The sequence below is a fragment of the Vibrio sp. A37 genome, from assembly GCF_059777565.1.
Genome location: NZ_JBLNLI010000007.1, coordinates 173,015 through 230,685, shown reverse-complemented (window position 1 = coordinate 230,685; position 57,671 = coordinate 173,015). Strand labels below are relative to the sequence as shown.

Genomic DNA, 57,671 nt, shown 5'->3' with positions numbered 1-57,671 from the left:
ATCAATGCTATTACGATAAATCGTCACGTTGTGACCCAGTGAGCGGAACTGGTCAACCAAGTTATAAGTAAAGGAGTCGAAGTTATCGATAAAAATTATATTCGCCATGATTCTACTCCTGATGTGCGGTTTTGATAGCGTTGATAACGGCTTGAGCCTTGCCACGGGTTTCGTCCGCTTCCGCTTGAGGCTCTGAATCGAATACGACTCCTGCGCCTGCTTGAACATTGGCTTGGCCATTCTCGACATAAGCAGAGCGGATAACAATACAGGTATCCAAAGAGCCTTCGCCAGTTAAATAGCCGACGGCTCCACCATAGCTACCTCGGCGAGTTTTTTCGGTGTCACGAATCAACTGCATAGCACGTATCTTAGGGGCGCCAGTTAGGGTTCCCATGTTCATGCTAGCTTGGTATGCGTGCAGCGCATCGAGATCTTCTCTTAGCTGGCCGACGACGCGAGAGACTAAATGCATTACATGGCTATAACGGTCAACCTTTAGTAAGTCTGCAACATGGCGGCTTCCTGGCTTAGAAATTCGCGCAACATCATTACGAGCTAAATCGACTAACATCATGTGCTCAGCGTTTTCTTTCTTATCTGAACGCAGCTCTAATTCAATACGACTATCTAAGTCAAAGTCGATGTCACCATTGGGATATTTTCCACGACGTCTTGTTCCCGCTATTGGGTATATTTCCACTTGGTTGTTTGAAGTTTCGTACTTCAAAGCACTCTCTGGGGAAGCGCCAAACAAAGTGAATAGCTCATCTTGCATGTAAAACATGTAAGGGCTTGGGTTTTGTATTTTCAGTTCTTTGTATGCTGCCAGTGGAGAAGGGCAAGACATTGTAAAACGGCGTGAAGGTACAACTTGGAAAATATCGCCTTTTACGACGTATTGCTTTAAGTCAGTGACAGACTGACAGAACTCAGCATCAGAAACGTTAGTTTCGACTTCTATTTTAGAAAGTTTTTTGGCTGCGGGTAACGGCTGAATTGAAGAGCATTGTTGACGGATATGATCCATGCGCTGAGTGATTTGAGCGCGAATCGCTTCATCTCTGCTAAATAAACTCGCTTGCAGTTGACTGGTTTGCGCTTGATGGTCAATCACTAATAGTGTTTCGGCAACGTAAAATACATAGTCAGGACAGTTGTTGTCTGAAGGTACGTCACCAATAGATTCAAAATTGGCCACGAGGTCATAAGCGAATAGACCACCAATAAAAATGGCATGCTTGTCTTTATCGGTAAGGTCGAAACTATGTTGAACGAGTCTTAGAGCATCGAACGAAGAAGCCTGTCTTAAACGAGTGTCTTCATCAAGGTTTACGTCAGGTTGCTCGAATTTGAGCACCAGTTTATTTGAGCTCAATGTTGAAGCGACAGAGTCACTTACATTTTGCGCCAAGTGTTCAATAAGCTGTTGGCCGTTGCTGCTTAACGCAGAAAAAGTGACTTCTTCTTCTAGGCAGACGATTCTAACCGCAGAATCGACAAGGAGTAGACTTTGTAAATCTTGTTTCGAATCAACTTCCGCTGACTCTAGCAAAAGGCTGTCTGTTTTTTCGTGGCAAAGCGTATAAAACAGACTGGTTGGATCTTGTGAGTAAGGTACTGGCGTACTGATTACTTCAAGCTCACCTAGATTTTCTATTGTAATGGCCTTGTTCACAAGACCTCCTTATATGAATTGTATCTGCTGGACATACTCGCACACTATCTTGTTCTTCCCAAATTGCTGATGTTGATTCTCGCATGATATTGGTAGACCCAAGAAGTGAGCTTGTTGCGCGAAAATATAAAATGAAAAAGCCCGCTTACAAGAGCGGGCTAGGTGCTAATTTCTAAATTTTTAGAAGCATGCAGTAACCCACTTGGATAATAGCCAAGTGCGCCACCAACGAGCAGTATTGATCACTACAGTTGTGCCAATATATTTCGAATTGTAGTGAGAATCTTGTAACATGTAGCGCTCGTCGCTTCGGTGAAATTTATTTTGTACTAGTTAACTAGTACGAGAGTGAAATGTCAACTAAAAAAAGCTAATTTATGAAAATTGATTTGCACAGCCATACTACCGCATCTGATGGGCACTTATCGTCAGAAGATCTTATCGACCGAGCGGTTGGATTTGGTATCGACATATTGGCGATAACAGACCACGATACGGTAGAAGGCTTGGCGTGTGCACAAAACTATATTGAGAAAAAACAGCTGCCAATTCGTTTAGTTAAGGGTATTGAAATTTCGACAGTATGGAAAAACAAAGATATCCATATAGTTGGGCTAAACATTGATAGTCACAGTCAACACTTAACTCAATTGATTGAAGCGCAAAAACAGCGAAGGGTAACCAGAGCAGAACTCATTGCAGAACGATTACAGAAAGCGACCAAATCAACGGATGTTCTGGCTCAAATACAAAAGATTGCGCAAGATGCACCAATTACGAGAGCTCATTTCGCACGCTGGCTAGTTGAAAACGGCCACGTAAAGAACATGCAGCAAGTGTTTAAAAAATTTCTTACACGAGACAATCCGGGTTATGTCCCACCTAGTTGGTGTTCAATGGATGAAGCGATTGGCGCTATTCATGACGCTGGAGGACAATCGGTCCTCGCGCATCCCGGGCGATATAAATTGACAGCGAAATGGACTAAGCGTCTAATTCAAGCGTTTGTGGATGCTGGTGGAGATGGGATGGAAGTAGCACAACCACAGCAAGCACCACAAGAAAGGCGCAATTTGGCCGACTATGCTATACAATACAACCTATTAGCTTCTCTAGGTAGCGACTTTCATTATCCGTCCCAGTGGATGGAATTAGGTAAAAACCTTTGGTTACCTTCAGGAGTCGAGCCCATTTGGAAAGATTGGGGTCTAGACAAGCAAAAGAAAGGGAATGATAGAGAAGAACAAGCCCCAAAACAGAGTCGTTGACTCGATAACGAGGAATAATAATGAGTCAGTTTTTTTACATTCATCCAGAAAACCCGCAAGCTCGTTTGATCAATCAAGCGGTAGCAATTGTTAGAAATGGCGGCGTCGTGGTATATCCAACGGATTCCGGTTACGCGCTAGGTTGCCAGCTAGAAAATAAACAGGCGTTAGAAAGAATCTGCCAAATTCGCCGTTTAGATGACAAGCATAATTTTACTCTTCTTTGCCGAGATTTATCGGAGCTTTCTTTATACGCAAGGGTAGACAATACCGCGTTTCGTTTATTGAAAAACAATACGCCTGGGCCTTATACGTTTATTTTTAAAGGAACTAAAGAAGTGCCAAGACGTTTGATGAACTCTCGCAGGAAAACAATTGGCATACGTGTACCGGACAATAAAATCGCGTTAGAGCTTCTGGAAGCATTGGGTGAGCCACTGATGTCAACGTCGTTAATCTTACCCGGAAATGAACATACGGAATCGGACCCCGAGGATATTCGCGATAAGCTAGAGCACGCCGTTGACTGCATCTTAAATGGTGGATACCTAGGAGAGCAACCTACGACCGTGATTGATTTTAGTGAAGGCGAGCCGGTGGTAGCGCGTTTAGGTTCAGGTGATATTGCACCATTTCAATAATAAATCGGGTGATTTTTGCTGACTATTTTGAGATAATGCCCGACTGCGTTTTTGAAGCGCAATCCAATTCGACGTCTGTGAAGACGACAACTATTAGGTAAGCCAATGAGCGAAAAATTACAGAAGGTATTAGCGCGTGCTGGGTATGGTTCTCGCCGTGAACTAGAAGCGTTAATCAAAGCAGGCCGAGTGAGCGTCAATGGAGTGGTTGCTAAACTAGGTGAGCGTCTTGAAGACGAAAATGCTACGGTCAGGATCGATGGCCATCATGTTTCTACTAAATCTTCCGAAGAAGTTGTTTGCCGAGTGTTGGCTTACTATAAGCCAGAAGGAGAGTTGTGTACTCGTCACGATCCTGAAGGGAGACGGACAGTTTTTGATCGCTTACCTAAAATTCGTGGTTCACGCTGGATCTCGGTAGGTCGATTAGATGCAAACACGTCTGGTTTGCTACTGTTTACGACCGATGGTGAATTAGCCAATCGCTTAATGCACCCAAGCCGCCAAGTCGAACGAGAGTATCTTGTTCGCGTTTTTGGCGAAGTGACGGAACAAAAGGTAAAAAACCTTGTGAAAGGTGTAGAACTTGAAGACGGCATGGCGCGTTTTGAAGATGTTGTCTACGCGGGTGGTGAAGGAATGAATCACACTTTCTACGTTGCTATTAACGAAGGTCGTAACCGCGAAGTTCGCCGTTTATGGGAGTCACAAGACACGACAGTCAGCAGATTAAAACGTGTCCGTTATGGCGATATTTATCTCGACAAGAAACTGCCACGTGGTGGCTGGATGGAGCTACCTTTAAAAGAGGTAAACTACCTGCGTGAACTTGTTGAGCTAAAACCAGAAAGAAATACTTTGCTTGATCAATCTAAAGATAATACGTCAAGAAAGAGAGAGCGCTCGCGCAGCCAGAAAATTCGCCGCGCAGTGAAGCGTCACGAAGAGCGCGTCAACACGCCAAAAGGGCGTGGCAGTAATCAAAATAAGCGTAAACCTACTCGCAGAAAATAACTTGTCTCGATAACACGTATTTAAAGCACGGATTAATATGGTTCGTGCTTTTTAATACTTTAAGTATAAATGTATATTCGTTATTAAGTTAGGCTAGGGCTGTTATTCTAAATATTCCTTTTTCCTTTTTATTCTAACTCATATTTTATTTTAACATATTGTATTAATTTAGTTTTCATACTCTATTTATTTTCTTTTTTTCTTATTTTTAATTTAAAAATAATTAAATTTAATCTAAATTTTTAATTATCCGCCATATGGAGGTTGGTCTCTTTAATAGTTAAAAGGAAATTTGAATGAAAAAATTTTTTTACTTACTACTGTCATCTACTTTTTTATTCACATCATTTTATTCTTATAGTGCAACTGAAGTTGATCTATGGTTTGCACCCAGCTGGAAATCCAAACCGAAAGTAGCACAAGTTATCACTGCGTCGTTAAGTGAAGCTTCGGGAATTAAGATGCGTCCGAGAATTGCAAAAAGCTACCCCCAAATATTTGAAGCATTTAGTGGGAGTAAACCAAGTATGGTTTTTGCTGGTTCTTTTGCTCAAACAATAATCCGTGAAAGAGGTTTGGGTAATATGATCGTGCAAGCTGTAAATGGCAAGGAGTATTATAGCGGAGTGTTAGTGTACCCTAAAGGGCAAGACCCTGTTGCCATTTTACAAAATATGCCTGAAAAAGTCGCATTTGCAGCAGGTTCTAGTTCTGGCGAGTCGAGTGCGAAAGCTGCCACTAATGGCAAAGCAAGTATTGCTACTAGAAGCCACTCCGCGACTATCGGCGCCGTAAAATCTAATAAGGCCTTAGCTGGCGTAGTGAAGAACTGGTGGTGGGAAGCAAATAAAAGTAAGTACCCTGAGCTTGAAATGTATGTCATACCAGGGGTATCAGAGCAAAAAAATCCAGATAATGTTTTATCTGTTTCGACAGAAGTTTCCGTTGCTGATGTGATTAAATTGGTTGGTGCAGCGAAGGAAGCAAAAGAGGTATTTTCAGCACAAAGAATGGTTGATTTTGAAAACTCATCCTTAGACTTTTCTGTGCAATTAATGGAGAAAGGGAATATCGATCCAAAAACTTATAGCTGGTAATTGAGCTTATAGCTATGAATGTAGTCATTATACAAGAAACTAGATAACAACCATAATAAGGACCGTTTGCAAATGGAAGACATGACTATTAAACAAATAATTGTTGGTGCATTTGTCGTTGTTACTATAATGACCTCTTGTATTATTGGCTACATCATTCCTACGTAAGTGACTGGAGAGCTCAGTCAAAATCTGGATAGTGAAATTATTCCAAGTGTTCAAAGCAATTTAGGAAACTTATCTGACCAAGTTTCCAAGGAGCTTGAGCAATATTTATCGAATACAGGGAAGGAGGACGTAAAGCTATTTGAAGAAAGCAGTCGCTCGTTAGCTGTTCAGCTATCATCCATATTTTTACCATTTTCTGAAAACTTTGATGTCGATGGAATTGAAAGCTTAGCTTTGAGTGAAATAGAAAATATTCCAGAGTTAAAAAAACTTGAGATACAGATGGAGCAAAGTGGTCCTTGGACGAGTTTTGAACAGCAAGGAAACTACAAGGTAGATAAAGAATTTGAGGCAACGAAAAAGTCAAAGTTTGGTTTTGTAGGGGTGAAAATTTACGTAGATTCAACGGTGATCAAAAATAAGCTCGCGTTACAAAGGCAACGTATCGACAGTATTAATAGCAATATCCAGTCTAGTAGTAAGAACATTTTAGAAGATACAGAGTCGCAAATCCGTAAAGTGCAAGCTCAAATGGCGGATAGGGTCTATAACAAGGTAATCCTATTGGCGATCGTATCTTTGGCTTTATTGTTAGGAATTATTATTACGTTTATGGTCATCATCCGTCGTATGGTGATATCCCCAATTGATGAAATTGTTGCTTCATTAGAGAGAGTGTCTAATGGCGATTTGTGTATCGAAGTGATTCGTGGTGGGAAAAACGAAGTGGGGCAATTGCGTGAAGCGCTGTCCCGCATGGTCAGCAAACAAAGTAAACAAATTCAAGAGATTACCGATTCAACTAGCGAATTGCTAAGCTCAACAGGAAAAATGTCGGAGATAATGAACAACACTCAGTCTAGAATTAAGCATCAAGATAGGGAGATTTCTGAAGTCGTGGTAGCCGTTAGTGAATTGGAGCAGAACTCTCAGGAAGTGGCTGCTAATACGTCTGAAGCAATGAAAGCAGCAAATGATGCATATCATGAATCTCAAAATGGCAACTCTAAAGTAGACAATATTATTGTTGTTATACGATCGTTAGCTGAAGAAGTCGATAGTGCTTCAGAAGTGATCTCCATGCTAGAAAATGATGCAAAGGAGATCGGGACGGTTCTTGATGTGATTCGAGGAATTGCAGATCAAACAAATCTATTAGCGTTGAATGCTGCAATAGAAGCAGCTCGAGCGGGAGAAGCGGGAAGAGGTTTCTCGGTTGTCGCAGACGAAGTACGTTCTCTAGCAAATCAAACGGGTAAATCCACTCAAGAAATTCAGCAAATTATTGAAAGGTTACAAGCTAATGCAGGCAATGCTGTTTTAGCAATGGCATCCAGTAGAGGTAAGGCCAATGATACTGTCGAACAAGCAGTTGAAGCTGGTGGAGTGCTGAAATCTATTAACGGAGCAGTAGAAACCATTACTGGTATGAATACACAAATTGCTACCGCATCTAACCAGCAAGCGAGTTTAGCAGATGTTATTAGTAAGAATTTAAATAGTATTTCTGATATTGCGAATGAAACGTCTAAAGCAGCCGTACAAACAGGGCAAGCAATAGAAAGGCAGAATAGCTTGGTTAATGGACTCCAAGGATTTATGGAGATGTATAGTACTAAGAACATGACCAAGTAGAGTTAGGGAATTGAGAAGAAATATGTTATGAAATGATCAGGTTTGTTGCCAGTATCGACGAAACGAGCCTATCTATATTTTTGGCCTAATATATGAATCATTGATATTGTTTTATAGCCGACCGAGAAATGTCCTTCTGTCGGATAAAAGAAAATAGCAGTAATGAGTAGTAATTACCCTGCTAAATATTGACGTTATGCTACGTTTAAAAGTAAGTATTATTAAACGATTAGAAGTGCTTTGACTCTAAAGAACCGTATTATTTTTCTGCCTCTCATTGTTGTTTTTGTAATCAGCAGTTTGAACTTAGTTATTATTGATCATCAGTTAGATCGAGAGCTAAATTCTCGCGTAGAGACCGAGTTAGACTGGTTAGCAAAATCTTCTATCGTGACGCTTTCTCAAATCGGTGTACCGCTCACAATCGAGAATGTTGACCCAATTGCAAAGAAACTAAGCCAGGCTTCAGATGCTCGTATCACTTTTATTAATGCATCTGGTGTTGTGACTGGGGACTCTCAAGTACCCTTTGATTCAATATCATTAATGGATAATCATGCTGATAGACCTGAAGTAGTTGAAGCATTTAAATCTGGGATAGGCTTTGCTCAACGGTACAGTGATACCGTCCAAAAAACGTATACATACGTTACTGTCTACGATCAGATATTACAAAATGGGGTGAAGGTTGGTTATTACGCTAGAGCGTCTTTACCCGATGACACGATAAAATATGAACTCATTCAGCTTAGGCAAGCTTTAATTATTATTCTTGCATTGAGCACCTTGTCCCTTGTTGTTTTAAGCTTTTTTAGTTCCCGCTGGATAGCAATGTCGGTGGAAGATGATCGGAAAAAACTAAAAAATAGAATAGATTCTGGCGTTCGAAATATCGAGTTGTTGTATGAATTGGACTCAATTTTAGGCTCATGCTCTGAAGTCACAGAAGCTGCAAAAGCGGTAAAACAGATTGTTCCCCAGCTACTACCCAATACTACTGGTGCTATTTCCATTTATAAAGCTTCAAGAAATCGTTTAGAGTCGCAAATTTTTTGGGGGGATGAGTGGAAAGAGAATATCCACTTTTTGCCAGATCAATGCTGGGCTTTAAGGAAAGGGCATCCACATAAATCACACCACAACGGTACTCTGTTGTACTGTGATCATTTTTCTCATATTAAGCAAGAGACAAGTCAGCCTTGTACCGTTTGTTTACCACTTGTGGCGTTAGGTGAGGCAATTGGTGTAATGCATACAGTTAGCCCTGAACTAAGTGCAAACGAAATGCTATTACTTGAGGCTATAACGAAACGGATTGGTTTAGCGTTGGCAAATATTAATTTGAGATACCACTTAAAACAGCAGGCAATCAGTGACTCGTTAACAGGTCTTTACAATCGACGCTATCTCTTTGAGTCATTGGAGCAGCTGGTGGCTAGAGCAAAAAGAAATGGTGCTAAGATAGGGATCTTGATGGCCGATATTGATCACTTTAAGCGTTTTAATGATGAGTATGGGCATGATGTTGGCGATGCTGTGTTAAGGGAGGTCGCTGAAGTATTTTTGCAAACCACCCGAGGTGGAGATATTGTTTGTCGTTATGGAGGCGAGGAGTTTTGTGTCGCCTTGCCAGATAGCGATTTAGAACGATCGGTGATTGTCGCAGAAAAAATACGTAATAGCGTTGAAGATATACAAGTGACGATTGGACAAAGAAGCTCAGTCTCAGTGACACTATCAATCGGCGTGTCAGTGTACTCGAGTGATAGCCATTCCATCGATGAGGTCATATCAATGGCCGATAGACAGCTCTATATGGCAAAATCCGATGGAAGAAACCGTGTCCGTTAGACGTGTTTTTAGCGTTGTCTTGGACAAAAATTAGATAGCCTTAAAATAACTTTTGTACTTCGTATTTACAACGTACCCAAGTTTTTCATACATGGACTGAGCCACTGTATTACCGATAGCAGTTTCCAATTCAATACCCATCGAGTTAGTATCGATAGCAAGTTTATCAGCCTCGGCTATTAAATTACTTCCAACGCCTAACCCACGCGCTTCATCCTTTACGTAAAGGTCGTTTAGAATCCAATACTTTTGTAATGATATAGAGCTAAAGCCTTGATATAAAGTCGCAAAGCCAATGAATAAGCCATCTGTTTCTGCGATTAAAAAGACCGCATCACGGCTATCGATTTTATCTCTAAGCCACTTTCCCGACTCTGTTATAGTCGCAGAATTATCCAAACTGACAGACAGCTGCCTGTATTCGTGAAATAGTACGGATAGATCTTCAACATCGTTACGGCTAGCGATTCTAATTTGAGTCATTAACTGTCTGCCTTTTTAAGTTTGCAATAATACGAAACAGCATATAGGATTATTTCCTAATCCATCATCATTTCTACAGGGATTTTAGATGGAGCTGATAAACGGCTGGCTGTGTATTCCAGATGCTAGTTTGTTTAGATTCAAACTCTGCAAAACCTTACTGCTCATTGATAGCAACTAAATATCCTGACAGAATCTGAATAAGTAACCATCTGGAGTTTGAACGATAAATTGCTTTTGTACTGAAACTATATTGCCGCATTGGTAAGGCTTTGACTCCATGGGTAAATAGATAGCATCTTCTGCTTTGTTGCGAACTCGCTCGTACAATGAATCTATATTTCTCACATCCCATTGGAAGTTGACTCCTCTACCCAGAGGAAGCTCCAGCTCACCAGTAACCCATTTTCTAGTATTGCTACTAATCCCTTCAAGCATAAGATCAACACCATCAAGTGTAAGGTAAGCAAACTCTTCTTTTGGCCGCTCGTATTTCAATGTGAACCCCAACACGTCAACAAAAAACGACTGACTAATGTGCAAATCGAAACAATAGAGTTCTGGTACCACTCGTAGAGTCATATTTTCCTAATCCTAGCTTTGACTTTCCAGCCATGGGAGCACTCTATAAGTCTCAGAAAATGTTAGTCAAATAGGATTCAAAAAAACTGAGAGGAAATCCATACCTAGTAAGGGAAAGAGGCAAAAGAAAGTCAGTAACTATCTTTTGCCTAATTTAGGGATAAACAGAAAACTAGAGCGAATTAGCCTGACTTTCCAATTGCTCTGTTAGCCCTTCATTTTCTCGCTGGATCCAGTATTCGACAATTTTGTCATTTTCCACTCGATAAACAGCGCTGCCCTTCGTTTCAAGAGGTTTGCCGGTTGCGGGATAACCCAATATATTACCGATGTGCTTGCCTCGTTGACACCAGCGCACATAGACCTTGCTATCTTGGGTAATCATTTCTTCTACTTCCAAATCAAAGTTACCGAACTCTTCAATAAACTCATAGATGTGGTCAGTATAATTTTCTGGGCTTCTTTCTATTACTTCACTTTTTCCGGATATTACTTGATGAGCTTTAACTTTGCGTGCCATAAAGTTTGAAGCTAACTCTGGTTTTGCTCCCGAACGCACTTGCTCTATAAAACCTCTAACGACTTCTTCGACTGACTTCATTATGTTATTTCTCAATTTATTTATGTTTAAGATATTGAACTGTAACTAAATAAACTTAATCATATAAGACAATAATGAGTACGGTAAATTAATAGATTAATAACTTAATGCGCAAACGAGCAGAGTAAATTTACTGACTAATCCAATAACACCTTAGGCATAGGTTGGGATTCAGCGAACGTTGATATCTCATAGCCAGTGAATTTAGCCGTCAATTGTTGCGTCGAGCTTGTGACGACAAGTACCGATTATTTGGTGATTTTACTTAGTTATCCATCCAAATAATCAGCACTGATATTTTGGCGAGACTTACTCGATGAGTGACAAGGTTTGGACGGGTATCATTCCGAGTTCAGTTTACTAAAAGTGTATTAATGAACTTACAAACAAGCCTCGAAGCCTTCAAAGTTTGGAGACGTTAAGTACATGTCTTTGCTGCTGCGGGCTCCCGCATGGGCTTTACGAAATGCTTCTGAGCGTGTCCAGTTTTCGAAATCTTCTTTTGAACCCCAAATAGAGTGAGAAACAAATAGAGAATACTCTTCGTTGCTAGGTCCTCTAAGCATATTAAACTCTTTAAAACCTGGCACGGTATCTAAATAAGAGTCGCGATTTCTCCACATTTCTAGGAAATCTTCTTCACAGCCAGGGCGAATTTTGAATCGGTTCATTGCGATATACATACCTTTTTCCAACTTACTGTAATTGTTATAAATGGTTAGACAGAAAAAAGGCCGACGATGTCGGCCCTAACGTTAAATCGATTGAGTGAGCTGATAATAGCGACCAGCACGCGCAATTAATTGTTCATGGGAGCCATGTTCAACCACTTCACCTTGCTCAATTAAACATATTGCGTCCATTTTGGCTAGATTTACTAAGCGGTGAGTAATGAACAGCACCGTTTTGTCTCGATAGTGGGATTCAAGCAGAGCCATGATTTGCTTTTCAGTACTCTTATCAAGGCCTTCAGTTGGTTCGTCTAAGAGTAAGATTGGCGCATCATGCAGAACAGCTCGTGCGATACCAATACGGCGCTTTTCCCCACCGGAAAGCTGGCGTCCGCCATCTCCCAGCCAAGCATCTAAGCCTTTATCATCCAGAAGCTTGTCCAAACCAACTTCTGTAAGCGTTTTAGATAGCAGCTCATCCGTTGCATCAGGGTTAGCCATGAGTAAATTATCGCGTAATGTACCGTTTAGCACGTCGACTCTTTGGCTCACAACACTTACCGCTTTACGCAACTGGCTTTCATTCCATTGAGTTAACGGTTGTCCTGCAATGGAAACACTACCAGATTGAGGGTCCCAATAGCGCGATAGCAACTGCAGCATAGTTGATTTACCTGAGCCTGTTTGACCAAGAATAGCTACTTTTTGTTTAGCTCCAATGGTCAAGTCGACATCTCTCAGCACTTTGCTTTCGCTGTCTGGATAACTAAAGGTTACTTTGGCAAAATCAATTGAGAATTGGTTGTTATGCTCTGTTTGCTCCTTGGCAAAGGTGACATCTGGTTCAGCTAAAATGACGTCATTGAGGCGGCGAGCAGAAGTCAGTGTTTGCCCTAGGTATTGGAATGCGCCAGCGATTGGCATCAACATTTCAAAGCTGGCCATGGTCGCAAATGCCATTAGTGCGATCATTGGGCCTGGTGGTTGACCTCCGACACCATCAGCGGAAATCCAAATCATCAATACTAAAGTCCAACCGTTGGCAAGCATGAGTAATGCTTGTGCTAAACCAGCTAGGTGTGCGTTCACATACTGATTGGTTAGCAGCTTGCTCTGGGCGTTAAAAATGGCATCTCTATATCGTCGTTCTGCACCAAAAATGGTGAGCTCGCTATAGCCTTCTAGCCAATCAAGCGTTGCGACACGCAGCTTCGCTTTGTTGTTGGTAAGTGTTTCGCCATTTCTCTTACCTAGTTTGTAGAACAATATAGGCCAGATGAGCAATAGCGCGAGGAGGATAGCACCTAATATTAGGCCCAAATGAAGGTCGAAATAGCTCAAAAATACTGTTAGCGACGCAATACCTAAGATACCAATGACAATAGGGCTAATTAGTCTTAAATAGACATGATCCATGGCATCAATATCGGCAACCAAACGGTTAAGAAGGTCGCCATCGCGCAAGTTCGAAACTCGTCCCGGAATAAGGGGAGTGAGCTTTTTGAAGAAGAAGATGCGCAGATCAGTCAGCAATTTGAACGTTGCATCATGACTCACAACGCGTTCACCCCAACGACCAGCGGTTCGGCCAATCGCGAAGCCACGAACAAAGCCTGCTGGCAGCATGTAATTAAACGTTTTACGAGCAATGGATAGTCCGGCAATGGCTGCTGCGGATAGGAACCAACCAGAAAGAGTCAGCAATCCAATAGAGCAAACTAAAGTCGCAAAGGCCAGAATCATGCCAAGTGACAAGCCAAACCAATGCTTTTTATACAGTTTTAGATAAGGGAGTAAATCACGCATCTAAGTTCCCCTTGTTGGCTTGTTCTTGTTGAAGATTTGCTTTTAGCATCTCACTAAACAGTCCATCTTGAGTCGATAAACTGTCGTAATGGCCTGACTGAACTAACTTGCCGTCTTGCATCACTAGAATCTGTTCAACGTCTTTTAGTGGGGCAAGTTGGTGAGTGACCATAAGAGCGGTTTTACCTTGAATCTGTTTATTTAGACCGTCGACAACGAGTCGTTCACTGCGAGCATCTAGGCTGGCTGTTGGCTCATCTAGGAGCCAGAAGTTGCCGTTTTGTAGCATGGCACGCGCGAGAGCAAGACGTTGAGCTTGGCCGACAGATAGGCCGCCAGATCGATCAGATATTTGGTAATCTAAGCCATGCTTGTCAACAAACTCTTTAGCAAATGAATCTTCAAGAGCTTTCTCAATCGTATTCGCAGCAATATCTTGTTTACCTAACGTAATGTTTTCTTTAATGGTGCCGTGCAATAACAGAGGGTTTTGACCAACCCAGCTCACCTGTTTACGCCAAGTATCATGGTCTGCATCGCGAAGCTCTACGCCATTGATCTTTAAGCTACCTTGATATGGCATGAAACCTAGAATGGCATTGATTAAACTCGTTTTACCTGCACCACTTGGCCCAACAAGAGCTGAGGTTTTGTTGTTTGCAATATTAAACGAGATAGGCCCAACGAGGTGGGTACCATCTGGGCTCAGTACTTCCAGATCTTTCGCTTCGATAGTAATACTAGCTTCACCGGAGAGATCATGAGTTCCAGATTGGACTTTACTGACGTCAGTTTCTAAAAACTCAACGATACTTTCTGCGGCACCAATGGCTTGCTGCTTAGCGTGATAGAAAGTACCTAAATCGCGCAATGGCTGATAAAACTCTGGCGCTAAAATAAGAACAAATAGACCAGTCAGTAGAGAAACGGCGACACCATAGTGGCCGAAATTTAGCTCGCCAATGTAGCTGAAGCCAAAATATACTGCGGTAATAGCGATCGAAATAGAAGTGAAGAACTCTAAAACGGCTGAAGATAAGAAAGCAATCTTTAATACATCCATAGTGCGAGTACGGAATACTTCTGATGCACCTTTCATTACTTCAGTTTCTGCTTTGTTTCGATCAAACAAGCGAATGGTCGTCATAGATTGGAGGCGATCATAAAAATGGCCTGATAATCGTTGCAAAGCTTTGAAGTTTTTGCGGTTAGCTTCGGCTGCTTTCATGCCAACGAGTGCCATAAATAATGGGACAAGTGGGGCAGTAAGTAAAAAGATAAGCCCAGCGGCCCAGTTTACGGGGAAAACCACCACTAGGATGATAAATGGAATCATCACAGAAAGAGACATTTGCGGTAGGTAGCGAGCAAAGAAGTCTTGCATCTCTTCAACTTGTTCAAGAAGAAGTGTTGCCCAAGAACCAGCAGGCTTACCTTTAATATACGCGGGCCCTAATTCACGCAGCTTTTCGAGAATTTGTCGCCTGATATAGATTCGAATTTGTTCACCGCAGCGATAGCCAGCTATCTCTTTTCCCCAAGCACAAACAGCGCGAAGCGCAATCGTTGCAGCTAGGCCGATAAAGTAGGGGATCAGATCATATTTATCGACATGTTTAATGATTAGATGATCGAGAATGGTCGCAAGGAGAGCAGCTTGCGCGAGTAAAAATAGGCTTGAAACGATACCAAGCCCCACAGCAATCATAAGCCAGCGGTTCGCTAACTTACTCTGCTGCTTGAGCCAAGTGGTCAAGCTACGTCTTTTAGTTTTATCCATTTTGAAGGCTTAATGGTAGTTATAACGTGTTACAGGTGGGGCATTATACAAAAGTTAGCCCAATGGTAATACCATTGGGCCAGTGTGATTATTGATAAAATTGCAAAATCACATTTACGAATTATTCGACATTTTGTCTAAGAATCGCTCTGCATCAAGAGCTGCCATACAACCCGTACCTGCTGAGGTAATGGCTTGGCGGTATGTGTGGTCCATAACGTCACCTGCAGCAAAAACGCCTTCTACACTAGTTTGAGTCGCGTTCCCATTGAGGCCAGATTGAACAATTATGTAGTCATCGTTCATTTCCACTTGGCCTTTGAAAATAGCAGTATTTGGCTGGTGGCCAATAGCAATAAATACACCCATCACATCTAGATCTTCAGTCGCATCAGATTTTGTATCTTTAATGCGCACTCCAGAAACACCAACTTCATCGCCCAGTACTTCGTCGAGTGTTCTATCTGTGTGTAACGTGATGTTGCCGTTTTCTACTTTATCCATTAAACGCTTCATCAGGATCTTCTCTGCACGGAAGCCTTCTCTGCGGTGAATAAGGTGCACTTCTGATGCGATATTTGAAAGGTATAGCGCTTCTTCAACAGCAGTATTGCCCCCACCGACAACGGCTACTTTTTGGTTGCGATAAAAGAACCCGTCACAGGTTGCGCATGCTGATACACCGCGCCCTTTAAATGCTTCTTCTGAATCTAAGCCTAGGTACTTTGCCGATGCGCCAGTTGAGATAACTAAAGCGTCGCAAGTATATTCTTGGCTGTCACCTTTTAGGCTAAAAGGCCTTTTGGATAAATCCACTTCGTTAATATGATCGAATACGATTTCTGTTTCAAATCGTTCTGCATGCTCTTTCATTCGATCCATAAGCGCGGGTCCAGTTAACCCCTCTGCGTCACCCGGCCAGTTTTCCACATCAGTCGTGGTGGTCAGCTGGCCGCCTTGTTGGATGCCAGTAACAAGAACGGGATTCAGGTTCGCTCTCGCAGCGTATACCGCAGCAGTGTATCCAGCGGGGCCGGAACCAACGATGAGTAATTGACAATGTTTTACGTCGCTCATGCAATCTCCAAATCATGACGGTCAAAATTAAATACTTTATTACGCCGATTGTATGGAAATTGGAGCGTTAATAAAAGCTTAAATCGTTGCTTGCTCTTAGCGAGTAGTTTTGGTCTCTCGTTTCCAATTATCATAATGATGTAATTTTAAGTTATTGAAATATATAAATTTAAAATACATCATAGTGAATAGGTCTAGAATCGAACAGTAGCTACTCAGTTTTGTAGTTGTATTATCTCGTTATTTGATAATAAATAGAATATAAAACTATAATTTATTGATTGTTGAGTTTATAAATCGTATTATCTTGTATTTATCAACATAATATGTATTTTGTTAATTAATTGTTTCAAAGTTGATGCGAGGTTTAGGAGACAACGATGTTACAAATTATTCAGAATACGCTTCAAATTACGACCATTAGTCAGGCTGCAATAGCGCAACTGGCTCCTTCTTTTTCTAAGCTACCGAGTACGGATCATGCTGATGGTCAATATCGCTTTAGACGATACTCGGTAGTTAAATACCTTAATGAGAAAGTAGAAGATATGAATCGTCAGCATTTCATGCAGACAGACGACATTAACACTTTTCAAGGTAATGTGGTAAGGCAGTTTGATTCAATATTACCTTCGACCCTCGATAGTGCGGGTATGAAAGAGCTATGTCGAGTGTTTGTAGAAGCGAATAATTTACCTAATGGGCAGGAAATCGAAATACACCAAATGCGAATTTCGGCTGTTTACGATGAAACTCAAGTTGCTCCTGAAGGCGTCCATCAAGATGGCTTCGATCATATTGCGATTATTGGCATTGATAGGCACAACATTGTCGGCGGAGAAATCATGCTATATCAAGACTTCAATGCGGCTCCATTCTTTAGAAAAGTATTAGAAAATGGCGAAGTGACGTTACTCGCAGACTCGAAGTTATGGCACAACGCCAGCCCAATACGTTCAGTTGATAGCAATAAAAATGGTTACATGGATCTATTCGTTCTAACAGCAAGAAATAATAACAATGCTCTTCACTCCTGAAAAAGCTAGGCAACAATTCAGCGCATTAAATCAGACTTATAATGACAAGCCGGTCGTATTTTTTGATGGACCTGGTGGTTCTCAAGTCCCTAAGAGTGTGCTTGAAGGTATGAATCAATACTTAGGCCACTTTAACTCAAATACTGGAGGTCACTATTTCTCCAGTAGAATCACCGATGACTTGGTTGATAAAGCACGTGAGTACGTCCAAGCCTTTTTCAACGCAGAGTCGAAAGACAACGTTGTATTTGGCGCCAATATGACGTCATTGACCTTTCAGCTCAGCCGCTCGATAAGCCGCGATTGGACGTCAACAGATGAGATTATCGTAACGGCACTTGATCACTCGGCAAATGTTTCTACATGGGAAGAAGCGGCTGGTGATAAACAGACGAAAGTGCATAAAGTGCGGGTAAATGAGTCCGACTGCACATTAGACTTTGAACATCTTGGTTCTTTGATTAATGAAAACACTAAGTTGATTGCGGTGACTATGGCATCGAATTGCACAGGGTCAATTGTCGATATTGAAAAAGTCGTTTCAATGGCGAAAAAAGTAGGCGCAAAAGTGTATGTTGATGCTGTGCACTATGCGCCGCACAATGTTGTTGATGTTCAGCAATTAGGCTGTGACTTTTTAGCTTGTTCAGCGTATAAATTCTTTGGCCCTCATATCGGAATGGCCTACGTTGCTCCACAATGGTTACAATCATTACGTCCGTATAAAGTTGAGCCAGCAACCGATATTGGCCCTGGCAGGTTTGAAACGGGAACGCCAAGTTTTGAAGCTGTTGCTGGTGTAATTGAAGCAATCAATTACATCGCTCAATGGGGCGGGGAAGATGGTTCACTTCGTGACAGAATCAAGCAGGGCTACCATAGCTTTGCTGAACATGAAGAAAAACTGAGCCAATATTTTCTCGGTAAGTTGTCTTCTTTAGGCGGAGCTAAATTATATGGAATTGAAGAAGCAAGTACTAAGCTGAGAACTCCTACTTTCGCAATACGTCTTAAAGATCGCCATCCAGAGTTAATCGCTAAGACGCTTGGTGAGCAAAACATTTGTGTTTGGAATGGCCATTTTTATGCTCTTGGGTTGGTTCAACAGTTAGATTTACTTGAATCAGGTGGGGTAGTACGGATTGGCTTTATGCATTACAACACGCTGGATGAAATTGATAAGTTGTTCGAAGTATTATTTCGTCTCTAATTCCACACTTTTATTCCCCAGTGCACCAGCTCTAATTGATAGAGCTGGTGTATTAATTTATCGTTATAATTTTTCTTCTACAATGCATTTAAAGATAAAATACTTCCTTTAGATATGTATTACACCTTTAGGGTTGATCTTTTATATTTCTATCAAATTTATTTCACTTCCGTTTATACATTTATTCCGATCAGGAATGAAAATATGCCGTGAAGTAAAGGTCGGGTTTCACTATATTAACTAAAAATTATATGAGTAGTAGTGAGACTATTTATCGGTACTGCTTTTAAAGAGCCTGAAAGTCATATCATGCTTTTAGTCCCCTATTTTTTTAAAATCTTTGTACTCACTGCAAGAAGATATTCTTCAAGCTTTGCATTGATCTAATTATATAGTCGCAGTAATAAAGGTATATACATGTCCAAATTGAAAGATATAGCTATAAAATATGATGGTATTGCTCATAGATGGACGCAAAATAAATTTATTGGAAGTAAACAAGTTTTTGGTCGTGATGGTGTTTGTGCTCCACTTGTTGTTAAATGGATTTCGTGTCGAGCTTCAAAACAGAATTTCAAAAAAACGATGGAAAGTTTTCAGGCAAGAGACGATGTGATGATCCTTAAGGAGCAGCAGCATACAACAGACTTTATAGAATCTATGAGGGAGTACTTGGCTGTGAATGGCGGTCTATACAGCGGAGAATGTCACAACCTCACCACTAAACGTTCCTTAAGCGATATAACTAAACTGTTATCAGAAAAAATGGGGTACTATTTTTTCGGGTTAAGCAACGCAGGTATGGGAAAAACTAAGTCCGAAGGGCATGCTATTGGCATAGATACTACTAAACTTCTTGACAGTTCAGTTACTTATAAAGTCAAGATATTTGATCCTAATTACGGCCAAGCTGAATTTAAAAACAGTAAGGATTTATACAACTTTATGGGGGAATGGTTTGATGGGGGAATGGTTTGGATTGATCTACCCAGAACTGCAAGGAAATAGAGTCTTGCAAGGCTTTTATAAACAGCCAGACCCAATTACCTTAAGCTCTTCCAAAGTTTGTGAATTCAATACAAAAGCCTCATGCTCTACTAGAGGTTTGCCACCACCTTATATTGATGCTAGTGAAAACACAGAAGCAATCCTGAAAAGATCTGTGGGATTACCACCAACAAGTAGTTTCGAGGCTACACCTCTGATTCTAACAAATTTACCTAAACCAGAGTTGACAGAGTTTTCCGAGAAGTCTTTTTTTAAGCAGAGTATGACCATGGGGCTTCCGCGCGTTCAAAGCAACAGGTCTATTTCATCAGTGAGTAATGCTGTTTCAATGCGACGATCTTTCTCGATTGTAAAGCCAAACCCAAAAATGCGGTATAAGAAAATTCGGTATGTAGATGATCTAATAAAATTCCTTAAGGCTCTTAACAAAGGAGCCAGTACTTATTATTCCGGCTTTTTCCACTCAAATAGAAAAGGAGAATGTATGGATGATATGATAACGTTGTTTGAATTGATCAAGGCTCGCCGTAGTGATATCGAGACCAGCATCTTATCAATGTATTTTAATGAAGCTTTGAATCTTGCGACTTTGATACGAGGTCAAGCAGCTCCTAAAAAACTAACAGCGAAGAATGTTCATATTACTAGCTCAGTAAAAGCGTTATTTAAAAGCAGCGTTACGCCTATGAACGCATATAGTTTTGAAGAAGTCCCTGGCATGTCTTTAGAAAATATACGTCAGATTCGAAAATTAAACAGTCCTAAGAAAGTCCAATACATACGCCTTCTAAACTCTATTGTGAAACATGCGAATTATGACTTTTTGTATAGTGATGACTACAAAAAGATAGTTTACGATAGGATTGGAAAGTCTATTAAGAATACTCGGAAGTTATTATGATAGAAAACAAGTAATAACACGAATATATCGCTCCTCTGCGATCTCACGCTGTAGAGCTTTTCCCACTGAATCTTGAGTCGAGGCTAAAGCGCTTGATGAATATATGTGTTTGACATGGTCATTTCTATGCGCTTTTAGTCAGGTTCGACAGTTTGCTTGAGTTGGATGGAGTAATTCTAACTGTCTCTATAGATTGCAACACGTTTTTAGGTAATGGATACGATACAGTGAGTCGTTTTATTGGTTTTATTACCAACACCTCGTAATATGGCTAGAAATCCCACGAAAATATAAACCAACAATGTCAGACACTCCGATAGCGATAACGAATCAATGGATACAGAGCGAAATAGACCTTGGTTCTGAATTTCCCAACCGTGCAACACTTTCAACGGTTTTCAGTTGTGATTCTACAGTTGTTCCACATAGCCGAATAGTGGCACTTCGAGAAATAAACGAAAGCGGATTATTGTTTTTTACCTCGAGTAAGACCAGAAAGTATCAAGAATTAAGCGACAACCCAAATTCTACACTAGTGATTTGGCTGACTCAGCAACAGCGCCAAATTGTTATCGAAGGGAAGTCGTTAGAGCTAAGTTTGCAAGAAAGGCAGCAATATTGGAGCGAGCTCCCTAAAGAGAGGCAACTTAAGATTTCTTCTTATGCTCCTTATTCAAACGACGAAGTAAGCTCAGATGTGAATCTAGACCGTATCTTTGATGAACTTAAAGAAACTTACAAAGACGATTCTCAGTTACCGTTAAGCCCTTATTATGTCGGTTTTCGATTTATTCCCAACAAGTTTCATTTCTATACGCTATCAACTGAAGGGTTTTCTGACGTACAAGAATACGTTGCTGATTCATCGGGCTTATCCAAATGGAAGAGAGTCGATATAAGCCCTTGTTAAAATAACGCTCACTAATAACATTGGTGGCCTAATATTGAAGGCTATCCTCAGTCAGGTTTTGTTTCTTTCTCGTCTGTAGTTTTTGCAAACCAGAATTGATTAACACATAAAACGTTGGAACGATAATTAAAGTGCATATCGTTCCAATAGTTAATCCACCGACGAGCACATAACCTATTTGTGCTCTCATTTCACTTCCCGGACCACCATGCAAAATCAGTGGTAAAGAACCAAACACCATTGCACCGGTGGTCATCAATATTGGTCTAAAACGCATCTCTGTTGCTTTAATCGCGGCTTGAAGAACGCTTTTTCCTTCGGCTTTTAGATGATTGGCGAAATCCACGATCAATATGCCATGTTTACTGATCAAGCCGACCAAAGTAATCAAGCCAATATTACTGAAAAGATTCAGGCTGTTTCCTGACACCTGCAAGGTAAGCAAAGCGCCTGCAATTGAGGCGGGTACGGCGGTTAGAATAATAAAAGGTTGAATGAAGCTTTCAAACTGGGCGCAAAGTACCAGATATATAAACACTAAGGCGAAACCAAAGCTGATCAGCATGGTATCTTTTGAGCTTAAATAGGTTTTTGTTTGGCCAAAGTAGTGGTATTGAACGTCGCTAGGTAGGGCTTGTTTGGCTATTTGATTGATAATTTCAGTTGCTTGCCCAATATTGTAGCCACTGTTTAGATTGGCAGTAATATGCAAAGACTTCTCTTGGTCGAAGTTGGATAGCACTACGGGCTGAGTGGTACGTTCGACACTGACTAATTTCTCAAGCGGGATCATTTTACCTTGAGTCGTTGGAACGTAGATATCTTGGAAGTCTTTTAGCGAAGTAATTGCCCCTTTATCTGCTTGCAAAATGATGGGATACGAGGTGCCACTAAAGTTGAAATACCCAGCTGTATAGCCACCACTCATTATTCCTAGCGTATCGTCGATATCGGCAATACTGACTCTTAGATCGGCCGCCAATTGACGATTGACTTCGACGTTGTATTGCAGCTTGTCCCACTTTAAGTTGGAGCTGATATTGGACAGCGCTGGTGACTGTTTGAGTTTGGCCATAAAGTTGTCAGCGATTTGTTGTAAGTAGCGATAACCACCAGTGGTTGTTAGCACTAATTCAACAGGAGAGTCGCCTTGTCCATGAATGCCTAGTGGGGGAGCAGGGGCAATGTGTGCAACAATTCCCGGGATATCCAGTACTTTGCTAATCTCCTCTTCGATAGCTTGCTGGCTTTTGTCTCTGTCACTGATTGGAGGAAGAATCAAATGGGCCATGCCTTGTGAAGGTGTAGGAGCCCCTAGTTCAATGATCCGCTTCTTAACGTCGCTAAAAGATGACAGAAGCTTGTCCAGCTCAGTTGCTTTGCTCTTCATATAGTTGTAATTGGCGGTACTCATTCCGTTAAAAGGAACTGTAATATTACTGTCGTCTGATTGAGGGGCTAAAGTGTTGGGTAGAGTACGGATTAACACAAAGGTCAGTGCCAGTAAGAACACAAAGACTGAAAAGACAATCAGCTTATTCGCCAAGCATAGCTTTAAAACATTTTGTAGTCGTTTGTTCTCACCAGACTCTTCGGTATGAGAGCTGCTTGAGCTTAATAGGTATGCGCACATCATTGGCGTAAGAGTAATTGCGATGACGGTAGAGATGGCAACTGCAACAATTAAGGTAAAGCCAAACTGCCAAAACAGCTGAGAAACCAAGCCACTACTAATACCGATAGGCGCGTACACTGCAATCAAGGTACAACTTATCGAAATGACAGGAAACATCATTTCTCGGCCGCCCTTGATCGCAGCATCGATAGGTTTCATTCCATGAGCAATTCGGCGATAGATATTCTCCATCATGACGATGGCGTCATCGACAACTAACCCAATGGCCAGCACCAGTGCGAGCAGGTTTATGATGTTTAGCGTAAACCCTGCAAGGTAGATGAAGATAAACGACCCAACCAGTGAAACGGGCAAGGCGACCAAGGGAATAATGGTTGCTTTTAACTCTTTCAAAAATACAAAGACAACCAAAATGACCAAGATAGTTGCGATAAGCAGAGTCTCGTAGACACTATCAATGGAAGCACTTAAAAAGCTGGTGAAATCGTACGCTTGTTGCACTTTGATATCAGGTGGAAGCGTGGATTCTATGTTTGCCATCGCCTTTTTTACTTCGCTAGCTACAGTCAAAGGGTTTGCTGTGCTGGTAGGGATAATACCTAGAGAAATGCCGGGTTTGCCGTTAAGCAGTACTGCAGATTGAGTACTTGTTGCTCCGAGTTTTATGTCGGCGATGGAAGAAAATCGAATCGGTTTGCCGTGATAGTTGGCAACCACAAGCTGAGAGAAGTTTTTCACTTGACCGATTTGTGACTTAAGCACTAATGGATAGCTTTGATGTTTGGTTTGTAACTCGCCACTTTTACTCAATACATTTTGTTGGTTCAATGCGGTTATAACATCGCTCATCGAAATATTCAGTGTGGCCATTTTTTCTGGCTTGAGCCAAACCCGTACCGCATAATCACTGCCCCCGAGCATTTCAACGTTTGATACACCGGGTATCCGTCTTAAGTTTGGCACCACATGAAGTTGTAGGTAATTAGTGAGGTCTGGTGTATCTCTCTGAGAACTTGAGAAAAACATGCTTAGAATCGGCGAGTCATTTGGGTTTGCTTGCTTAATTTCAGGAGCGTCGACTCCGGATGGAAGATTTCCCGACACTTTAGAGACAGCCGATCGTATTTCATTGACTTTTTCGTTTAAATCAGTGCCAGAAGGGAACCTTAGGATGACATCACTTATGCCTTTCTGACTGTTTGACTCAACACTTTCTGCGCCATTAATGGTTGAGACAGCGCTCTCTATTACTGAGCTTACTTGCTCACGCATAAAATTGGCACTTGATCCTTCGCTTTCGGTATGAATACCAATTTCAGTACTGGAAATATTTGGATAACCACTGACAGTCAGCTTAAAAAAGCTCAATACGCCCAGAAGTAAAATCAGAACAGACAGCACGATAGTAAATACTGGTCTGCGAATACAAAACTCAGGTAATGACAAAGCCCTCTCCCTATACTAAGCGCGATTATTGAGTTGTTAGAGCTGAATTTTTGTTGGATATGATCGTTACCGGATCGCCATCTTTTAGTTTCTCTTGTCCAGCGGTGATGATTTTGTCTCCGGCGGATAAACCGTTAAGCACGATCGACTCTGTGTTGGTCTGTTGACCGACTTTTACGATTTGCGCGACAGCGCGGTTATTTGATGACACTTTATACACCTCGAAGCCTTGCAATATTGGAATCAATGCTTCATTGGGCACCACTAGCTGTGCAGCAGGTTTGCCAATGGTTTGAGACACCTGTACGTACATACCGGCTGTCAGCAAATGGTCAGCGTTATTGACGAGTGCATGCACGATTATGGTATTGGTTGTGGCAGTTATGATTGGAGAGATAAAAGTGACTTCTCCGTCAAAGTGTTTTTTGGGGTATGCGTCGCTAACGATTGATACTGGTTGGCCAACTTTTAATGCAGAGAAGTATTCGCCGGGAATGTTATATTTTACAACTACGGAGTCGGTATCCACTAGGCGCACGATTTGGTCGCCGCTCGTCACATAAGCCCCCAAACTATAATTGATGCTACCTAACGTGCCTGAAAAAGGTGCCACCAACAAAGTTTGGTTTTCCTCGAGTTGAATTTGTTCAACCTTGGCTTTTTGAGTTTCTTGAAGGGTGTAAGCGTTATCCAGAGATTGCTTGTCTATACTGCCTGATTGGCTAAGCTTTTTCAGTCGACTATATTTCGCTTCATATTGAGCCAACAGAGCTTTTGCCGAGTGCAGCTCCGATACGTAATACCCATCGTCGAGCTTAAGAAGTTTTTGGCCTTGTTGTACTTTCTCACCATCTTGGACATAGATAGCTTTTATGATGCCAGTGAGGTGTGGAGTGATTTCGACATTTTGTTTAGCGGACAAAATACCAATAGCAGACAAATTTTGGCTGATTGATTTCTTAACAACCTCAATTGTATCCACTTTTATTGGCTTCACTTGTACGGTTTTTGATTCGCTATTATTCGGTAGATATGACCAAATAATAAGTCCAAGTGCACAAACTAGTATCAGGCTAGAAACAATATACCGCATATATCCTCATCTGCTGAATAGGGTCCATTTTATGCTATCTAGCATTAATCAAATTACAACGGAAAGAAAGCGAAGATGGCGGAATACTCACACTTATTTTATTTATATAAAAGCATAGTATTTATGGTTGGCTAGTGATTGATATTTAGAATAAAAGAGGCTTATATACCCAAGCATAAAGTAGGTGCTTGGATATATAATATAGCTTGAGTTAAATAGTGCTATGCACTGACTTCGACTTCATAAGAAGTAAATTTTCTAATATTAATAACGCCAGTGTCTAGTATTAAGTACTGACCTTTTATTCCTTTTAAAATACCTTCAACTAATGGGTTTTTATCGAAGTTATGTGAGGTAATTTTAGTTGGGTGAGATTGAACTGGATATGAAATATCCGTGATACTTTCAGTAAGATTAATAATGGCATCATCGCCAAACTTTTGTTTTATTTCTGCCACTTTATCTTCAACTAACGGCAAAAGACGAGCCGCTTCTTGTTCTAAAGCAATTGCTTCACCGTCTCCCTTTAGCAAAGCGCGCCAATTAGTTTTATCCGCGATGTGTTTCGCCAACTCAACTTCTATTAATCCTGAAATATAGCGAGTTTTCACTTTAAATATCGGTAAGCCTTGAGTCGCGCCTTGGTCTATCCATCGGGTAGGGATTTGAGTGTGGCGAGTGATACCAACTTTTAAATTGGAAGTATTAGACAGATACACAAAGTGATCGACCATGCAATTCTCTTCACCCCATTCAGGCTCTCTGCAGGTGCCTTGGTCATAATGGCAAGTTTCCGGTTTCATAATGCACATATCGCAGCTCGCGAGTTTTTTCATACATACGAAGCAGTGGCCTTGAGAATAGCTTTTTTTGGTTTTCTTACCACATGAACAACAATAAATATTGCCCGTATGAGTAAGAGAAATTGACTTACCAATGTATTGGTTTAGGTCGACAAGGTCTTCACCGACAGGAAGCTGATATTCAACTTCACCGCTAAGCGATGAGCGCATTTTTTTTAGTGTTCCAGTAGCAATTTTTTGCATGACATTACTCTTTATAATTTTTTAAACCGCACGACTAAGTACTGATATTTCTAACCAGTAGAGCTAATCGGTTTTTCTATTTTTTCGACAGGAGATGAGTCTGCTTGCTCATCTCCATTGGCAATGGGTTCTTTCGGCCCTAAGAATTTCGGCTGGGTATGAGTGATATAGAGATCTAAGAAGGCTTTTGCTCGGGCGAAAAATTCACGAATTCGAATGTGGAAACCTTCTTGTTTGGTTGGACCGGGAACTGCTAAGCACTGTGCGTTGATATTAAAGTGCTTGGCTATATAAATCGCACGTTCACAATGGAATTTTTGCGAAATTATCAAAAAGTGGTCGGTCTCAAATATCTTTTTTGCTCTCACTATGGAATCGAGCGTTCTAAACCCAGCGTAATCGAGGTAGATATGGTTATCTGGTACGCCCGCTCGAAGCAGATCGCGTTTCATTGTCCAAGGTTCATTGTATGAACGGTGAGCATTGTCACCGCTTAGAAGGAAGTTACTGACTTTTCCTTCTTTGTACAAGCGAATAGCAGCATCAATGCGGTGGGCGTAATACTCGTTTAAGGTACGGCCCAAATATTTGCTAGTGCCTAAAACAACCGCGACATTGTAATGCGGAACCTCACTATCATTTGTCATGATAGAGCTTCGTGCTTGAAATGATACCCAGCGATCTAACGTGAATACGGCCAAGAATACAATGAAAACAGCCAGAAGAAGATAGCCAAGAACAGATAGGCACTTTTTTACTGCCGTATTGTTAAATTTTAACTTATTGAGCAAGCGTCTCACTATATCTGACGGTTCCTTTGCGCCCAGACTCCGACAGCAACAAAACACAGCACGATGACGCTAAACATGACACCGGCATGCATTTGACGAAATGTATGAGCTAAATATGGGGTGGCTTTAACAATGATTAAACCGTAACCAAATGCGTTAATCAATATAAATACTAAGGTTCTAAAAATGAAATGTTGGTTTCTCATCGCTCGTCGAAAAAAACCATTTATTTCATTACCTAACAATACTAGTACACAAGCTACAAGTGCGGTAGAGATTTCAAACATGTAGGGAAGGAGTGCCTTTCCCATCGGAGCTAACAAACTGAACATATTTTTATTGATACGCCTCTATGTAATAGATAGAGGCGTCCTAATTTTAATTAATTTTTAGAATGCTGTGCGTTTATAACGACGATAAACAGGTTGCCAGAAGTAGCGGTTGATTGCCTTTTCTAACGCGTCATCAGTAATTTCTAGTGCCATACCCTGTTCAATGGCTTTTTTGGCGACAGCAAATGCGATTTTCTTAGAAACCGTGTGGATTGACTCAAGTGGCGGTAATAAAGAGCCTTGGCCGTTAATCGCGAGTGGTGAGCATTCTGCTAAAGCGCGGCTGGACTCCATTAGCATCTCGTCAGTCACGCGTTTGGCATTGACTGCCAGTACACCAAGACCGATACCGGGGAATATATAGCTGTTATTACACTGAGCGATTGGATACGTTTTATCTTCATGTACAACAGGGTCAAATGGACTGCCAGTTGCAACCAATGCGTCACCATTTGTCCAGCGAATGATATCTCGAGGCGTCGCTTCGACGCGACTAGTTGGGTTCGAAAGTGGGAAGACAATCGGACGAGCACAGTGTTTGTGCATCTCTTGAATGACTTCCTTGCTAAATAAACCAGGTGCGCCAGATACACCAATCAAAATTGTTGGTTTAGCGTTGGTCATGACATCAAGTAAGGAGTAGCCAGAACCTTCGCTGTCGTTTTTCCACTCTTTCGTGTCTGAATGTTTTTGCACTAACTTCTGCTGGAAGTCGAGAAGGTTTGGCATTCCCTCCTGTAGTAAGCCCCAGCGATCCACCATGTAAACTTGTGAGCGAGCCTGCTTATCTGATATGCCTTCTGCAACCATCTGAGCGATAATTGCTTCAGCAATACCACAGCCAGCTGAACCTGCACCAAGGAAAGTCACTCGCTGCTCTGAAAGCTTGCTACCTGCAGCTTTACAAGCAGCTAACAGTGAGCCTACCGTGACTGCAGCTGTACCTTGAATATCATCATTGAAACAGCAGATTTTGTCTTTATAACGCTCTAAAAGAGGCATCGCATTTTTCTGGGCGAAATCTTCAAATTGGATGAGTACGTCTGGCCAACGTCTTCTCACCGCTTGAATAAATTCTTCTACAAAGCTGTTATATTCTTCACCAGTGATACGTGGATGTCGCCAGCCCATATACATTGGGTCAGCGAGTCGTTGGGGATTGTTGGTACCTACATCAAGAACAACAGGAAGAGTATAAGCCGGACTGATACCACCACAAGCGGTATAAAGTGCCAGTTTTCCGATAGGAATGCCCATTCCCCCGATGCCTTGATCTCCCAGACCAAGAATACGTTCACCATCTGTGACCACGATAACTTTTACCTGTTGGTTAGTTGAGTTATTGATGAGGTCGTCAATGCGGTCTCTGTTTGGGTAAGAGATAAAAAGTCCACGTCCACGGCGATAGATATTGGAGAAGTTTTCGCACGCAGCACCCACAGTTGGCGTGTAAATGATAGGCATCATTTCTGAGATGTGGTTTTGAACTAAGCGATAAAACAAGGTCTCGTTGGTATCTTGGATATTCCTGAGATACACGTGCTTATCCATATCATTTTCGAAGTTTTGATACTGCTTGTATGCACGTTCAACTTGTTCTTCGATGGTTTCCGTTGCTTCTGGAAGAAGGCCTTCAAGGTTGAAGTCCATGCGCTCTGAAGCGCTGAATGCACTGCCTTTATTCAGGAGTGGTGTACTAAGAAGTGCGGGACCGGCGTAAGGGATATAAAGAGGGCGTTTATCGTTGTTCATCTCTAGCCTACTGTAGGGGGTGGAAGGAATCCCGCAAATGATAGGGATTAGTTACTTTGATGTAAATAGCGATTCCAGCATTCTGTATGTTAAGTCTTCGCCAATTCTATGGATAGGCGTTATACTGCGATTCAAATCAGGTTCGTTTCGTATTTATTCATGTCCTCTTTACCCATTGATTGTCTTCAAAATGAATTTTATTCCATTATTCAAGATAGCCACCTAGTAATAGAAGCAGAAACTGGCTCTGGGAAGTCGACTCGGTTGCCGGTTTGGGCTGCTAAGCAAGGTCGAGTGTTAGTTATTGAGCCGAGAAGAATCGCATGTACTTCATTAGCCGAATTTATAGCTTCTCAGCTAGGTGAGTCTTTGGGAGGTAAAGTTGGCTATGCCATCAAGCTCGAAAATCAGTTTAGTGAAAGTAGCGATATTGTGTTCGTGACACCAGGAGTCGCTTTGCGTTGGTTCTGTGACAATCAGTTGAGCGATTTTCAAGTTGTCATGATCGATGAGTTTCACGAGCGGCGTTGGGATACCGATTTGTTAATGGCAATGCTCAAAAAGCATGGGCAGCATCGGCTGATTGTTACCTCGGCGACGATGGAAAGTGAAAAACTGGCAAGCTATGTTGAAGCGAAGCGACTTACCAGCGTAGGCAGAAACTTCTCGGTCGATATTCAGCATCGCAGCACAGATTCGCAGCAATTACCTCACGGTTTCAAGTTAGAACAACGAATCAAAATGGAAATCGAGGCGACAGATACTGAAGGTGATATCTTAGTTTTTTTACCTGGCCGCAAAGAGATCGCTCAATGTCAGTCAGTTTTGAAAAGCTTAGAAGACTATCTTGTCGTACCGCTTCACGCATCCGTATCAGACCAACAAAAAGCGCTGGCGCTAGCTCAGCAAAATAGCCGAAAAATTGTTTTGGCTACGAATGTTGCGGAAACCTCGCTGACCATACCGAATATAACTTTAGTCATTGATAGTGGTTTAGAACGAAGAACTGTCCAAAGAAACAATCGAACTACTTTGGTTTTGACTCACATTTCTAAAGCGAGCGCCAAGCAGCGAGCGGGTAGGGCTGGGCGAGTATCAAACGGCACTTGCATTCGCTTGTATGGGAAATATGCTGCGTTGGAGGCCGTGACTCCACCTCAATTGCAACGAGAAGAACTCACCGAGCCGATGCTTAATGCTGCCTCTTGTAGTTACAACTTCGAACAGCTGGATTGGTTGGATCGGATACCAGAAAAGTCTTTGAATACAGCTAGGCAAAAACTGATATTGATGGAAGCCATTGATGACAAAGGCTTGGCGACGGAGCATGGTAAAAAACTCTCGCAGCTTCCAATCGATTCCTTACATGCCGACTTAGTCACTCGAATTAAGCCACGCGCGGTAAAAGAAGCCATGATCGACTTGACAGCGGCGTTGTCGGTTCCAGCGTCACTTTATAGTTTATCGACTAGTGATGAAGTTAGAGACGAACTTCAACAAGCTGAACCACTGGGTTGTGACGGGACGCTACTGATTAATCTGGTGCGAGGCAAGAAGTTCCCAGGAGTAAAAATAGACTCAGAAGCAGTAGCGGAAGCGATGGGTTTATCGGAGCAAATGAGAGAGGTATTTGAGTTGCCGCAGTTAAGCGTTGCCTCCGCGGTGGACCGAAACTCACTGGTTGAAAACATTGCCGCATTGCATCCAGAGCTTGTTTTTGTTCGTCGCCAAAAGCGAAAAGAATGCCTAGCGAATGGTCAGCTGGAGATCAATTTAGGCAAATACTCTCGATTTACCGACAAATCAGAAGCGGCAATTGTGCTCGATTTTCATAGTCTGCCCGGCCGAGGTGTTAAACAGACTTTAAATATTGCTTCAGCCACCCTGCCTGTCTCGCTAAGCTTGATCGAGAAACTAGATTTAGGAGAATGGCGTCAAGGGGAAAGCGAAATAGAGGATGGTGCAGCGTTCAGTCAGCTAGAGCTAGTTTACGCAGGCAGAGTTGTCGCCACTAAGAAGGTCGAAGCGCAAGGGGAATATGCCCTAAAACCAATGATCAAAGCCGTATTAGCTGGTGAGCAATTGCCTGGTTTAGCAGAAATACTTACTGCTCAGATTGAGCACTGGAAACTCTACGTTGAATTAGGCTTAAGCGAAACTAAACAGCACAATGACATTACGTTTAAAAAATGGTTTTTGCAGCAGCTAACTGAACTAGAGCTCGAGTCGATACAAGACTTAGAACTATTTTCAAACGATGACTTTACGTTTGATGGCATCCCTTACTGGGAATATGAAGGTTTTGCGCAATCTTATCCGTTTTCACTCGCACTTGCGCAGCTCAACTTGAATGTGGAATACCACACAAGTAAAAAGCTTATCTATGTTGTATACGAAAGTGGATTAAGAAAAACGCCACCGAAGCGATGGGAGCTTCCAACATGGCAAGGGTGGAAAATCCAATACAAAAAAGCGAGCCGAATATTAGATGTTCGGTAGTCCTATCGATCAATAATATAGTTTAATCGTGCACCATATTTGGGGGCCGCCATGTATTTTGAAAATTGGACTTGTGTATGGAGATTGAGAAAAAGAAACGCTCAAGACTAGTTTGGTCACTCATTGAGCGTTTCAATCAAAACTGGTACAGCTTCTATCTCATATCAATTAGATAAAGATCAGAACGTATATCTTGCATTAATCAAGAAGTTAGCAATTGATGGAGCAAAATCACTGGTTGATGTGCTCGTTGGATTACCCCAATAATATGTTTCAGAGAAGCCAGCACTGAAATGATCAGTAAATGCGTAATTGAGCCCAATCCCAGCTAATGGTGATACATCATGAGTGTCGACGTTAAGGTCAGGGTTATTTGCTGCTTCAGCGTGCAGCATCATGTACGCCGCGCCGCCTTTAGCAAAGACTGATAAACCTTTCCAAACGTGAAAAGTCACGACACCCGCTAAATCTATTGCAGACGCTTTGAATGTTGCGACAGGGTTAGAAAGGCCAAAATTATAATCTGCACTGCCAAAATAGTTGTACCCTAGTTCTGCCCCTAAACTAAATCGGTCGTTAATGGGGTGGATGTAGCCCCCTGCAATCCTTGCTGACGCTGCTCCTTCAGTAAGGTTTAGGTTGTCGCCATTACCTATTTGTTGGACGTTAGCTCCAGCACCGCCTTCCACATAAAAATTGCCGGCAAATGCACTTGAAGAGGCTAACAAGGCAGCTACTGTTATGAACTTACTTAATCTACTAGTTTTCATGCTTTTCCAAAGATTATTTTATATTGATTGATTTTTGGTCGAAAATTTAATTAACTGTAATTCTTCAATAGAATTTTACCTCTCAATATAAAAACTTAAATGAATAAACTTATTCCTTGTTTTTATTTATATTAATTAAAAAGATAAAATGACTGAAATATATCTGTAATAACTCAATTGATTTATATTTTTCGTATTTTATTTCTCATATTTATGACGTTAATAAATGTATACCCTGTAATGGTTCGCATTTTATATCTACGATGATTATCAGTAAGTTATGGTTAAAAATTACTTTGGTAGAAGATGCTTTCTTAGACAAATAAAAACAGAAATCATGTCAGAAATATAAGAAACTAATTTATATTCAATAGGTTGCTTTTTGACTTAATGGTTAATTTTTAACGTTAATTAATACGATAAAAATTAATTGTTATTAGTTTGTTTTAATTGTATTTTATTTAGTATTTAGAGGGTGTTCAAAAAGACTAAAAATTATCTTAGTATATGATGAAAACTTAATTATTATTGTGAAATCATATTGTGAATATGTAAATTCCATGTAAGAAAAATGGGCACACTTGGCCGAAATTGACCTCGCTGCTTTGTTAGCCAATCAGAATATTTATATTTCGTGTATTCGCACTAATCTTGTTACGATTAAATTCGAAAAAGAGATGGTTTTGTGTCTTTATTGTTAACTTATTGCTCCTTATATACCATTATTATGATCTAAAAGGTAATAAAATAACCTTTTTTTATAATCTATTGCTATATGCTGATGGTTCGATAATAGTTGAATAAATTACTCAGCTATAGAACCGGAGGTAAGATGGATCTCCAAGAGCTAACTTATATAGAGTTTGATTACACTTCATTTCTTGGTGCGTCGTGCGACAAAGAGTGGACCTTTTTAGAGGCCGTGAATGCCAGTGTCGCAAATGTACGTAAGGTAAGCCGAAGTGATAAGAGTATTGTGAGTATTTCTCCTCAAGAGCGCTTATGGAAATCCGCGCTTAGAATTTTATCTACTCGCCATAGTGATGAATCCAATTTAATTACTCTTTGCCGTATCGCAAAGACTGAAAATATCTCAGTGTTTAAACTGATCATGCCGTATTCTCTTAATCAGGCACAATTGAACTCAATCATGAATGAAGGTGGGGTAAGCATTCGCAATGTTGGCTCAGGTGTAGAAGATGAATTTTTGATTGAGTTTCACTAATTATCTAATTTATCTAGTGCTTTTATCACTCTCTTACTAAATATATTCGTGTTTTTCCGCTCTTTTGATACTCTATGCTTAAAGGACTCTTTATTGAATGTTAGAGGTATGCAATGGAGAATATGCTCAAAAAGGGAGGCATAACGAGGGCGGCTTATGCAACTTTACTTACCTTCTCCCCCTTAGGCTTCGCAGCTGACGAAGTTTCCTCCTCGCCCATTAATTATGACTATCTATACGCAGATGTGAGCTCAGGTTCCAATAACGAAGACCTAGGCTCTAACAGCAATGTCACTGCAGTTGGAGTTGGCGGCAGCATGTTATATAAGGACAATTGGTTACTTGTTACCGATTATACCGCTCGTTTTATCCATCCTGATAACCTAACGAGCGAATATTACTCGCTTCGGCCTGGGGTGGGTTACAAATACAGTCTGACCGATAAACTGGATGTGTCTTCTCGCGTTAGATATGGTGTTCTCTGGTCTTCTGTTACAGACGAAACAACGAATACAACCCTTTCAACGGATACCTCTTCAATTTATGGTATTGATCTAATGTTTACTTACCTAGCTATGGAAAACCTAGAGGTGAGTGTCATGGGAGAAATTAGCCGCAGTAGCCCTATCGATGAAAATATTTTTATGTTGCGTGGTGATTATTATATCGATGAAAATATAGCGATCGGGGGTTTTTATACGTATCGTGACGCGCAAACAAGTCATACTAGTGAAGGTGGGATATCGGTAAGGTATGCATACTAGGATATCGAATTTAGCGCTCGTTTCTCCGACTACTAAACTCGAAGAAGGGTTTATTTCCTTTTATCAAGATTTTGTCGAAAATGATCCTGTCAATGCGGATTATTATTCTGAAGCAATTTCAGATTTTTCCAGTTATATAAAACGATTAGTAGAAGAGTCAAAGGGAATAAACCTCCGATCTCATTATGTACCTTGTAGCCACTTTTGGTTGATTGATGAGCGGAGCAATATTCACGGTGCCATGAGGGTTCGACACTCCATAGATTCTATTTGGTTGCAAAATGAAGGTGGCCATATCGGTTATGACATCAAGCCCAGTTCAAGACGACTCGGCTTTGGCACGCTTATGTTGAAATTAGGATTGCTAGAAGCAAGACGCCTAGGCATCGACAAAATTATGGTTACAGCGGATGAAGATAATATTGCTTCTCGAAAAGTTATAGAAACTAACGGTGGTCGCTTCGAAAAAATTGTGAAATGCCTTGAAGAAGACACATTAGTTGCGCGATATTGGGTTCATCTGTAATTTCTGGAGAAATAACTTGAAGGTATATGATGCCTATCTATTTGATATGGATGGAACTATAGTCAACTCTGAACCGATTAAAGCGAGAGCCCTTGCTTGTGCTTGTGAAGATTATCGGGTCTCAGTTGATTACCAAATTTACAAAGAAGTGATGGGGCAGGAGTGGTCAATAGTAACGCAGCATTTTTTTCAGGCTGGGGGAATATCACCTGATTTAGAAGAATTTAACGGCAATTTTCGAGAGCACTATCAACGGTTACTCAGGACTGATTTAGAGCTCAATAAAGGCGTTAGAACGTATATAGAATCACTAAAAAATGCAGGCAAGAAGTGTGCGGTTGTCAGCTCTGCAGCGAGATGGATGATTGAGCGTATTTTGACTCAATTGGAAATAGCAAAGTTATTTGATGCTGTCGTGGGTAAGGAAGATGTGACGGAACACAAACCCAATCCTGAAGCTTACAACTTAGCAGTCTCAAAATTGGCTGCCAAACCCTTTCAGTCGGTAATATTTGAAGATTCCACGGTCGGTGTAAAAGCGGGCGTATCTAGTGGCAATGATGTGATTGCAATTAGACATGAATTTAATCAACAGCATGATCTAACAGAGTCCATCCAAATCATTGAAGATTTTACTCAATTAATGATTTAAATAAGTGAGCAGGTCACGAAAAGGTGTTTCATGATTCGTGACCTTTACAGATTCAGCTAAACCAGTTGAGCAAGCATTTCTTCAGAATACTCAGTTAGCTCTTTTCCTGACTTGACTCTTTCAACATAGTCTGGGTTGGCTATCAAAGGCCTACCAATCGCTAGTAAATCAAACTGATTGTTTGAAATCGCTTCGCTACCAGTTGAAGCGTCATAACCACCGACTCCGACAAGTGTTTTGCTAGAATGGTTGCGAAGGTATTGAGAAACCGTGCCACCTAAGTAATCAAATTCCATGCTGTCATCAAAAATTCCACCATGGATGTAGACCAATTCACGCTTTTCAATTTCTGACAAGAAATAATCAAATACTTGTCGATCGCGTTGGTCGGTGTCGATATGTACATATGCACCTGGAGATAAACGTAGTGCCGTTCTATCCCCACCGATACGTTCAATGATGGCGTCAATGACCTCTAATGGAAAGCGAGCCATATTTTCAGCAGTGAGTCCGTATTCATCAGTACGAATATTGCTGTTATGGTGAAGGAATTGGTCAATCAAGTAACCATTCGCGCCATGTATTTCTACACCGTCGAATCCAGCGTCGATCGCATTTGAAGCTGCTTGGGCATAGTCTGCAACTAGCTGATCAATTTCTTTTTTAGTGAGTGCTTTTGGCACCGTATACTTGAGGTCGCGCATTCTAGGTACTGTGCCATCAAAAGCGATAGCTGAAGGCGCGACAGTGTCTCCGCCAAAGAAGTGTGGATGGGCGACACGACCAGTATGCCAAAGCTGAGCGAAAATTTTACCGCCATTTTTGTGAACAGCGGCGGTAACAAGACGCCAACCTGCTACTTGCTCTGGCGTAAATAGCCCCGGTGTATTTGGATACCCCTGACCGTCAGGACGAATGATTACGGCCTCAGAAATAATTAGCCCTGTTTCAGCGCGGCGAGCGTAATAATCCGCCATTTGCTGAGTTGGTACTAGGTTGTCGTCAGCCATGCAACGTGTCAGAGGTGCCATGACTATTCTGTTTTTTAACGTAATGGTGTTATTGAGAGTAATAGGTTGAAACAGGTTTTCCATGATAGAGCCCACTAGTTTATTGAATGGTCGTTCAAGAAAATAATTCAATTTGAATGATCATTCAAGTATTATTTTTGAATGAATGTTCAAATTGAATTAAACTCACTGAAAAAGGTCATTGACCCAAGGAGTCTAAGATTATGCGAAATGCTGAATTTGATCGTGAGCAGGTTCTGCGATCTGCCATGGAAGCATTTATTGCAAAAGGTTACAGTCAAACAAGTATGCAAGATTTAAAAAAAGCGACAGGTTTGCACCCCGGCTCAATATACTGCGCGTTTGACAGTAAGCGAGGTTTGCTTTTAGCAGCCTTAGAACAATATCGTATTGAACGTCGAGAAGAGTTCTTAGACTTGTTTGCATCTTCAAACTCTGTACTAGGTGGTGTTGAGGTATATCTGGATCATGTGATTGAAGAGTGTGAAAGCGAAAATATTAAGGACTGCTTATTGCAAAAAGCGCTCAGTGAGTTGTCTCAGCAAGATATAGAAATAGAAGCGATAATAGGCAATATGCTAAAGGAATGGCAGGCGGCGTTTGAAGACAAGTTCGCAATTGCAAAGCAAAACGGTGAAATTAATCAATCAAAAGATTGTTCTGAACTTGCCCAGTTTTTGGTCATGAGCATATATGGATTACGTACCTTTTCACATACTAAACCTGAGCAAGGTGCGCTTAAGAAATTAAGCCGAACAGTATTGGAATGCATCAAAAATTAGAGTGTGTTGACCTGTAAGTCGAACGTCAATTTTGTTGTGTGATTTAAAGATACCCTAGGCACTGAGTTCCTAGGGTATTATTTTTTAGCTTATCGCACGAGTGCGTTTTTTCATTTGAATAAGCTCGTTGGCTGCGTAAGCGATGATGCTTGCTATGATGCAGTACGCAACAACTTTAACCACTGTTGTCATCGTCCCATCATACATATCACTACTCACATCAATGAGAACGGCTACTAAAGCAAGTCGAATCGATGTGACTAGAGAAGCGCTCACACCAGTTTGGTCTGGAACAGCCTCCATAGAGCGGGTAAAAAATATTCCAATACATATGCCTGCCCCAAAGGAGTAGACAACCATCGCTGTCGTCACGATTAAAGGGTCTTGCTGCCAACTTACTGGCATCGCCCACATAAATAGCGTGGAGGCAATAAGGACGATATACCCTAAGTTTTTCATCTTGTTGAGTCCGAGCCAGTTTATCAATCGGCCGCTATTGACGCTGGCAATAACAAACGCAATGAGCAAGCTAAATTGATAAAAAGGAAAATGCGCTTTACTGACTCCGAGCTTATCAACGAATATTAACGACATGTTGGAAACGAATATCATGTAACCAGCAAACATCATAGTGGTTACCATTGTATTGGCCCAAAACTCACTACTTTTAAGAACCGTTAGGTAGTTCGCACCAATTTCTTTAATTAAAAAAGGCTTTCTTTTCTCAACCGGCAATGACTCTGGAAGCTTGGTAAAGCATATCGCTCCTGTTGTTAACGTTAGCCCAGCGATAAATAAAAAGTTGTAGTGATAACCAAATTGATAGTTAATCCAGCCCCCAATCATAGGTGCAAAAGCGATGATACTGACTACCAAGCTATTTAAATCACCTACTAACTTTGCCGCCTTTTCTGCTTTATACATGTCAAACACGACAGCGGCCCCGATGATCATGCACGCGGCACTACCAAATCCTTGGATAAAGCGCCAAAAGATAAGTGTCTCTATTGTAGTTGAAAAAACACAGCCGAAGCTGGCAACAATAAATAGCAAATAGCCTATGTTTAGAACTTTCTTTCGACCAAATGAATCTGACGCAGGGCCATGAATTAAGGCTGCTAAACAGACACCTAGGAAGTTAAAGCTAAGTATTCTCTGTATCATTAATTCGTTGGTTGCGTAAGCATGCATCATGTCAGGAAATGCAGGTAAATAAATATCTGTTTCCATTGCTGCTGCTAAGAAAATTAGCAGTATTAAGAAGCGGATAGTACGCTCACTGTATTGAGGTTGTGACATTTGAGATCCTCATAAACAAGTTTTCCCAATCAACATAAGGGAATCTTTGTTCACGTGTGAACAAATATTGATGACAATGAAATCCAACCGAGAAGGGTTAGGGCAATACGCCCGCGCGCATGGTAATAATCTAACTGCCTTGAGTTGGTATTGAGGTCAGATTAGCGAGTCCAGCTCCAAAAATGCCCCTTAAATGATAGAGCATTCCCATAGTTTTACCTGACATGTAAAGCTATGTATGGCTCGTGTCGAGCCGTGAGATGAAGAGAGGATTGATTTCATCAAAGGGTATTCTACTAAAAATTAATGATGTTACAAGTTATTCTATCCATACGGCTAATTAATTTTTTAAACTAAATAGTCATTATATTTTTACATTTTGCCACTAAGTTTATACAACCTGTTGATTTCGGTTCTTAGCCCATTTTTTATATAGCAGCAAAAGGGACTGTCTCTGGCCAAAATATTCTTATCTTATTGCTTTTTCTATATAAATATATTCTTTATGGCATATATCTATTCAAGCATGGAGCCTTGATAAAACGGGTGTAGAGAAAAATTGTCAATTTTTTATTTCCATTTTCTGGATTTAAATCTTGTGAAGTGATAAAAGAAGCCGTTTATCTAGTTGCATGAGAATAACAAGCAGTTGGATTTGTCTAAAGCGACCTAAAAAATAACTAAATAAATGATACCCGAGCTAATAGGGGTACTGACTCTCTCGTCTTTTTTATAGTCAGATATTTGAACAAACTACGGAACACAACATGTTACTAAGAAACTTAAAAGCAAGGCATCTAAATATGATTGCACTTGGTGGCTCGATAGGGACTGGAATATTCCTCGCGAGTGGCTATGCAATTTCTGTTGCAGGGCCTGGTGGAGCAATCGCAGCATACAGCCTTATCGCTATTATGGTTTATTTCTTGATCACCAGCTTGGGTGAAATGGCGACACATAAACCGACAACAGGTTCTTTTTGTGAGTACTCTACGGATTACGTAAATTCGTCGTTTGGCTTTGCGATGGGTTACAACTATTGGTTTAACTGGGCAATAACGATTGCGGCTGAAATTTCTGCTGCGACTATTATCGTCAAATTTTGGTTCCCTGAAGTCTCCCCACTTTTAGTCTCCGGGCTGTTTTTCATTTTGATTTTGGCGGTGAACCTGTTTTCAGTGAAGGTGTTTGGCGAGACTGAGTACATTATGTCATTTCTTAAAGTTGCGGTGATCATTATCTTCATCGTCCTTGGGGCTTGCCTGGTATTCACTCAACCTCATTTCGGCGCGAAAAATTTCACCATTGCTGATGGGCCGTTTCATCATGGTTTTGCTGGATTTATTAGTGTCTTCCTCGTTGCGGGCTTCTCGTTCCAAGGTTGTGAGCTCATTGGTATTAGTGCGGGTGAAACTAAAGACCCAGAGAAGAATATACCAAAGGCCGTGAAAAGTGTTTTCTGGCGTTTATTGCTATTCTATATTCTTTCCACTTTGCTTATTAGCCTGTTAGTACCATTTAACGATCCAAGTTTGGCGAATGGTAACAGTGTTGAAGCTAGCCCATTTACTCTGGTATTTAAGCACTATTTCGATATGGGTGTCGCGACCAATATGCTTAACTTCATTGTGTTGATTGCGGTGATTTCCGCAGCGAATGCAAGTATGTATTCTTCAACTCGTACTCTTTGGTATATGGGACAAAATGGTCAAGCACCAAAAATCTTTAGCAAAACGACATCATTTGGCTTACCTATTTATGCTCTTTTAGCGACAGCGGTTGTTGGGTCTGCAGTGTTCCTGTCTTCGTTTACTGGTAACGGTGAACTCTTTACCATTTTGCTGAACATTTCGGCACTATGTGGATTCATTGCTTGGTTTGGTATCGCACTAAGTCACTATTGCTTCCGTAAGAAGGTGCTTAAAGGGGATACATCAAAGCTGAAATACACAGCGAAAATGTTTCCTTATGCTCCAGTGATTTCAATGTTGTTCATTGCACTTATCATCATTGGTCAAGCGTTTGAGATGAAGTTGACGGTTTTCAACGTAGTGACTAACTACGGGGCTCTTATTGTGTTTGTGGCAATTATGCTAGGTCACAAACTGTTTAGCTCAAAACCTCAACTCAAAACTCAACTAGAAAATCAGTAACTAGCGTTTTTAACTTAGGCTGAATAAAAAATGCTCGGCGATATCGTCGAGCATTTTTTTATCCTGATTCCTATCGAGACAATTTGTAGGTGTTACGGTAATATTTAAGAGGAATCATACTTTAAAGCCACGTCAGCACTTAGATGAAACAGCGAATAACCATTAAAGATATAGCTAGAGATCTGAATATTCATCACTCCACGGTTTCTAGAGCATTACGTAACGATCCTAAGGTTAAAGAAGCGACCCGTATTAAAATTCGCACTTACGCGAAAGAAAACGGATACCGATTAAATATCAATGCCTTGCAACTGCGTGGTGAAGTCAGAAACGTCATTGCGGTGATCGTTCCTAATATCCACCATTTCTTTTTCTCCAATATGGTCAGTTTTGTCGCCAATCTAGCAAAAAAAGACGGTTATATTGTGTCTATATTTCAAAGCAATGAAAGCTTAGAGGAAGAAAAAGAGATCATTGAATCGGTCATCCAAAATAATGTTGCAGGCATTATCGCGTCCGTTTCCATCGAAACAATAGAATCCAATCATTTTGCGGATCTGCGCAAGTTCGATATTCCACTAGTCTTTTTTGACCGCTACAGTGAATCGCTAAATGTCCCTAAAGTAACCGTCAATAACCGAGAGGTTGTAAAGCAAGCGACTGAACACTTGTGCGATCGGGGGTATAAAAAGATCGCCCACCTAACTGGACCAAAACAACTCAATGTATTTCGTGAGCGCTCTAATGGTTATAAGGATGGCATAAAGAGCCGAGGAATGGATTATTGTCGTAGCGTTGAATTTGTTGAAGAGTTCGATGAATTGTGCGGACAGGATGTAATGCGAGACTTGCTAAATAAAAAAGATACCCCAGATGCGCTAATTATAGATTCACAAAATCTCGCTATGGGCGTCATTTTGGAGCTGCAAAATCAAGGAATTGATATACCTAATCAAGTGGGGTTAATTGTATTTGGGGACAATAGAGCGGTTGACGTTATCTCTCCCGGTATTACAACCATATCGCAGCCAGTAGAAAGTATTGCTCAGGAAAGTTACCAGCTACTCAGAGAGCAGTTGCAAGGATCTGGCACACCACTGGATACTCATATCGAGCTTGAATGCGAACTGGAGATCCGGGGTTCTAGTTTAAAAGTCTAATTGTCATTCCAGAGCTTTCGTTTTAAGAAAACTCTGGAAAGCAGACGGTTTGTCTCGTTAAGCCTGTTGCGTAAATTCATCAAGGTGAAGACAATTAAGCAACTCATAGGTATCACTTGATACAAACTGATCGGTGACATTCTTAAATGCGGTTTCTGAATTGTAGCCCCAAGATACTGGATAGAATCGAATATTCGTCTTTTTTGCTGCTCGACAATCTCGTGTTTCATCACCAACAAAAGCAAGTTCAGCCGCTGATATCTGATGGCTTTTCATGAAGTTTCGGATGTCGTAGGATTTTCCGAAAATAGATTTTGAATTGTTTATACTCGAGAAGTAGTGTTTCAAGTCGTACATTGATAGCAAGCCTGAAACATTCTCGTAGGAGTTTGATGTCAGAATATGCAACTTGATTTCCTCTCTCTTTAGTTCCGCTAACAACTCTGTAATTCCATGTTGCAGCTCTATTTTATCTAAGTTTTCATAGATTTCAGAAGTAATGCTCTTGGTTATTTTGGGGAGTTTAAAAATGGGGATTCTAAGTGTCTTTAATACTTGCCAAGATGACAGGTTTCTAAGTTGTTCCCAATTCGGAGGCTCTACAGAAGTCAGTTCCATTAACTTGTTGTACACAATGTTTGAGGTATCAAAAAGAGTACCGTCGAAGTCGAAAAGTATATGCTTCATTTTTTCACACCAACTGCATCAGCTTGCCTAATACCTTAACTTGAATTTCAGCAAAAGTGGACGCTTTTTAAAATTTGTATACCGTGCAACATGCAAATAAATATCAAAATGCATTCTCATTCATATGAATAATGTCACCTTTTTGAGAATCGCAGCATTAATTTCCAATAACTAACAAATATATCAATTTATACCTAGTTTTTGGGGTGACTAATTTGAGTCTTGTACTAGCATCTTCTATAGATTAATTAACCTAATTATGCAGATAGAGGAATCAATCTGTTTGTTGCAAAAAGGACCTAGCCATGAAATTGAAACTAATACCGCTGTTTATTTCTTGTTTAACGCTGTTCTTCACAGCTCCAAGTTGGAGTGCCGAGAAGACTAAACAAGAGTTGCAAGTGTTTGTCGAAAAAGCGGCAGATTATGCGAAGCAAAATGGTAAAGATGCAGCCATGAAAGCGTATATGGATAAAAATAGTGAGTTCTTTGATGGCGAGCTCTATATTTTTGCATACGACACGACCGGAACTGTTGTAGCACATGGAGCGAAACCAGCTTTGGTGGGCAAGAACCTTATAAAGCTAAAAGATGCGAGAGGGAATAAAGTTATCTATGAGCTTAACGAAGCGGCTAAGAAAGGTGGTGGCTTTGTTGAGTATTATTGGGAAAACCCACAGGTGAAAAAGGTGCAACGTAAGTTGGGCTATGTGTTGATGATTGACGATAATATATGGGTTGGTTCAGGCATATACAGTAATGAATAACCTTTAACACATTGTATATCTATCGGGCGCTACAGCGCCTGACAGAGTGGAACCTTTTTTATGAAGTTGCTTTCTAAGTTTAAAATATCTACTCGATTAACCATTGTCAGTCTAATTAGCGTTCTTGCTGTTATGGCTCTGATGACGATGGGAGTGCGAAATATCAATACTCAGAATCATGTTCTGCAAGACATCTATCAACAGCAGTTGAGTAAACTGATTCGGGTCAATGAAATAGAATCCATGCTAATCACCGTGAATAGTCAGATTTATCAGGTGGTTAACATGATTAATATTGAGCAGCCAGAGTCCGAGATTGACAAAGCAACAGATAAATTTTTCCAAAAGCTTGATGTAGCCAGAAGTAGTGTCGCGGAAAACTTTGACACGCCACTCCCAGACAAAAAGCAACTAGAGTCATCAGATTTATTGTTCGAACATCTCAAGCAAATAGACGAAAAGATCACTTCTCTTGGACAAGACAGCAGCTCTGTCAATGAACTTTCATACCTCTATGGAGACGCTTTACTCACAAGTATTTCCCTTTACATTCTCGCTTTGCAAGACGTTTGGCCAACCGTCAAAGATATGAAACTGATTGGTGCTGAAATGGCAGCGGGGATGATGCTGGGTACAGAAGAAGACTTTAACCGAATTAAAACCTACATTGATGCGGTCAGTGAGCTTAGACGAGACAATGCTGAATTAGCGTATCAAAACTCAATCAGTCAAAGTGGTGTACTAAAAACTATTTTTGTCACCGTTGCTGTTGTGACATTAGTGCTAGTGATGGGTATTGTTGTCACCTTGAGCCGAAGTATCACTGTTCCGATACAAAAAGTTAAACAATCAATGGAAGATATTTCTCATGGTGATGGCGATTTAAAAGCGCGACTTCCAGAAGATGGAAAAGATGAAATTAGTGACTTATCTCGTTCGTTCAACTCCTTTGTGGCTAATTTGCAGGCGACGATCAGTCGTATCAAAGATAGCTCTAGAGAGCTGAATATATCCGCTACAGATATAGGCAATGATTGTGCAAATACTGAACGAACCGTAGAGGAGCAAAAGCCGCAAATTGAAGGCGCTGCCGCCGCAATGGAGCAGATGACATCAAGTATTCAAGAAGTGGTCAACAATATTAACACTTCTGTGGAAGCGGTTCGAGAGTGCGATAGCAATGCCGAACAGGGCCGCCAAAAGGTTACTCAAGCGATGAAAAGCATCGATAATCTTAATGAAACCGTGCAAAACTCCCAGTCAGCGATGGCTAAACTCAGTGAGCACAGTGCACAGATTACTGGCATTGTTGACGTAATAACGGGTATTGCGGAACAGACTAACTTACTCGCTCTTAATGCAGCAATTGAAGCGGCAAGGGCGGGAGATCATGGTCGTGGTTTTGCTGTGGTGGCAGATGAAGTGCGAGAGCTAGCGAAAAGAACCAGTACGTCAACGTCTCAAATTCAACAGATGATCACTGCGTTGCAAGAAGGGGTCGTGGAGGTTAATGATACTCTAGAAACTGCGTTAAAAGAGGCAGGAAGCAGCGTCGAGCATGTAAAAGAAACCGTAACGTCACTTGATGGCATACAGCAGTCAGTGCAAGGGATTGATCAAATCAGCACCCAAATATCGACTGCTATGGGCGAGCAACACCAAACAATTCGTGAGCTCAATCAAATAGTATCGCGCGTCAGTGACGACTCTGGAACCATTTTAAGTACCGCACGCCAAAGCGCTTCAAGAAGTGAGCAGCTTGATAGACTGTCTGATGAGCTTGATTCACTAATGGGTAAGTTTGTTGTCTAGCTGTATCGAACCAAAGTTTAATAAATGCGATGAACCAAATGTTGCAACGAGTCAGTACAAAGCTAGTTCTGTTATTGTGAAGTTAAAATCAAGCAAGTATTTTTTTGACAAAATACCACGACACCTTATCACGTTGCTGTGCTTGTTCGCGATATCGGGTTGTTATGAAGAGCCAAAATACCTCTATATCGAGCTAAATAAAGCTTATTCGGCATACAGTAATCTTTCGACTAAAAAGCAAAAAATGATTGTTTCACGATATCAAACCGTGAAAGAGCAATGCGTAAAGAGTTGTAAAACACGACGTCTAAAAAATGAGCAGATAAATAAGCAATGTCAGCGTGAAATCATGACTCATATTATGAGTGACATGTATGGACTTAATGTGAGTGAAGAAATGGTTAAAGATATTGAACGTATCTCCAAAGAAGCGATAGAAACCTGTAGGCATCAAGCCGGATTTAAGAAGTGCTATGCGAACAAAACCCATAACCTTTCGGTTAGGTTGGAGCGAGGCAGAATGCACTATCGTTAAAACTAAGCGGTAATTGTAAAGCTTGATGTAGCCAGAAGTAGTGTTGCGCGTCAGTGACGACTCTGGAACCATTTTAAGTACCGCACGCCAAAGCGCTTCAAGAAGTGAGCAGCTTGATAGAATGTCTGACGAGCTTGATTCACTAATGGGTAAGTTTGTTGTTTAATCTGGTTTGAGCTGAAATAACAGGTCATTACAAGGTAAATAACTCCGCCTATTGCCCACAAAACAATAGATAGCGTGATGAATAGCATTAACATTTTTTGTCCTCACTTCGTTGGCTTTTGCTGTCTATAAGTTTCAGATCTCAACACCTTATATTGAGCACCTGTACTTCGGGTTATATATCCTACACATTGGGGCAAAACAGGCATAAAGATCCGATAAGTAAGACATAAAAAGAGCATAAAAAATAAATAAAATCATTAATAACAATGGGTTGCTTGCTAGCTTTTCTCCAGGGCAAGACAATGAAGATAGTATTCAAGCGAGTAGCGAGAAGTCTAGCCCGTAAAAGTTCTTGAATTTATTTGCTATCGAGATTGTTAATTAAAGTATCTAGGTTACTATCAAAAAACATTGGTCCTGCGATTTCTAACGCCAGAGGAGAAGAGGTGTTTTGAGTGGCTTGTAAGTACAATTCTTTTGCACCGCCAATATGCCCGAGAGCTTCTTCTGATTTAGCCAGCAAGAGGTAGGTTAAAGGAGTATGCTTATTATAAGGAATGGATAGTAAGATTTGAGATGCTTTGCTAGGTTTTCCTTGCGAGAGTGCGAGTATCGCATTTGCTTCAAATACCCTAGGGCTATGTGCAACTTTTAAATACTCTACTAGTGATTGAGAATACTCTTTGTTTAGCTTAGCTATAATTGATGGCTTATCATTGTTGTTACTTGCAAACAAGGTCAACATATCGCCAATGTAATTGAGAGCAACGATATGGGCGTTGTCTGGTGAAATATTCCTTGCGTTACGTAAATATTCTGCTGCTCTATTTAGGCCAGTGTTGGTATAAGTGATTCCAGTGGCGGACATAAGATCTTTTATTGCAGCACCTGATTGAGGGAAAATGGAAATATCTCGTTTTAGCTCACTTTCCGGTACTTCTATGTACATTGCCCGAAGGGTGTCATCAACCATGGTTTGGAATATTCGATGAAAATGAGTGAAGTTAATAGTATAGCGGCGATTTAAGTGCGTTTGACCAGAAGCCCGATTGTAGTACTTAATAGCTAGCCGAGGAGGGCTATTTTCTTTGCTTTTTGCTAGAGATATGTCGAGTTCTATTGCGGCTTGATTTTGATGCTGGTTTGATTTTACAACGCGGATATTGCTATAAAAACCCATAAATTCTATAAATTGAATGATGGTACCGTATAGCTCAGGGGCTGACTTCAAATCGTCACTTACATTGAGCACAGCATAGTCGAAATTATACCGGCCGATAAACTCACTATCTTTTGCTTGGACACCTGTCAGCATTGCGTTAATGTTTTTTTGCCACAAAAATATCGTTTGGATAATGATAACGCTTACCAGTATGGCGATAACTGAATACAACTGGATACGTCTTTTATTGTTCGCCCTCGATACAGCAGGCAGTACTGGCTGGTTTTTACTTGATACCGTCTCTTTCTCGTTTTTTACGTCTTGCTTTGGTTTTTGAATTGTGGTCTCTTCGAGATGCACGATACCATCAAATTTGTAACCGCGCCTCGGCATAGTCGTAACATAGCCACTGGCTTGACGACTGTGCTTTTTAAGTATTTTTCTCAATTCAAATACAGCTTGAGTAACCACTTGGTCAGTTAAAACACTACCAGCCCAGACATGTTCGATTAACTCATCACGTGTATGTGTGCGGCTGGGGTTGGTGCAGAAGAACTCAAGTAACTTAGACAGGCGTTTATCGATAGTAATACACGAACCTAAGAATCGAATTTCCCCTTCTTTTGGATCAAAGCGCCACTCATCTACTACGAAAATATTATTTTTCTCAGACATCCCAGCCAAGTTAGAAGGTTTTCATTGTACTCATTGCTTTAATATAGATTCAATTTGGTCATTTTATTAACGGCTTATTGAGCAAATTTGAAGCTGTTAACATACAAAATTATATATTTCATGCATTCAAGGCTTTTTTGAGTGGTATTTAATAGAGTTTTAACTATTTGATATTCGGCTGTTTTATATTTTATTTATGCGATTTTATTAACTGTTTAGGGTTTCGTTATGCCACGCTTTTCGAAAATCTGGATGATGTGCGCACTTTGCAAGTGAAGCGGGTGACTGCCATGTAAAGGGATTATGTAGTCTGCAAACACTTGAAGTATGAAAGTACCGAATTTTAGTAAACCTTTTAAAGAGTTATAAAACCATGAAATTAAGTAAAGTAATTTATCCTATCAGTGTTGCTACTATTTTGTTTGCAGCTCAAGCGACAGCAAACCCTTATATCGGCGCGAGTTACCTATATTCAGAATATCAAGTAGAAAACGAGAATACCGATTTCACTGATGAGAATAGTGGATACAGCTTATATGCCGGATACAAACTCAATAACTTCATTTCTATCGAAGGTGGATATGCAGATTTTATTGATACACATAAAGACTTAGAGCACATTTATTCAGATGCCTGGTTGGCGAGTACAAAGCTGACTCTGCCAATCACAATCTTTGATGTATATGGTCGTTTAGGTGTAGGTCGTTTTCAATCTAACTTAGGTGATACTACTGATGCTTATTATGGAGTCGGTACAGGTGTCTCATTAGGGCCTGTGCGCCTAGCATTGGAATACACAATGTATGAAGCAAAAATCGTTGAAGACAGTTACTCCTTGAGTGCTGAATTTCATTTCTAATTCGATCAACTAATAACAAGAAATCATAAAAATCGAATTCGTTGCATTAGTTGATTTGATAGTAATACCAATTCCACCAATTACTTAATCGCTCTTGCTGGTTAAAATCGTTCATAACATCGTTAGAATTTTTACAATTAGAATAACTAGTTATAAAAATCCTGCCTTGTTCTGAACGATTTTTCCTGCGCAAGTTTCTGATCACATAATTACTGGCATTGGTATTGGAGGGCATAGGCCCTCCTTACCTTATCTTGATTAGCTCATGTTTACGAAGCAATTTAACGGAGTAGAAATGAAAATTAAATCAATGCTATTTACTGTTGTTATGACGAGCTTGGTGCCGATAGCAGCGAAGGCTGAGTTTTCCTTAGGAGCAATTGCGTCGTATTCGCCAGAAGTATATAAAGATACACCCACAAACAAAACGGTTCTTCCCCTAATTGGATATGAAGGAGAGCATTTATTTATGCGTGGGCTGAGTGCAGGGTATCGTATTCTCCCTGTTCGTATTAAGGATGGTTTTGGCCAAAATGTTGTTGTTCGGCTCAAATATGATGCCCGTACACTAAACCCTTCTGATTCCAGTGATACACAAATTCAACAATTAGAAGAAAGAAAAACCAGTGTTTATGGTGGTATTGGTTATCAACTATACACACCAGTTGGAGTCTTTGAAGTAAAAGGTATGACAGATACCTTAGGTCGAAGTCATGGCTCTTACGCAGAGGCTACGTGGGAGCTACCTTTCTTCTATGAGCGCTGGGGGATTTCTCCATCATTCGGTTACACTTACGATGACGCTAAACTGAGCGATTATCTTTATGGTGTGAGTGCGTCAGAGGCCGCTAGGTCAGGCATTAATGAATTTAGTGCAGGCGCCGATGGAGCGTATTTCATTACCGTTAAAAGTTACTTTAACTTTACTGAGCACCTGCGCGTGACCGCGAGTCTAACTTACAGAAACTTGGAAGGTGATATCGAGAGCAGCCCTATCATCGAAAGTGGTATCAATACCACTGCTGCGTTAGGGATGTCCTATGTATTCTAACGCGTTTAATGACCCCCAGCTTTCCAATGGGGTCATTAAAATTTAAACCCTTCTAATCACCAACTTCTTTTCCAACTTACGTGACAACATAATGATCACGCATATCAATATGAAATATACGACAAGCGAAAAAAGATAGGTTCTAAAGAACAGAAAGTTTGATGCTGCAACTTCTTGTATCTGTGAGAAAAAATCACTATATCCAATAAGAAATACAATAGTCGTATCTTTAAGGTTATTGATGACTTGGTTCGTTAAAGACGGGATTGCCGCAATAAAAGACTGCGGTAAAATGATATGCCGAAACCTCTGAAGTGGTGTAAAGCCTTGGACAACAGAAGCTCTGATCTCGTCGGCTTCCATTCCGTTGTATCCTGAAAGTAGATAAGAGCAATTATAGGCACCAACATTTAAAGTAAATCCAATAATGGCGACAGCGTTCGCACTTAGGTGAATACCTTGCTGCGGCAAACCGTAGTATGCGACAAACAACCATATCAACAGTGGTGTGCCGACAAAAAAACTCACGTATGATTTTACCGCTCGCCTAATGAATCCATTGGAGTTGATATACAGGAAGAAAAGAAACATCCCCATTAACAGCCCTGTTGCGCTGACAGTAATAGTTAGCTCAATGGTTTTGTATAAGGCGATTAAGATGGTGTCTTTTCTTTGGTATAAGTCGTTGAGTAAATTAATCCATCTTTCCATTTGTCACTTCCCTACATAAAGAAATCGTTGATTGTCTTGCTTTCATGATGCTGGGCAAGTTGATGAATTTTTCCCTCGGCACTGATTGTACCGTTTGATAAAAACACGATCTCACTATCTAAATACTTTGCGAGGTTCAAGTCGTGCGTCACACAAACAATGGTGATCTCGTATTCGTTGAGCTGTTTAATTAGATCGCCAATTTTTCTCGACATGAGTGGATCGAGAGCAGAAGTCGGCTCATCAAGTAAAATGAGCTTGGGATTCATCGCTAAGGTTCGAGCAATCGCCACTCGCTGCTTTTGACCACCAGAAAGCTGGGCAGGGTACTTATTTTTATGCTCTTCCATGTGCATCTTTTCTAGAACCGAATGAGCAACTTGATTGGCTTGAGCTCGTTTGAAGCGTTTAATTTTTCTTAGTGCTAACGTAACGTTATCTTGAACAGTCAGATGTTTGTATAGACCAAAACTTTGAAATACAACGCCAATATCTTGATGAAGGTTTGATTTATCTTTAAGTAAGTTTTTTTGATTGAAGATAATCTCGCCAGAAGAAGGCTGCATTAGGTCAATCAGGCAGTTAATCAATGTGGATTTGCCTGAACCAGATGGGCCCATAACCAATTTGATCTCATTTGCTTTTACGTCAAAACTGACATTATTTAATATCTTTAAGCCATCGATGTCGACATTTAAATCTTTAATACTAAGTATGGACACATTTAATCCTAAAATTGATTGATACCTGGAATTTGATATTTTCTTTCGAGAAAAATGGTTATTGAGTGAAAAATCTTATATATCAGGTAATACAGTATTCCCGCAGTAGTATAAATTAATATGGCATTATTAGATGTTGTTGAAAGAATGGATGCATTTCGGGTTATTTCTGGTATGCCTACCACATAAGAAAAAGGGGAATACTTTAGAATAATAGTAAACTCATTGACTATTCCTGGAATTGAAAACCGAATTGCTTGAGGTAGTTCAATGTTGAGAAAAATTTGACGCTGAGACAAGCCAAATGTTTTCGCAGACAATATTTGTGTTGGTTCTATGGTCGTGAGTGTTCCTCTCATAAGCTCATAAATATACGATCCAGAAATCGCACCAATGCTTACACACATTGTTTCTAAGGGGGACAAGCTGATACCGACGGCTGGTAACCCAAAATAAACAAGAAAAATTAGAGGTAAGATTGGAATTGCACGAAATAAGAAGCTAAACGAATCACATACTTTGAGTACCAAAGGATTGTTCAGCCTGTTTAATATTGTCAGTATGAAGCCAACAAAAAATGCAGATAGTGCACAGGAGAAGGTGACTAAAATAGTATAAGCAGCACTCAGAGAGAGCTGCTCAACAATAGTTAAAAACGGCATGTTAAATAGATTATCCTTTCATCCATTTATCTAGCGTTTCTTTTACATCTTCTTTGCCTTTTTTAGACTCGATAAATGCATTGAATTTCGCACGGATAGGGGAGCCCTTCTTAAACGCAAATCCAAGCTTATCTATACCGTTAAACGCGTATGCAATTTCGATTGGGAAATGGCGCTTAAACTTGTAGTCGTTATAAACGGGCAGTTCAATGAAGGCTAGATCTAGGTTTCCGTTCATAAGATCAGTCACGGTTTCGTTGTAAGATGGATACAATTTCACATCTTTTAACGAGTAGTAGTGCTTTGGCTCTAATTGGTCTTTGATCAGGCCACTATATGCCATACCACGAGGATAGCCGATAGAGTATTGTTTCAATTGATCCAGGTTATCGATATGAATGTTTTTCTTGTCAGTACTCACAAGATACCAAGAGTTGATAAAGTATGGCTTGGAGAAGTCCATCACTTTTTCACGTTTTGGAGTGATAGAGATACCTGAAAAAGCAACATCAGCTTTACCGCTAGCAACCGCACCTAACATACCCTGCCAATCATAAGGGGTAATTTTAAACTTATACCCATACTCTTTAGCAAACTCTTTAAATAGTTCTAAATCTGCGCCAACTATATGGTCATCTTTCTTAAATAGCATTGGGGGAGAACTTGGTGATACGGCAACCTGAATTACTTTCTCTTGAGTTTCAGTTCTTGAATTATCACATCCAACGAGAGCTAAGGACAAAGCAATAACTCCCGCAAACATGACAGGAATCTTTATTTTACGGAACGACGCCATCATATTTCCTATAGAAAAATTGTTAATTTCATCAGTGTTGTTGTGTATTTATATTGTTAACACAAACACATTTTTCAATAAATGCAAAAAATGTGAATTTTACATTTATCTGTTGTAAATAATGGAGTCGGATTTATTTATGAGATCTTTGCCGCAATTACATGTAGGTAATAATGACTGTCCTGTAATTATAAATTTTCTTAATTAATTTAAAATGCATCGGCAATATGAATAGGTCAATGGATTAAATATATTAATACTAAGTAGAAAAAATTCGGCTGAATCTTTCTATATTTAATCAATGAATATAAAAGGAGGAGCTCTGTATAAATTAATAATATTAAACAAAATGATATCTACTGCTTGGTAGATGAAGCTTTCTCTCGTTAATGGATCTCCGCAGAGCATATATAGCATTCTGTTCTAAACTAATAGTTCGTCATTATGGTTTGGGGGAATGAATGATCGACTGGATGGTATGTACATTAAGATCAAGGCAAAGTAGCTGCTGTTTCAAATGAACACTCGACTAACATGGAGCAGCCTTAAAACACGTCTTTGGCAAGATCGGCTAGTCCTTGGTTTTGTCATCGTAAGTAGTTTTATCCTGTGGTTAGCGATTCAACTTAATCCTTCATTTTTTGTTGCCGAATATACGATAAAAGGCTTGGTCACGCCACTTATGATCTTGGCAATCGCGAGCATCGCTCTGTGGTTAACTCTTTACTTTCTCTATCTAATGTTTAAAAGAGATCCGCATCCTCTGTTAGCCTATTGGAAGACGCTAAAACATTTAGTCTACCCGCTGGATAGATCTCTCTCGTTTGTTGTTGTCTTTACAGGTATAGCTTTAACCATTCTTAACTATTCCTACTTAAAAGTTTTCATTAGCGAAATCCAGCCTTTCTTACTAGACAATACGTTTTATGAAATGGATGCATGGCTACATTTTGGTTATGACCCATGGAAGATTACTCATTACGTTTTTTCTTCACCAGAGAGCACCTTATTTATTAATGCTCTTTACCATTTGTGGTTCTTCATCCTGATTTGGGTTTCAATTTTGTTTTTAACCGATAAAGTGACTCGGCTGCAACGTACTCAATACAGTTTAACTTTAGTAGTCATCTTACTTTTTATTGGTAATGGTCTTGCGACCTTGTTTTCGTCGGCTGGGCCCTGTTTTACTTTTCTACTTGATGCGGAAAATACTTTATATCTCGATCTTATGGAAAGATTGATATTGCAAAGTGATACCTTAACTAACCAAGGCTGGCCACCTGTATGGGCGCTGGATGTCCAAACATTACTTTGGCAAAACTATGAGCAAAGTCACTATCAAATGGGGCTTGGGATCTCTGCCATGCCGAGTATGCACGTATCCACAAGCATACTAATGGCGCTAGGTTGCTATTCTTTTAGCAAAAAACTTGGCGTATTAATGTGGTTATACGCCTTCTTCATTCAAATTGGTTCAGTACATTTGGCATGGCACTATGCGATAGATGGATATCTGGGAGCAATTGTTACCATCGTTGTTTGGTCGCTCATTGGTAAGTTGTTGCGACGCTATCAAACGTACTAACGAGAAATTTGCTTAATGCTGCCCTAGTATTAATACGTATAAAAATGCGTAAAAGGATTTTATGCGTAATATGGACTTTTCCCGTCTCCCATGCCTCTTTCGTAATAGCGTAAACGGACGAGCTAACGTTAAGAGGAAGATCTTTACCCTGCTTCTTTTGTTTGTCGGGGTAGGGTTGTATGGCTGTAAGCATAACTCTTCTGATGACGGAGACAGAAAGCTAGTCGATTTGAAAATTTCTACTAAATCAGGGGGGTCGATAGATGTCATTCAAAAAGGGCAAACGGATCAACTTGTTGCCACTGGCGTATATAATGATGGTACAACCGTGGATCTCACTCACGTCGTCAGTTGGAGTAGTAGTGACAATAACATAGCAACAATTAGTGATTCAGGAGTTGTCACGGGAGTTGCTGAAGGACAGGTAAAAATAAACTCGCAAGACAGAAATGTTGAAAGCAAGCAAGCCGTGACAATTGATGTCGGACTCGCTTCACTAAAGGAAATACAAATCACTCCACCTCTAACCATTACTCCAGTCGGCTTTCCTATGCAATTTATTGCCACAGGCATCTATTCAAACAATTCTACTCGAGATTTAACGAACAAAGTGAGTTGGTCTAGTAGTAACAAAAATATGATTGTGACCAATGAGGGCGTCGCAACTGGTATCAAGGCAGGTAAAGCTAGAATAAAGGCGTTTCATTCTGACTCTAAGTTGAGGAGTACCAATGCTGCTCAGGTTACAGTCACCAACGAAGCTATAGATGAAATCGTATTGTTGCCAGAAAAACAGACTCTTCCGCTAGGTGTTTTAGGTTATTTAGATGCATTGGCAAAATTTACCCTAGGTTCTAGTTTAAACATCAATCAGCTCGTAGTTTGGTCCCAGCAAGAGTCAGTCAATGTCGTGAACATAGGTAAAAATGGTGAGGTGGTGGGTGTTTTGACGGGCAGCAACACCCTTACTGCAAGCTACGATTCAGTTACAAGTCAAAACAAATCTACCGTTGTTATTTCTTCGGCAACGTTGGGCGAGATTGAGGTCACTCCAAACAGCTTAACGCTACCAAAAGGTTACACGGGAAATGTGTTCGCATTTGGTTTGTACAGTGATGAATCCTCACAAGATATCACTAGATCTGTTTCGTGGCTGGTTGAAAATCCAGATATTTTAACGATAAGTGAAAATGGAAAAATTACCGCGAAATCAGTTGGCAAAACGACGGTTACCGCGAGTAGAAGTAATATCAATAGCAGTGAAGGGATAAACATCACTGTAACTGACGCTAGGTTAAAGGAGATTTTGTTAATTCCTAATTTTAGTGAGTTGCCTGCTGGCTTTAGTAAAAATTTACAGGCAATCGGCATTTTTGATGATGGTTCAACCAAAGAGCTGACATCGTCAGTTTCTTGGGTGAGTGATAACTTGAATATCGCAACTGTAGACAGCTCTGGGCTAGTCACAGGTGTCCTTTCCGGTAAGTCGAAAATTTCAGCTTTTGATGACTACTCAAACTTAATATCAAGTGTGCTTGCTAATGTGAAAGTAACACCTGCAAAAATAAAGTATATCGAAACCTTTCCTCCATCGCTGGCTTTGGTAAGAGGCGAAAGCAAGCAATTAAGTGCGTTGGCAACCTATTCTGATTTATCTGTTGAAGACATTTCAACCCAAGTATCTTGGAGTAGCGTAAACAGTCAAGTTGCGTCAATTGATGAGAAAGGGCAATTAACTGCAGGAATACAAGGCTCCACAACTGTATCCGCACATGACAGCTTGTCTCGCGTCACTAGTGCTTCCAACACAAACGTACAGGTAGATACTGCAAAATTAAAAGCTATTCGACTGTTCCCAAGCAAAGTAAGCGTGCCACTACATTATCAAGTTCAATTGACTGCCATTGGAGAATTCGAAGACGGAACAACAGCTGATATCACCAAATCAGTAGTTTGGAATAGTGACAATTTGTCGCTAGCAACAGTAAATCCACAAGGGGTTGTAAGTGGATTGCAGGAGGGAAAAGTTAGTATTACCGCGAATTCTCTATCGTTAGGTATCAGTAGTTCAGCAGCGATTGAATTGACAGTTTCAAGTGCAACACTCACTGAAATAAACATTACCCCTGCAAGTATCGAGTTTCCAAAAGGCTATGAGGAACAGCTTCTCGCGTATGGTGTGTTCTCAGATGGCAGCAAAAAACGAATGTCAGTTTCATGGCTTTCCGGCAACAGCGAAATTGCGTTAATTGATGAAAGTGGAAATGTGTTGGGCGGCAAAGCAGGCACTACATACGTAAGTGCCCATGATAACCTTTCAGGTATCTCCAGTGACCCCGTGCCAGTAGTCATCAATAGTGCCATCGTTGTTGAAATCAATGTTAGCCCTAGCGAACCCAAACTAGCATTAGGTTCTAGATTGCAGCTTTCCGCTCTCGCTACATTCAGTGATGGATCAATAAAAGATTTAACGAAGCAAATTTCATGGGTAAGCGATGATTCAACAATTGCTGTAGTTGACGCGAAAGGTGTGGCATTTTCTTTGGCCCAAGGTACGACCGATATTTACGCTTATGATGAGTACTCTAAGAAGAAAAGTGACAGTATCACTTTTTTATCAACCGCAGCGACATTCTATTGTCCTGCAGCCTCTTTTATTAACAGGGAAAAAGTGTTGGCGCCTATGATGGTTCAGCCCAATGATGATGACATTAACGACCAGTATTACATTCAAATACAAAACAAGCGCTGGCAATACCAACTGAAGCTAACAAATATGCCAGTATCCAACCTTAATCCATCGTATTCACCCGTTTCATCTATGGTTGGAGAAGACGCTTATTGCCAATATCAGACGGAGTCGGGTGAGTATGTTAAGTATATTTCGGGTGGTACCTACATAGATTGCAAAGCTGTGAGCTTTGGCGGGTTCAGTGGTGAGTGTAGGGTGACAAACAGTCACTAGCAATCGTTAACCTTAGTGTAAAAGGCTGCTCATTTTATCTTGAATTTTCCATCATAGTTTTGGAAATTTAAGTCCATTGAGTTCAGCAACACCGCTAAAATTTTGCCTATAATTGAAGAGTTAACTCATTTGAAAACCG

At 40.6% G+C, this 57,671-nt stretch carries 51 protein-coding genes and 1 other annotated feature (1 of these 52 cut by a window edge); of the genes, 27 read left to right on the top strand and 24 right to left on the bottom strand.

Going from position 1 to position 57,671, the window contains the following annotated elements:
• Positions 1 to 108, bottom strand: the 5' portion of a protein-coding gene (locus tag ACM2FC_RS14360; protein WP_498481641.1) for an aminodeoxychorismate/anthranilate synthase component II. The gene continues 477 nt to the left of window position 1, outside the view; 108 of the gene's 585 nt are visible here — the first part of the coding sequence; it begins with the start codon at positions 106 to 108; its stop codon lies beyond the left edge, outside the window.
• 4 nt (positions 109 to 112) lie between these two features.
• On the bottom strand, positions 113 to 1,678 hold the full coding sequence (locus tag ACM2FC_RS14355; protein WP_498481639.1) for an anthranilate synthase component 1: 1,566 nt from the start codon (positions 1,676 to 1,678) through the stop codon (positions 113 to 115).
• Between the two features lie 131 nt (positions 1,679 to 1,809).
• Positions 1,810 to 1,912, bottom strand: a sequence feature (Trp leader region).
• Positions 1,913 to 2,055: 143 nt separating this feature from the next.
• Between ACM2FC_RS14355 and rnm the strand changes: the two genes are divergently transcribed.
• From rnm to ACM2FC_RS14325, 6 genes are all read left to right on the top strand, one after another.
• On the top strand, positions 2,056 to 2,946 hold the full coding sequence (rnm, locus tag ACM2FC_RS14350; RefSeq protein ID WP_498481638.1) for an RNase RNM: 891 nt from the start codon (positions 2,056 to 2,058) through the stop codon (positions 2,944 to 2,946).
• A 20-nt stretch (positions 2,947 to 2,966) separates the two neighbouring features.
• The gene (locus ACM2FC_RS14345) at positions 2,967 to 3,587 is read left to right on the top strand and encodes an L-threonylcarbamoyladenylate synthase (protein WP_498481637.1); all 621 of its coding nucleotides are present in this window, start codon (positions 2,967 to 2,969) and stop codon (positions 3,585 to 3,587) included.
• A 105-nt stretch (positions 3,588 to 3,692) separates the two neighbouring features.
• Complete coding sequence (gene rluB, locus ACM2FC_RS14340; protein ID WP_498481636.1) at positions 3,693 to 4,601, top strand: 23S rRNA pseudouridine(2605) synthase RluB; 909 nt, start codon at positions 3,693 to 3,695, stop codon at positions 4,599 to 4,601.
• A 296-nt stretch (positions 4,602 to 4,897) separates the two neighbouring features.
• On the top strand, positions 4,898 to 5,698 hold the full coding sequence (locus tag ACM2FC_RS14335) for a PhnD/SsuA/transferrin family substrate-binding protein (RefSeq protein WP_498481635.1): 801 nt from the start codon (positions 4,898 to 4,900) through the stop codon (positions 5,696 to 5,698).
• A 168-nt stretch (positions 5,699 to 5,866) separates the two neighbouring features.
• Entirely contained in the window at positions 5,867 to 7,501 is a 1,635-nt protein-coding gene (locus ACM2FC_RS14330; RefSeq protein WP_498481634.1) for a methyl-accepting chemotaxis protein, read from the top strand.
• 240 nt (positions 7,502 to 7,741) lie between these two features.
• Entirely contained in the window at positions 7,742 to 9,352 is a 1,611-nt protein-coding gene (locus ACM2FC_RS14325; protein WP_498481633.1) for a sensor domain-containing diguanylate cyclase, read from the top strand.
• A 30-nt stretch (positions 9,353 to 9,382) separates the two neighbouring features.
• Here the strand turns inward: ACM2FC_RS14325 and ACM2FC_RS14320 are convergent, their stop codons facing one another.
• The 7 genes from ACM2FC_RS14320 to trxB all read right to left on the bottom strand — a co-directional run bounded on the left by ACM2FC_RS14320 (position 9,383) and on the right by trxB (position 16,352).
• Complete coding sequence (locus ACM2FC_RS14320; protein ID WP_498481632.1) at positions 9,383 to 9,835, bottom strand: GNAT family N-acetyltransferase; 453 nt, start codon at positions 9,833 to 9,835, stop codon at positions 9,383 to 9,385.
• Positions 9,836 to 10,012: 177 nt separating this feature from the next.
• Positions 10,013 to 10,417: a bleomycin resistance protein gene (locus tag ACM2FC_RS14315; protein ID WP_498481631.1), complete on the bottom strand. Its 405-nt coding sequence runs from the start codon at positions 10,415 to 10,417 to the stop codon at positions 10,013 to 10,015.
• A 172-nt stretch (positions 10,418 to 10,589) separates the two neighbouring features.
• A complete protein-coding gene (locus ACM2FC_RS14310) occupies positions 10,590 to 11,018 on the bottom strand; it encodes an ester cyclase (RefSeq protein ID WP_498481630.1) in 429 nt (142 codons plus the stop codon).
• Positions 11,019 to 11,398: 380 nt separating this feature from the next.
• Positions 11,399 to 11,701, bottom strand: coding sequence for a heme-degrading protein HmuQ (gene hmuQ / locus ACM2FC_RS14305; RefSeq protein WP_498481629.1), 303 nt, complete (start codon positions 11,699 to 11,701; stop codon positions 11,399 to 11,401).
• A 72-nt stretch (positions 11,702 to 11,773) separates the two neighbouring features.
• Complete coding sequence (cydC, locus tag ACM2FC_RS14300; protein WP_498481628.1) at positions 11,774 to 13,495, bottom strand: heme ABC transporter ATP-binding protein/permease CydC; 1,722 nt, start codon at positions 13,493 to 13,495, stop codon at positions 11,774 to 11,776.
• Complete coding sequence (gene cydD, locus ACM2FC_RS14295; RefSeq protein ID WP_498481627.1) at positions 13,488 to 15,275, bottom strand: heme ABC transporter permease/ATP-binding protein CydD; 1,788 nt, start codon at positions 15,273 to 15,275, stop codon at positions 13,488 to 13,490. Before cydD ends, cydC begins: the two co-directional genes overlap by 8 nt.
• Positions 15,276 to 15,389: 114 nt before the next feature.
• Positions 15,390 to 16,352: a thioredoxin-disulfide reductase gene (gene trxB / locus ACM2FC_RS14290; RefSeq protein WP_498481626.1), complete on the bottom strand. Its 963-nt coding sequence runs from the start codon at positions 16,350 to 16,352 to the stop codon at positions 15,390 to 15,392.
• A 380-nt stretch (positions 16,353 to 16,732) separates the two neighbouring features.
• On the opposite strand from trxB, the gene ACM2FC_RS14285 reads away from it, so the two are divergent.
• The 5 genes from ACM2FC_RS14285 (at position 16,733) to ACM2FC_RS14265 (ending at position 21,418) form a co-directional block, all read left to right on the top strand.
• Positions 16,733 to 17,389 carry a 2OG-Fe dioxygenase family protein gene (locus tag ACM2FC_RS14285; protein ID WP_498481624.1) on the top strand — a complete coding sequence of 219 codons (657 nt, stop codon included), beginning with the start codon at positions 16,733 to 16,735 and terminating at the stop codon, positions 17,387 to 17,389.
• The gene (locus tag ACM2FC_RS14280) at positions 17,373 to 18,599 is read left to right on the top strand and encodes a cysteine desulfurase-like protein (RefSeq protein WP_498481623.1); all 1,227 of its coding nucleotides are present in this window, start codon (positions 17,373 to 17,375) and stop codon (positions 18,597 to 18,599) included. The genes ACM2FC_RS14285 and ACM2FC_RS14280 overlap by 17 nt, the downstream gene beginning before the upstream one ends.
• 417 nt (positions 18,600 to 19,016) lie before the next feature.
• Positions 19,017 to 19,607: a hypothetical protein gene (locus ACM2FC_RS14275; protein ID WP_498481622.1), complete on the top strand. Its 591-nt coding sequence runs from the start codon at positions 19,017 to 19,019 to the stop codon at positions 19,605 to 19,607.
• Entirely contained in the window at positions 19,561 to 20,508 is a 948-nt protein-coding gene (locus ACM2FC_RS14270) for a hypothetical protein (protein WP_498481621.1), read from the top strand. The genes ACM2FC_RS14275 and ACM2FC_RS14270 overlap by 47 nt, the downstream gene beginning before the upstream one ends.
• A gap of 301 nt (positions 20,509 to 20,809) precedes the next feature.
• Entirely contained in the window at positions 20,810 to 21,418 is a 609-nt protein-coding gene (locus ACM2FC_RS14265; protein ID WP_498481620.1) for a hypothetical protein, read from the top strand.
• A gap of 28 nt (positions 21,419 to 21,446) precedes the next feature.
• Here the strand turns inward: ACM2FC_RS14265 and ACM2FC_RS14260 are convergent, their stop codons facing one another.
• The 6 genes from ACM2FC_RS14260 to ACM2FC_RS14235 form a co-directional block, all read right to left on the bottom strand.
• Positions 21,447 to 24,500 carry an efflux RND transporter permease subunit gene (locus ACM2FC_RS14260; protein ID WP_498481619.1) on the bottom strand — a complete coding sequence of 1,018 codons (3,054 nt, stop codon included), beginning with the start codon at positions 24,498 to 24,500 and terminating at the stop codon, positions 21,447 to 21,449.
• 25 nt (positions 24,501 to 24,525) lie between these two features.
• A complete protein-coding gene (locus tag ACM2FC_RS14255) occupies positions 24,526 to 25,593 on the bottom strand; it encodes an efflux RND transporter periplasmic adaptor subunit (RefSeq protein ID WP_498481618.1) in 1,068 nt (355 codons plus the stop codon).
• Between the two features lie 221 nt (positions 25,594 to 25,814).
• Entirely contained in the window at positions 25,815 to 26,639 is an 825-nt protein-coding gene (locus ACM2FC_RS14250; protein WP_498481617.1) for a DUF2797 domain-containing protein, read from the bottom strand.
• Positions 26,640 to 26,689: 50 nt separating this feature from the next.
• Complete coding sequence (locus ACM2FC_RS14245) at positions 26,690 to 27,439, bottom strand: SanA/YdcF family protein (protein WP_498481615.1); 750 nt, start codon at positions 27,437 to 27,439, stop codon at positions 26,690 to 26,692.
• A complete protein-coding gene (locus ACM2FC_RS14240; RefSeq protein WP_498481614.1) occupies positions 27,439 to 27,762 on the bottom strand; it encodes a DUF3392 domain-containing protein in 324 nt (107 codons plus the stop codon). Before ACM2FC_RS14240 ends, ACM2FC_RS14245 begins: the two co-directional genes overlap by 1 nt.
• A gap of 57 nt (positions 27,763 to 27,819) precedes the next feature.
• Positions 27,820 to 29,514 carry an NAD-dependent malic enzyme gene (locus ACM2FC_RS14235; RefSeq protein WP_498481613.1) on the bottom strand — a complete coding sequence of 565 codons (1,695 nt, stop codon included), beginning with the start codon at positions 29,512 to 29,514 and terminating at the stop codon, positions 27,820 to 27,822.
• Between the two features lie 159 nt (positions 29,515 to 29,673).
• Here ACM2FC_RS14235 and ACM2FC_RS14230 point away from each other — a divergent pair, with 159 nt between their 5' ends.
• Positions 29,674 to 32,013: a helicase-related protein gene (locus ACM2FC_RS14230; RefSeq protein WP_498481612.1), complete on the top strand. Its 2,340-nt coding sequence runs from the start codon at positions 29,674 to 29,676 to the stop codon at positions 32,011 to 32,013.
• A 179-nt stretch (positions 32,014 to 32,192) separates the two neighbouring features.
• Here ACM2FC_RS14230 and ACM2FC_RS14225 read toward each other — a convergent pair whose 3' ends face one another.
• Positions 32,193 to 32,783: an outer membrane beta-barrel protein gene (locus ACM2FC_RS14225; RefSeq protein ID WP_498481610.1), complete on the bottom strand. Its 591-nt coding sequence runs from the start codon at positions 32,781 to 32,783 to the stop codon at positions 32,193 to 32,195.
• Between the two features lie 832 nt (positions 32,784 to 33,615).
• On the opposite strand from ACM2FC_RS14225, the gene ACM2FC_RS14220 reads away from it, so the two are divergent.
• From ACM2FC_RS14220 to ACM2FC_RS14205, 4 genes are all read left to right on the top strand, one after another.
• The gene (locus tag ACM2FC_RS14220) at positions 33,616 to 34,008 is read left to right on the top strand and encodes a transporter (RefSeq protein WP_498481609.1); all 393 of its coding nucleotides are present in this window, start codon (positions 33,616 to 33,618) and stop codon (positions 34,006 to 34,008) included.
• 113 nt (positions 34,009 to 34,121) lie between these two features.
• On the top strand, positions 34,122 to 34,772 hold the full coding sequence (locus ACM2FC_RS14215; RefSeq protein WP_498481608.1) for a porin family protein: 651 nt from the start codon (positions 34,122 to 34,124) through the stop codon (positions 34,770 to 34,772).
• Entirely contained in the window at positions 34,762 to 35,298 is a 537-nt protein-coding gene (locus ACM2FC_RS14210; RefSeq protein ID WP_498481607.1) for a GNAT family N-acetyltransferase, read from the top strand. Before ACM2FC_RS14215 ends, ACM2FC_RS14210 begins: the two co-directional genes overlap by 11 nt.
• A 16-nt stretch (positions 35,299 to 35,314) precedes the next feature.
• On the top strand, positions 35,315 to 35,950 hold the full coding sequence (locus tag ACM2FC_RS14205) for an HAD family hydrolase (protein WP_498481606.1): 636 nt from the start codon (positions 35,315 to 35,317) through the stop codon (positions 35,948 to 35,950).
• Positions 35,951 to 36,006: 56 nt separating this feature from the next.
• Here the strand turns inward: ACM2FC_RS14205 and ACM2FC_RS14200 are convergent, their stop codons facing one another.
• Positions 36,007 to 37,044 (bottom strand): alkene reductase, encoded by a 1,038-nt coding sequence (locus ACM2FC_RS14200; protein WP_498481605.1) that lies wholly within the window; start codon positions 37,042 to 37,044, stop codon positions 36,007 to 36,009.
• Positions 37,045 to 37,184: 140 nt separating this feature from the next.
• On the opposite strand from ACM2FC_RS14200, the gene ACM2FC_RS14195 reads away from it, so the two are divergent.
• Positions 37,185 to 37,763: a TetR/AcrR family transcriptional regulator gene (locus ACM2FC_RS14195; protein WP_498481604.1), complete on the top strand. Its 579-nt coding sequence runs from the start codon at positions 37,185 to 37,187 to the stop codon at positions 37,761 to 37,763.
• Between the two features lie 84 nt (positions 37,764 to 37,847).
• Here ACM2FC_RS14195 and ACM2FC_RS14190 read toward each other — a convergent pair whose 3' ends face one another.
• Positions 37,848 to 39,062 carry a multidrug effflux MFS transporter gene (locus tag ACM2FC_RS14190; protein ID WP_498481603.1) on the bottom strand — a complete coding sequence of 405 codons (1,215 nt, stop codon included), beginning with the start codon at positions 39,060 to 39,062 and terminating at the stop codon, positions 37,848 to 37,850.
• 767 nt (positions 39,063 to 39,829) lie between these two features.
• Here ACM2FC_RS14190 and ACM2FC_RS14185 point away from each other — a divergent pair.
• Together ACM2FC_RS14185 and ACM2FC_RS14180 are read left to right on the top strand one after the other, a co-directional pair.
• Positions 39,830 to 41,215: an amino acid permease gene (locus tag ACM2FC_RS14185; RefSeq protein ID WP_498481602.1), complete on the top strand. Its 1,386-nt coding sequence runs from the start codon at positions 39,830 to 39,832 to the stop codon at positions 41,213 to 41,215.
• A 143-nt stretch (positions 41,216 to 41,358) separates the two neighbouring features.
• Entirely contained in the window at positions 41,359 to 42,375 is a 1,017-nt protein-coding gene (locus ACM2FC_RS14180; RefSeq protein ID WP_498481601.1) for a LacI family DNA-binding transcriptional regulator, read from the top strand.
• Between the two features lie 57 nt (positions 42,376 to 42,432).
• Here ACM2FC_RS14180 and ACM2FC_RS14175 read toward each other — a convergent pair whose 3' ends face one another.
• Positions 42,433 to 43,062 (bottom strand): HAD hydrolase-like protein, encoded by a 630-nt coding sequence (locus ACM2FC_RS14175; protein WP_498481600.1) that lies wholly within the window; start codon positions 43,060 to 43,062, stop codon positions 42,433 to 42,435.
• Between the two features lie 305 nt (positions 43,063 to 43,367).
• Here ACM2FC_RS14175 and ACM2FC_RS14170 point away from each other — a divergent pair, with 305 nt between their 5' ends.
• From ACM2FC_RS14170 to ACM2FC_RS14155, 4 genes are read left to right on the top strand one after another with little or no spacing between them, the layout of a single operon-like run.
• A complete protein-coding gene (locus ACM2FC_RS14170) occupies positions 43,368 to 43,829 on the top strand; it encodes a cache domain-containing protein (protein ID WP_498481599.1) in 462 nt (153 codons plus the stop codon).
• A 60-nt stretch (positions 43,830 to 43,889) separates the two neighbouring features.
• Positions 43,890 to 45,641, top strand: coding sequence for a methyl-accepting chemotaxis protein (locus tag ACM2FC_RS14165; RefSeq protein WP_498481598.1), 1,752 nt, complete (start codon positions 43,890 to 43,892; stop codon positions 45,639 to 45,641).
• Positions 45,634 to 46,176, top strand: coding sequence for a hypothetical protein (locus ACM2FC_RS14160; RefSeq protein WP_498481597.1), 543 nt, complete (start codon positions 45,634 to 45,636; stop codon positions 46,174 to 46,176). Before ACM2FC_RS14165 ends, ACM2FC_RS14160 begins: the two co-directional genes overlap by 8 nt.
• A gap of 43 nt (positions 46,177 to 46,219) precedes the next feature.
• Complete coding sequence (locus ACM2FC_RS14155) at positions 46,220 to 46,342, top strand: hypothetical protein (RefSeq protein WP_498481595.1); 123 nt, start codon at positions 46,220 to 46,222, stop codon at positions 46,340 to 46,342.
• Between the two features lie 360 nt (positions 46,343 to 46,702).
• Here the strand turns inward: ACM2FC_RS14155 and ACM2FC_RS14150 are convergent, their stop codons facing one another.
• The gene (locus ACM2FC_RS14150; RefSeq protein ID WP_498481594.1) at positions 46,703 to 48,181 is read right to left on the bottom strand and encodes a winged helix-turn-helix domain-containing protein; all 1,479 of its coding nucleotides are present in this window, start codon (positions 48,179 to 48,181) and stop codon (positions 46,703 to 46,705) included.
• Between the two features lie 373 nt (positions 48,182 to 48,554).
• On the opposite strand from ACM2FC_RS14150, the gene ACM2FC_RS14145 reads away from it, so the two are divergent.
• Positions 48,555 to 49,040 (top strand): porin, encoded by a 486-nt coding sequence (locus tag ACM2FC_RS14145; protein ID WP_498481593.1) that lies wholly within the window; start codon positions 48,555 to 48,557, stop codon positions 49,038 to 49,040.
• A 301-nt stretch (positions 49,041 to 49,341) separates the two neighbouring features.
• Complete coding sequence (locus ACM2FC_RS14140) at positions 49,342 to 50,091, top strand: MipA/OmpV family protein (protein WP_498481678.1); 750 nt, start codon at positions 49,342 to 49,344, stop codon at positions 50,089 to 50,091.
• Positions 50,092 to 50,133: 42 nt separating this feature from the next.
• Here ACM2FC_RS14140 and ACM2FC_RS14135 read toward each other — a convergent pair whose 3' ends face one another.
• The 4 genes from ACM2FC_RS14135 to ACM2FC_RS14120 are packed head-to-tail and all read right to left on the bottom strand — an operon-like array spanning position 50,134 to position 52,982.
• On the bottom strand, positions 50,134 to 50,802 hold the full coding sequence (locus ACM2FC_RS14135) for an amino acid ABC transporter permease (RefSeq protein WP_498481592.1): 669 nt from the start codon (positions 50,800 to 50,802) through the stop codon (positions 50,134 to 50,136).
• A gap of 11 nt (positions 50,803 to 50,813) precedes the next feature.
• Entirely contained in the window at positions 50,814 to 51,524 is a 711-nt protein-coding gene (locus ACM2FC_RS14130; protein WP_498481591.1) for an amino acid ABC transporter ATP-binding protein, read from the bottom strand.
• A gap of 8 nt (positions 51,525 to 51,532) precedes the next feature.
• Positions 51,533 to 52,186, bottom strand: a complete 654-nt coding sequence (locus ACM2FC_RS14125) for an amino acid ABC transporter permease (protein ID WP_498481590.1) — start codon at positions 52,184 to 52,186, stop codon at positions 51,533 to 51,535.
• 10 nt (positions 52,187 to 52,196) lie between these two features.
• Positions 52,197 to 52,982: a transporter substrate-binding domain-containing protein gene (locus ACM2FC_RS14120; protein ID WP_498481589.1), complete on the bottom strand. Its 786-nt coding sequence runs from the start codon at positions 52,980 to 52,982 to the stop codon at positions 52,197 to 52,199.
• 517 nt (positions 52,983 to 53,499) lie between these two features.
• Here ACM2FC_RS14120 and ACM2FC_RS14115 point away from each other — a divergent pair.
• The gene (locus tag ACM2FC_RS14115; protein WP_498481588.1) at positions 53,500 to 54,567 is read left to right on the top strand and encodes a phosphatase PAP2 family protein; all 1,068 of its coding nucleotides are present in this window, start codon (positions 53,500 to 53,502) and stop codon (positions 54,565 to 54,567) included.
• A gap of 70 nt (positions 54,568 to 54,637) precedes the next feature.
• Positions 54,638 to 57,532, top strand: coding sequence for an Ig-like domain-containing protein (locus ACM2FC_RS14110; protein ID WP_498481587.1), 2,895 nt, complete (start codon positions 54,638 to 54,640; stop codon positions 57,530 to 57,532).
• Positions 57,533 to 57,671 lie beyond the last annotated feature (139 nt).

Bases quoted from the DNA above. Each gene is read 5' to 3' on its own strand.
- rnm (WP_498481638.1), top strand. From the start codon at position 2,056: ATGAAAATTGATTTGCACAGCCATACTACCGCATCTGATGGGCACTTA.
- ACM2FC_RS14345 (WP_498481637.1), top strand. From the start codon at position 2,967: ATGAGTCAGTTTTTTTACATTCATCCAGAAAACCCGCAAGCTCGTTTG.
- rluB (WP_498481636.1), top strand. From the start codon at position 3,693: ATGAGCGAAAAATTACAGAAGGTATTAGCGCGTGCTGGGTATGGTTCT.
- ACM2FC_RS14335 (WP_498481635.1), top strand. From the start codon at position 4,898: ATGAAAAAATTTTTTTACTTACTACTGTCATCTACTTTTTTATTCACA.
- ACM2FC_RS14320 (WP_498481632.1), bottom strand. From the start codon at position 9,835: ATGACTCAAATTAGAATCGCTAGCCGTAACGATGTTGAAGATCTATCC.
- ACM2FC_RS14315 (WP_498481631.1), bottom strand. From the start codon at position 10,417: ATGACTCTACGAGTGGTACCAGAACTCTATTGTTTCGATTTGCACATT.
- ACM2FC_RS14310 (WP_498481630.1), bottom strand. From the start codon at position 11,018: ATGAAGTCAGTCGAAGAAGTCGTTAGAGGTTTTATAGAGCAAGTGCGT.
- hmuQ (WP_498481629.1), bottom strand. From the start codon at position 11,701: ATGTATATCGCAATGAACCGATTCAAAATTCGCCCTGGCTGTGAAGAA.
- cydC (WP_498481628.1), bottom strand. From the start codon at position 13,495: ATGCGTGATTTACTCCCTTATCTAAAACTGTATAAAAAGCATTGGTTT.
- cydD (WP_498481627.1), bottom strand. From the start codon at position 15,275: ATGGATAAAACTAAAAGACGTAGCTTGACCACTTGGCTCAAGCAGCAG.
- trxB (WP_498481626.1), bottom strand. From the start codon at position 16,352: ATGAGCGACGTAAAACATTGTCAATTACTCATCGTTGGTTCCGGCCCC.
- ACM2FC_RS14285 (WP_498481624.1), top strand. From the start codon at position 16,733: ATGTTACAAATTATTCAGAATACGCTTCAAATTACGACCATTAGTCAG.
- ACM2FC_RS14280 (WP_498481623.1), top strand. From the start codon at position 17,373: ATGCTCTTCACTCCTGAAAAAGCTAGGCAACAATTCAGCGCATTAAAT.
- ACM2FC_RS14275 (WP_498481622.1), top strand. From the start codon at position 19,017: ATGTCCAAATTGAAAGATATAGCTATAAAATATGATGGTATTGCTCAT.
- ACM2FC_RS14270 (WP_498481621.1), top strand. From the start codon at position 19,561: ATGGGGGAATGGTTTGGATTGATCTACCCAGAACTGCAAGGAAATAGA.
- ACM2FC_RS14265 (WP_498481620.1), top strand. From the start codon at position 20,810: ATGTCAGACACTCCGATAGCGATAACGAATCAATGGATACAGAGCGAA.
- ACM2FC_RS14255 (WP_498481618.1), bottom strand. From the start codon at position 25,593: ATGCGGTATATTGTTTCTAGCCTGATACTAGTTTGTGCACTTGGACTT.
- ACM2FC_RS14250 (WP_498481617.1), bottom strand. From the start codon at position 26,639: ATGCAAAAAATTGCTACTGGAACACTAAAAAAAATGCGCTCATCGCTT.
- ACM2FC_RS14240 (WP_498481614.1), bottom strand. From the start codon at position 27,762: ATGTTCAGTTTGTTAGCTCCGATGGGAAAGGCACTCCTTCCCTACATG.
- ACM2FC_RS14235 (WP_498481613.1), bottom strand. From the start codon at position 29,514: ATGAACAACGATAAACGCCCTCTTTATATCCCTTACGCCGGTCCCGCA.
- ACM2FC_RS14230 (WP_498481612.1), top strand. From the start codon at position 29,674: ATGTCCTCTTTACCCATTGATTGTCTTCAAAATGAATTTTATTCCATT.
- ACM2FC_RS14225 (WP_498481610.1), bottom strand. From the start codon at position 32,783: ATGAAAACTAGTAGATTAAGTAAGTTCATAACAGTAGCTGCCTTGTTA.
- ACM2FC_RS14220 (WP_498481609.1), top strand. From the start codon at position 33,616: ATGGATCTCCAAGAGCTAACTTATATAGAGTTTGATTACACTTCATTT.
- ACM2FC_RS14215 (WP_498481608.1), top strand. From the start codon at position 34,122: ATGGAGAATATGCTCAAAAAGGGAGGCATAACGAGGGCGGCTTATGCA.
- ACM2FC_RS14210 (WP_498481607.1), top strand. From the start codon at position 34,762: ATGCATACTAGGATATCGAATTTAGCGCTCGTTTCTCCGACTACTAAA.
- ACM2FC_RS14200 (WP_498481605.1), bottom strand. From the start codon at position 37,044: ATGGAAAACCTGTTTCAACCTATTACTCTCAATAACACCATTACGTTA.
- ACM2FC_RS14195 (WP_498481604.1), top strand. From the start codon at position 37,185: ATGCGAAATGCTGAATTTGATCGTGAGCAGGTTCTGCGATCTGCCATG.
- ACM2FC_RS14190 (WP_498481603.1), bottom strand. From the start codon at position 39,062: ATGTCACAACCTCAATACAGTGAGCGTACTATCCGCTTCTTAATACTG.
- ACM2FC_RS14185 (WP_498481602.1), top strand. From the start codon at position 39,830: ATGTTACTAAGAAACTTAAAAGCAAGGCATCTAAATATGATTGCACTT.
- ACM2FC_RS14180 (WP_498481601.1), top strand. From the start codon at position 41,359: ATGAAACAGCGAATAACCATTAAAGATATAGCTAGAGATCTGAATATT.
- ACM2FC_RS14175 (WP_498481600.1), bottom strand. From the start codon at position 43,062: ATGAAGCATATACTTTTCGACTTCGACGGTACTCTTTTTGATACCTCA.
- ACM2FC_RS14170 (WP_498481599.1), top strand. From the start codon at position 43,368: ATGAAATTGAAACTAATACCGCTGTTTATTTCTTGTTTAACGCTGTTC.
- ACM2FC_RS14165 (WP_498481598.1), top strand. From the start codon at position 43,890: ATGAAGTTGCTTTCTAAGTTTAAAATATCTACTCGATTAACCATTGTC.
- ACM2FC_RS14150 (WP_498481594.1), bottom strand. From the start codon at position 48,181: ATGTCTGAGAAAAATAATATTTTCGTAGTAGATGAGTGGCGCTTTGAT.
- ACM2FC_RS14145 (WP_498481593.1), top strand. From the start codon at position 48,555: ATGAAATTAAGTAAAGTAATTTATCCTATCAGTGTTGCTACTATTTTG.
- ACM2FC_RS14135 (WP_498481592.1), bottom strand. From the start codon at position 50,802: ATGGAAAGATGGATTAATTTACTCAACGACTTATACCAAAGAAAAGAC.
- ACM2FC_RS14125 (WP_498481590.1), bottom strand. From the start codon at position 52,186: ATGCCGTTTTTAACTATTGTTGAGCAGCTCTCTCTGAGTGCTGCTTAT.
- ACM2FC_RS14120 (WP_498481589.1), bottom strand. From the start codon at position 52,982: ATGGCGTCGTTCCGTAAAATAAAGATTCCTGTCATGTTTGCGGGAGTT.
- ACM2FC_RS14115 (WP_498481588.1), top strand. From the start codon at position 53,500: ATGAACACTCGACTAACATGGAGCAGCCTTAAAACACGTCTTTGGCAA.
- ACM2FC_RS14110 (WP_498481587.1), top strand. From the start codon at position 54,638: ATGGACTTTTCCCGTCTCCCATGCCTCTTTCGTAATAGCGTAAACGGA.